The 53,978-nt window shown below is 60.5% G+C and carries 69 protein-coding genes and 1 pseudogene (2 of these 70 running past the window's edge); 21 read left to right on the top strand and 49 right to left on the bottom strand.

All coding sequences use genetic code 11. The features are described from left to right. Both C5F70_RS28110 and C5F70_RS28105 read right to left on the bottom strand, forming a co-directional pair. On the bottom strand, positions 1–340 hold the beginning of the coding sequence (locus C5F70_RS28110; protein ID WP_046482516.1) for a DUF745 domain-containing protein. The gene continues 536 nt to the left of window position 1, outside the view; 340 of the gene's 876 nt are visible here — the first part of the coding sequence; the start codon lies at positions 338–340; the stop codon falls past the left edge of the window. Positions 341–475: 135 nt separating this feature from the next. After that, on the bottom strand, positions 476–733 hold the full coding sequence (locus C5F70_RS28105) for a hypothetical protein (protein ID WP_046482518.1): 258 nt from the start codon (positions 731–733) through the stop codon (positions 476–478). 119 nt (positions 734–852) lie between these two features. Here C5F70_RS28105 and C5F70_RS31295 point away from each other — a divergent pair. From C5F70_RS31295 to C5F70_RS28060, 9 genes and pseudogenes are all read left to right on the top strand, one after another. Next, positions 853–1,119, top strand: a pseudogene (locus C5F70_RS31295) (WYL domain-containing protein); the annotation flags it as partial. A gap of 123 nt (positions 1,120–1,242) precedes the next feature. Continuing rightward, the gene (locus C5F70_RS28095; RefSeq protein ID WP_104904372.1) at positions 1,243–1,887 is read left to right on the top strand and encodes an NAD(P)H-dependent oxidoreductase; all 645 of its coding nucleotides are present in this window, start codon (positions 1,243–1,245) and stop codon (positions 1,885–1,887) included. Further along, complete coding sequence (locus tag C5F70_RS28090; protein WP_026140359.1) at positions 1,826–2,197, top strand: MerR family transcriptional regulator; 372 nt, start codon at positions 1,826–1,828, stop codon at positions 2,195–2,197. The genes C5F70_RS28095 and C5F70_RS28090 overlap by 62 nt, the downstream gene beginning before the upstream one ends. Positions 2,198–2,317: 120 nt before the next feature. Beyond that, positions 2,318–3,286, top strand: coding sequence for a hypothetical protein (locus tag C5F70_RS28085; protein ID WP_017849567.1), 969 nt, complete (start codon positions 2,318–2,320; stop codon positions 3,284–3,286). 58 nt (positions 3,287–3,344) lie between these two features. Continuing rightward, positions 3,345–3,956, top strand: a complete 612-nt coding sequence (locus tag C5F70_RS28080) for a transcriptional regulator (RefSeq protein ID WP_046482525.1) — start codon at positions 3,345–3,347, stop codon at positions 3,954–3,956. Between the two features lie 99 nt (positions 3,957–4,055). Next, positions 4,056–4,298, top strand: a complete 243-nt coding sequence (locus C5F70_RS28075; protein WP_003176346.1) for an exodeoxyribonuclease VII small subunit — start codon at positions 4,056–4,058, stop codon at positions 4,296–4,298. Then, positions 4,295–5,182, top strand: a complete 888-nt coding sequence (gene ispA / locus C5F70_RS28070) for a (2E,6E)-farnesyl diphosphate synthase (RefSeq protein ID WP_017849569.1) — start codon at positions 4,295–4,297, stop codon at positions 5,180–5,182. Before C5F70_RS28075 ends, ispA begins: the two co-directional genes overlap by 4 nt. Before the next feature lie 110 nt (positions 5,183–5,292). Then, positions 5,293–7,191, top strand: a complete 1,899-nt coding sequence (gene dxs, locus C5F70_RS28065) for a 1-deoxy-D-xylulose-5-phosphate synthase (protein ID WP_017849570.1) — start codon at positions 5,293–5,295, stop codon at positions 7,189–7,191. 133 nt (positions 7,192–7,324) lie between these two features. Continuing rightward, on the top strand, positions 7,325–9,217 hold the full coding sequence (locus tag C5F70_RS28060; protein ID WP_104904371.1) for a TonB-dependent receptor domain-containing protein: 1,893 nt from the start codon (positions 7,325–7,327) through the stop codon (positions 9,215–9,217). A 28-nt stretch (positions 9,218–9,245) separates the two neighbouring features. Here C5F70_RS28060 and C5F70_RS28055 read toward each other — a convergent pair whose 3' ends face one another. The 10 genes from C5F70_RS28055 to nrdR form a co-directional block, all read right to left on the bottom strand. Further along, a complete protein-coding gene (locus C5F70_RS28055; protein ID WP_102616999.1) occupies positions 9,246–10,046 on the bottom strand; it encodes a cobalamin-binding protein in 801 nt (266 codons plus the stop codon). Next, a complete protein-coding gene (locus C5F70_RS28050) occupies positions 10,043–10,462 on the bottom strand; it encodes an MFS transporter (protein ID WP_104904370.1) in 420 nt (139 codons plus the stop codon). Before C5F70_RS28050 ends, C5F70_RS28055 begins: the two co-directional genes overlap by 4 nt. Next, positions 10,459–11,076, bottom strand: coding sequence for a GTP cyclohydrolase II (ribA, locus tag C5F70_RS28045; RefSeq protein WP_017849574.1), 618 nt, complete (start codon positions 11,074–11,076; stop codon positions 10,459–10,461). The genes C5F70_RS28050 and ribA overlap by 4 nt, the downstream gene beginning before the upstream one ends. A 142-nt stretch (positions 11,077–11,218) precedes the next feature. Then, positions 11,219–12,184 (bottom strand): thiamine-phosphate kinase, encoded by a 966-nt coding sequence (thiL, locus tag C5F70_RS28040; protein WP_046381893.1) that lies wholly within the window; start codon positions 12,182–12,184, stop codon positions 11,219–11,221. An 18-nt stretch (positions 12,185–12,202) separates the two neighbouring features. Continuing rightward, positions 12,203–12,703, bottom strand: a complete 501-nt coding sequence (gene nusB / locus C5F70_RS28035; protein WP_017849576.1) for a transcription antitermination factor NusB — start codon at positions 12,701–12,703, stop codon at positions 12,203–12,205. Continuing rightward, complete coding sequence (gene ribE / locus C5F70_RS28030) at positions 12,700–13,176, bottom strand: 6,7-dimethyl-8-ribityllumazine synthase (protein ID WP_017849577.1); 477 nt, start codon at positions 13,174–13,176, stop codon at positions 12,700–12,702. Before ribE ends, nusB begins: the two co-directional genes overlap by 4 nt. A gap of 88 nt (positions 13,177–13,264) precedes the next feature. Continuing rightward, on the bottom strand, positions 13,265–14,356 hold the full coding sequence (ribBA, locus tag C5F70_RS28025; RefSeq protein ID WP_046381892.1) for a bifunctional 3,4-dihydroxy-2-butanone-4-phosphate synthase/GTP cyclohydrolase II: 1,092 nt from the start codon (positions 14,354–14,356) through the stop codon (positions 13,265–13,267). A 15-nt stretch (positions 14,357–14,371) separates the two neighbouring features. Then, positions 14,372–15,049 (bottom strand): riboflavin synthase, encoded by a 678-nt coding sequence (locus tag C5F70_RS28020; RefSeq protein WP_017849579.1) that lies wholly within the window; start codon positions 15,047–15,049, stop codon positions 14,372–14,374. Positions 15,050–15,096: 47 nt separating this feature from the next. Then, complete coding sequence (ribD, locus tag C5F70_RS28015) at positions 15,097–16,233, bottom strand: bifunctional diaminohydroxyphosphoribosylaminopyrimidine deaminase/5-amino-6-(5-phosphoribosylamino)uracil reductase RibD (protein ID WP_104904369.1); 1,137 nt, start codon at positions 16,231–16,233, stop codon at positions 15,097–15,099. Continuing rightward, the gene (nrdR, locus tag C5F70_RS28010; protein WP_026140361.1) at positions 16,230–16,694 is read right to left on the bottom strand and encodes a transcriptional regulator NrdR; all 465 of its coding nucleotides are present in this window, start codon (positions 16,692–16,694) and stop codon (positions 16,230–16,232) included. The genes ribD and nrdR overlap by 4 nt, the downstream gene beginning before the upstream one ends. Positions 16,695–16,833: 139 nt before the next feature. On the opposite strand from nrdR, the gene C5F70_RS28005 reads away from it, so the two are divergent. Genes C5F70_RS28005 through trxA form a run of 3 tightly spaced genes read left to right on the top strand, consistent with a single transcriptional unit; the run spans position 16,834 to position 18,853 of the window. After that, entirely contained in the window at positions 16,834–17,289 is a 456-nt protein-coding gene (locus C5F70_RS28005) for a YbaY family lipoprotein (protein ID WP_104904368.1), read from the top strand. Then, complete coding sequence (locus C5F70_RS28000) at positions 17,286–17,948, top strand: methyltransferase (RefSeq protein WP_017849583.1); 663 nt, start codon at positions 17,286–17,288, stop codon at positions 17,946–17,948. The genes C5F70_RS28005 and C5F70_RS28000 overlap by 4 nt, the downstream gene beginning before the upstream one ends. Before the next feature lie 32 nt (positions 17,949–17,980). After that, entirely contained in the window at positions 17,981–18,853 is an 873-nt protein-coding gene (gene trxA / locus C5F70_RS27995; protein WP_102617001.1) for a thioredoxin, read from the top strand. Positions 18,854–18,954: 101 nt separating this feature from the next. On the opposite strand, the gene C5F70_RS27990 is transcribed toward trxA, so the two are convergent. Further along, positions 18,955–19,305 carry a hypothetical protein gene (locus tag C5F70_RS27990; protein ID WP_017849585.1) on the bottom strand — a complete coding sequence of 117 codons (351 nt, stop codon included), beginning with the start codon at positions 19,303–19,305 and terminating at the stop codon, positions 18,955–18,957. A gap of 132 nt (positions 19,306–19,437) precedes the next feature. On the opposite strand from C5F70_RS27990, the gene C5F70_RS27985 reads away from it, so the two are divergent. The 5 genes from C5F70_RS27985 to C5F70_RS27965 all read left to right on the top strand — a co-directional run bounded on the left by C5F70_RS27985 (position 19,438) and on the right by C5F70_RS27965 (position 23,353). Continuing rightward, positions 19,438–20,043 carry a DUF2796 domain-containing protein gene (locus C5F70_RS27985; protein WP_102617002.1) on the top strand — a complete coding sequence of 202 codons (606 nt, stop codon included), beginning with the start codon at positions 19,438–19,440 and terminating at the stop codon, positions 20,041–20,043. 6 nt (positions 20,044–20,049) lie between these two features. After that, a complete protein-coding gene (locus C5F70_RS27980; RefSeq protein ID WP_046381886.1) occupies positions 20,050–20,760 on the top strand; it encodes an ABC transporter ATP-binding protein in 711 nt (236 codons plus the stop codon). A 1-nt stretch (position 20,761) separates the two neighbouring features. Further along, positions 20,762–22,027 carry an ABC transporter permease gene (locus C5F70_RS27975; protein ID WP_104904367.1) on the top strand — a complete coding sequence of 422 codons (1,266 nt, stop codon included), beginning with the start codon at positions 20,762–20,764 and terminating at the stop codon, positions 22,025–22,027. Between the two features lie 11 nt (positions 22,028–22,038). After that, positions 22,039–22,560, top strand: coding sequence for a DUF3299 domain-containing protein (locus tag C5F70_RS27970; RefSeq protein ID WP_046482555.1), 522 nt, complete (start codon positions 22,039–22,041; stop codon positions 22,558–22,560). Between the two features lie 94 nt (positions 22,561–22,654). Beyond that, positions 22,655–23,353, top strand: coding sequence for an OmpW family protein (locus tag C5F70_RS27965; protein ID WP_017849590.1), 699 nt, complete (start codon positions 22,655–22,657; stop codon positions 23,351–23,353). Positions 23,354–23,489: 136 nt separating this feature from the next. On the opposite strand, the gene C5F70_RS27960 is transcribed toward C5F70_RS27965, so the two are convergent. Further along, positions 23,490–24,374, bottom strand: coding sequence for a sugar nucleotide-binding protein (locus C5F70_RS27960; RefSeq protein ID WP_026140363.1), 885 nt, complete (start codon positions 24,372–24,374; stop codon positions 23,490–23,492). Between the two features lie 166 nt (positions 24,375–24,540). Between C5F70_RS27960 and C5F70_RS27955 the strand changes: the two genes are divergently transcribed. Then, positions 24,541–28,788 carry a DEAD/DEAH box helicase gene (locus C5F70_RS27955; RefSeq protein ID WP_104904366.1) on the top strand — a complete coding sequence of 1,416 codons (4,248 nt, stop codon included), beginning with the start codon at positions 24,541–24,543 and terminating at the stop codon, positions 28,786–28,788. Positions 28,789–28,953: 165 nt separating this feature from the next. Here the strand turns inward: C5F70_RS27955 and C5F70_RS27950 are convergent, their stop codons facing one another. Next, positions 28,954–29,925: a GlxA family transcriptional regulator gene (locus C5F70_RS27950; protein ID WP_046482562.1), complete on the bottom strand. Its 972-nt coding sequence runs from the start codon at positions 29,923–29,925 to the stop codon at positions 28,954–28,956. A gap of 97 nt (positions 29,926–30,022) precedes the next feature. On the opposite strand from C5F70_RS27950, the gene C5F70_RS27945 reads away from it, so the two are divergent. Continuing rightward, a complete protein-coding gene (locus tag C5F70_RS27945) occupies positions 30,023–30,586 on the top strand; it encodes a cysteine hydrolase family protein (RefSeq protein ID WP_102617004.1) in 564 nt (187 codons plus the stop codon). Positions 30,587–30,607: 21 nt separating this feature from the next. Here C5F70_RS27945 and tam read toward each other — a convergent pair whose 3' ends face one another. Further along, a complete protein-coding gene (tam, locus tag C5F70_RS27940; protein WP_102617005.1) occupies positions 30,608–31,369 on the bottom strand; it encodes a trans-aconitate 2-methyltransferase in 762 nt (253 codons plus the stop codon). Positions 31,370–31,622: 253 nt separating this feature from the next. Between tam and C5F70_RS27935 the strand changes: the two genes are divergently transcribed. Continuing rightward, positions 31,623–32,447, top strand: a complete 825-nt coding sequence (locus C5F70_RS27935) for an alpha/beta fold hydrolase (protein ID WP_017849596.1) — start codon at positions 31,623–31,625, stop codon at positions 32,445–32,447. Between the two features lie 80 nt (positions 32,448–32,527). Here C5F70_RS27935 and C5F70_RS27930 read toward each other — a convergent pair whose 3' ends face one another. Next, complete coding sequence (locus C5F70_RS27930) at positions 32,528–33,043, bottom strand: single-stranded DNA-binding protein (RefSeq protein ID WP_017849542.1); 516 nt, start codon at positions 33,041–33,043, stop codon at positions 32,528–32,530. Between the two features lie 9 nt (positions 33,044–33,052). Then, positions 33,053–34,447, bottom strand: a complete 1,395-nt coding sequence (locus C5F70_RS27925; protein WP_017849543.1) for an MFS transporter — start codon at positions 34,445–34,447, stop codon at positions 33,053–33,055. Between the two features lie 178 nt (positions 34,448–34,625). Between C5F70_RS27925 and uvrA the strand changes: the two genes are divergently transcribed. After that, the gene (gene uvrA / locus C5F70_RS27920; protein ID WP_017849544.1) at positions 34,626–37,460 is read left to right on the top strand and encodes an excinuclease ABC subunit UvrA; all 2,835 of its coding nucleotides are present in this window, start codon (positions 34,626–34,628) and stop codon (positions 37,458–37,460) included. Positions 37,461–37,526: 66 nt separating this feature from the next. On the opposite strand, the gene bfr is transcribed toward uvrA, so the two are convergent. The 31 genes from bfr to tuf form a co-directional block, all read right to left on the bottom strand. Beyond that, on the bottom strand, positions 37,527–37,991 hold the full coding sequence (gene bfr, locus C5F70_RS27915) for a bacterioferritin (protein WP_104904365.1): 465 nt from the start codon (positions 37,989–37,991) through the stop codon (positions 37,527–37,529). 155 nt (positions 37,992–38,146) lie between these two features. After that, positions 38,147–39,595, bottom strand: coding sequence for a catalase (locus C5F70_RS27910; protein WP_079444808.1), 1,449 nt, complete (start codon positions 39,593–39,595; stop codon positions 38,147–38,149). Positions 39,596–39,834: 239 nt separating this feature from the next. Next, on the bottom strand, positions 39,835–40,221 hold the full coding sequence (rplQ, locus tag C5F70_RS27905) for a 50S ribosomal protein L17 (protein WP_003176402.1): 387 nt from the start codon (positions 40,219–40,221) through the stop codon (positions 39,835–39,837). 41 nt (positions 40,222–40,262) lie between these two features. Beyond that, entirely contained in the window at positions 40,263–41,264 is a 1,002-nt protein-coding gene (gene rpoA / locus C5F70_RS27900; RefSeq protein ID WP_003176403.1) for a DNA-directed RNA polymerase subunit alpha, read from the bottom strand. Positions 41,265–41,286: 22 nt separating this feature from the next. Continuing rightward, positions 41,287–41,907: a 30S ribosomal protein S4 gene (gene rpsD, locus C5F70_RS27895; protein WP_003176404.1), complete on the bottom strand. Its 621-nt coding sequence runs from the start codon at positions 41,905–41,907 to the stop codon at positions 41,287–41,289. Positions 41,908–41,925: 18 nt separating this feature from the next. After that, positions 41,926–42,315 (bottom strand): 30S ribosomal protein S11, encoded by a 390-nt coding sequence (gene rpsK / locus C5F70_RS27890; RefSeq protein WP_002555466.1) that lies wholly within the window; start codon positions 42,313–42,315, stop codon positions 41,926–41,928. A 30-nt stretch (positions 42,316–42,345) separates the two neighbouring features. Beyond that, a complete protein-coding gene (rpsM, locus tag C5F70_RS27885; RefSeq protein ID WP_017848803.1) occupies positions 42,346–42,702 on the bottom strand; it encodes a 30S ribosomal protein S13 in 357 nt (118 codons plus the stop codon). A 129-nt stretch (positions 42,703–42,831) separates the two neighbouring features. Continuing rightward, positions 42,832–42,948 carry a 50S ribosomal protein L36 gene (gene rpmJ, locus C5F70_RS27880; protein ID WP_002555468.1) on the bottom strand — a complete coding sequence of 39 codons (117 nt, stop codon included), beginning with the start codon at positions 42,946–42,948 and terminating at the stop codon, positions 42,832–42,834. Positions 42,949–42,975: 27 nt separating this feature from the next. Then, a complete protein-coding gene (gene secY / locus C5F70_RS27875; protein ID WP_003176406.1) occupies positions 42,976–44,304 on the bottom strand; it encodes a preprotein translocase subunit SecY in 1,329 nt (442 codons plus the stop codon). Then, positions 44,305–44,742, bottom strand: coding sequence for a 50S ribosomal protein L15 (gene rplO, locus C5F70_RS27870; RefSeq protein WP_003176407.1), 438 nt, complete (start codon positions 44,740–44,742; stop codon positions 44,305–44,307). A gap of 3 nt (positions 44,743–44,745) precedes the next feature. Further along, complete coding sequence (gene rpmD / locus C5F70_RS27865) at positions 44,746–44,922, bottom strand: 50S ribosomal protein L30 (RefSeq protein ID WP_003176408.1); 177 nt, start codon at positions 44,920–44,922, stop codon at positions 44,746–44,748. Between the two features lie 2 nt (positions 44,923–44,924). Then, positions 44,925–45,425: a 30S ribosomal protein S5 gene (gene rpsE, locus C5F70_RS27860; protein WP_003186035.1), complete on the bottom strand. Its 501-nt coding sequence runs from the start codon at positions 45,423–45,425 to the stop codon at positions 44,925–44,927. A gap of 3 nt (positions 45,426–45,428) precedes the next feature. Then, positions 45,429–45,779: a 50S ribosomal protein L18 gene (rplR, locus tag C5F70_RS27855; RefSeq protein ID WP_003186037.1), complete on the bottom strand. Its 351-nt coding sequence runs from the start codon at positions 45,777–45,779 to the stop codon at positions 45,429–45,431. A 10-nt stretch (positions 45,780–45,789) separates the two neighbouring features. Continuing rightward, positions 45,790–46,323 carry a 50S ribosomal protein L6 gene (rplF, locus tag C5F70_RS27850; protein ID WP_003176412.1) on the bottom strand — a complete coding sequence of 178 codons (534 nt, stop codon included), beginning with the start codon at positions 46,321–46,323 and terminating at the stop codon, positions 45,790–45,792. A 12-nt stretch (positions 46,324–46,335) separates the two neighbouring features. Next, positions 46,336–46,728 (bottom strand): 30S ribosomal protein S8, encoded by a 393-nt coding sequence (gene rpsH, locus C5F70_RS27845; RefSeq protein ID WP_017848802.1) that lies wholly within the window; start codon positions 46,726–46,728, stop codon positions 46,336–46,338. Between the two features lie 207 nt (positions 46,729–46,935). After that, positions 46,936–47,241, bottom strand: a complete 306-nt coding sequence (gene rpsN, locus C5F70_RS27840; RefSeq protein ID WP_003176414.1) for a 30S ribosomal protein S14 — start codon at positions 47,239–47,241, stop codon at positions 46,936–46,938. A gap of 13 nt (positions 47,242–47,254) precedes the next feature. Beyond that, the gene (gene rplE, locus C5F70_RS27835) at positions 47,255–47,794 is read right to left on the bottom strand and encodes a 50S ribosomal protein L5 (RefSeq protein ID WP_003194642.1); all 540 of its coding nucleotides are present in this window, start codon (positions 47,792–47,794) and stop codon (positions 47,255–47,257) included. Between the two features lie 22 nt (positions 47,795–47,816). Continuing rightward, complete coding sequence (rplX, locus tag C5F70_RS27830; RefSeq protein WP_007896770.1) at positions 47,817–48,131, bottom strand: 50S ribosomal protein L24; 315 nt, start codon at positions 48,129–48,131, stop codon at positions 47,817–47,819. A gap of 11 nt (positions 48,132–48,142) precedes the next feature. Continuing rightward, positions 48,143–48,511, bottom strand: a complete 369-nt coding sequence (gene rplN / locus C5F70_RS27825; protein WP_002555479.1) for a 50S ribosomal protein L14 — start codon at positions 48,509–48,511, stop codon at positions 48,143–48,145. A 23-nt stretch (positions 48,512–48,534) separates the two neighbouring features. Then, complete coding sequence (gene rpsQ, locus C5F70_RS27820) at positions 48,535–48,801, bottom strand: 30S ribosomal protein S17 (RefSeq protein ID WP_003176419.1); 267 nt, start codon at positions 48,799–48,801, stop codon at positions 48,535–48,537. Positions 48,802–48,803: 2 nt separating this feature from the next. Continuing rightward, positions 48,804–48,995, bottom strand: a complete 192-nt coding sequence (gene rpmC, locus C5F70_RS27815) for a 50S ribosomal protein L29 (protein WP_002555481.1) — start codon at positions 48,993–48,995, stop codon at positions 48,804–48,806. Further along, the gene (gene rplP / locus C5F70_RS27810) at positions 48,995–49,408 is read right to left on the bottom strand and encodes a 50S ribosomal protein L16 (protein WP_003232424.1); all 414 of its coding nucleotides are present in this window, start codon (positions 49,406–49,408) and stop codon (positions 48,995–48,997) included. The genes rpmC and rplP overlap by 1 nt, the downstream gene beginning before the upstream one ends. Before the next feature lie 12 nt (positions 49,409–49,420). Beyond that, positions 49,421–50,107 carry a 30S ribosomal protein S3 gene (gene rpsC / locus C5F70_RS27805; protein ID WP_003176422.1) on the bottom strand — a complete coding sequence of 229 codons (687 nt, stop codon included), beginning with the start codon at positions 50,105–50,107 and terminating at the stop codon, positions 49,421–49,423. A 13-nt stretch (positions 50,108–50,120) separates the two neighbouring features. Then, positions 50,121–50,453, bottom strand: coding sequence for a 50S ribosomal protein L22 (gene rplV / locus C5F70_RS27800; protein ID WP_003103908.1), 333 nt, complete (start codon positions 50,451–50,453; stop codon positions 50,121–50,123). An 11-nt stretch (positions 50,454–50,464) separates the two neighbouring features. Further along, a complete protein-coding gene (gene rpsS, locus C5F70_RS27795; RefSeq protein ID WP_002555486.1) occupies positions 50,465–50,740 on the bottom strand; it encodes a 30S ribosomal protein S19 in 276 nt (91 codons plus the stop codon). A 16-nt stretch (positions 50,741–50,756) separates the two neighbouring features. After that, positions 50,757–51,581 (bottom strand): 50S ribosomal protein L2, encoded by an 825-nt coding sequence (gene rplB / locus C5F70_RS27790; RefSeq protein WP_003210080.1) that lies wholly within the window; start codon positions 51,579–51,581, stop codon positions 50,757–50,759. A gap of 14 nt (positions 51,582–51,595) precedes the next feature. Continuing rightward, entirely contained in the window at positions 51,596–51,895 is a 300-nt protein-coding gene (rplW, locus tag C5F70_RS27785; RefSeq protein WP_002555488.1) for a 50S ribosomal protein L23, read from the bottom strand. Beyond that, entirely contained in the window at positions 51,892–52,494 is a 603-nt protein-coding gene (gene rplD, locus C5F70_RS27780) for a 50S ribosomal protein L4 (protein ID WP_003210082.1), read from the bottom strand. The genes rplW and rplD overlap by 4 nt, the downstream gene beginning before the upstream one ends. Before the next feature lie 12 nt (positions 52,495–52,506). Further along, entirely contained in the window at positions 52,507–53,142 is a 636-nt protein-coding gene (rplC, locus tag C5F70_RS27775; protein ID WP_007253310.1) for a 50S ribosomal protein L3, read from the bottom strand. A gap of 81 nt (positions 53,143–53,223) precedes the next feature. Beyond that, positions 53,224–53,535: a 30S ribosomal protein S10 gene (gene rpsJ / locus C5F70_RS27770; RefSeq protein WP_003186070.1), complete on the bottom strand. Its 312-nt coding sequence runs from the start codon at positions 53,533–53,535 to the stop codon at positions 53,224–53,226. Positions 53,536–53,693: 158 nt separating this feature from the next. Then, positions 53,694–53,978, bottom strand: partial view of an elongation factor Tu gene (gene tuf, locus C5F70_RS27765; protein WP_017848801.1) — the 3' portion only. 909 nt of this gene lie beyond the right edge of the window; 285 of the gene's 1,194 nt are visible here — the last part of the coding sequence; the start codon falls outside the window, past its right edge; it ends in the stop codon at positions 53,694–53,696.

The following is a 53,978-nucleotide window of genomic DNA, read 5'->3' as shown; positions in this document are numbered from 1 at the left end:
CCGCCTGGATATCACTGACGGTGGCCTGGTTTCTTTTGATCAGCGCCTGGCGTTTCTTTTCTTCAAACAGAATGCGCAGGCTTTCAATGATCGTGCTTTTCCCAGCGTTTGTTTCGCCGAAGAAGGCGATGGTGAAGTTGTCCCACTCGGCATGTTTCTCGAGATAGGTAATCTCGGAGTCGAACCGCAACTTCATTTCGCCGAGTTTTTCTTTAACGCTGGCGAGGTGGGCATTGCCCTTGTCGTTACTGACATCAAGCCTGGAAACGTCTTCCAGTGCAGTGGCGATATCACTCGCCACACGCGCATACAGCTTGGAGAAATCCTGAGCCTTACTCATATCGTCCCTTAATAATGTATCCAGGTGTACTACGCTTCAGGTGGCTAAGTTGCATTTTGCCATCATCGGTGTCAAGTTGATCGGCAGTACACTGCAAGATCCAATTAGCGGCGGTCCGGCTAAGACGTTCCCAGCCTACTCTTCCTGCGCAATCATCCCCTGCAAAATCCCCACCTTCGTCTGCAACTGCTTGATATGCGCCTTCTCAGCGCGCAGCGCAGAACGCAACTCCCGGTTCTCAGCCTCATAGATCCGCCCCCAGCGCGCGTTCCGGCGGCAGGTAAGCGCCATTTTCCAGAGTTCACGCAGCCTCAAGTATTGCAGCAGGAGCACCAGCAGGATGCTCCCCAACACTACCAATGCCCCTGTCGACACTGCTTCTGCCATAGTCATGCGTACTTCCTTGCGTATACCCAATTTGTTTAAACGACAGCCACACGATATGTAGCAATAGACGACAGGTCTAGAATGTAGACTTATACAGGTAAAGTATTCGCACACGTAACGAGGGGATGGAACGCATGCATTGCATTGAACAGGTTTGCTGGGACCTGGCACTTCGCCATTGCTTGATCAAGACTGTCGCCCGGTAGGAGGGCCGGCAGACCACGGGGCACTTGATCCAGAGCGTTGGTAGCAAAAGCCGGCAGGCCGCCAACGACATCAATATGCACATCACCGAACATGCGCCTCAAAACCTTACACATGACAAAAAAATAACCGGCTACGTGCCAAGCAAAACGTTCCAGCCGCTGTTCATCGGTGACGAATCTCAAGCACTTGAGACCGGGGGTTTATGAGTAACCGGGCAAAACGCGGGGCAAGCCGCATCGTGCTATTGCCCTTGACTCTCCCCTATACGGCAGCCCCTACCCTGCAACCCCGTTTCAGGACTCATCCCCATGGCTCAGCGCATTCTGGTCATCCTCGGCCATCCCTCCAGCACCAGTTTCTGTTCGGCACTGGCGGACACCTACATCCAATCGGCCAAAAACGCCGACCATGAAGTACGCGTCCTACGGCTGGGCACGCTGACTTTCGACCCGGTGCTGCATCACGGTTACACCGACATTCAAGCCCTGGAAGCCGATTTGCTCGGTGCCCAGGCAGATATCCTGTGGGCCACCCATTTGGCGTTTGTCTTGCCGATTTGGTGGGGTGGTATTCCGGCGTTGATGAAGGGCTTTATCGATAGAGTTTTCCTACCCGGCTTCGCCTTCAAGTACCGTGCAGGCAAGGCATTTCCCGACAAGCTGCTGCATGGCCGAACCGCACACTTGCTGGTGACGCTCGATACGCCGCCATGGTATTACCGCTGGTTCTACCGCATGCCGGGCATTCATCAGATGCGCAAGACGACGCTGGCGTTTTGCGGCATAACGGTGACCAAGACCTTGTTGCTCGGGCCGGTGCTGGGTTCCACGCCCGCGCAACGCGCTCGTTGGCTGACGCGGGCCGGCGGATTATTTGGAAAAGGGCGTTTTCATGTTCATCGGCAAAGCGGCGCAACTGTCGGGCACGACCATCAAGGCGATTCGTCACTATGAAGCGATCGGCCTGCTTCCCAGCCCGCAGAGAGCGGGGCGGTATCGGGTCTATTCGGCGCAGAGTGTCGAGCTGCTGATGTTGATCAAGTGTGCTCAGCAACTGGGTTTCAAGCTCAAGGAGCTACAGGCCATTTTGCACGGGCACCAGGGCGACGCGCTGCCCTGGGAGCGCGCGAGCCAGGCGATTGCCCGCAAGCAGGAGGAGCTGGCGCTGCAGATGGCGGCACTGCAGAAGATGCAGGCCGGGCTGGTCGAGTTTGACGCGATGCTTAAACACTCAAACCAGAATTGCACGATAAGTACAAATTAGACAATAAATATAAATCAGGTTAGTGTCGCGCTTTCGTCCCGTTGATATTCAGGAGCGCGCCATGACCACACTCTCGGACTTCAAGCTTAAAACCTGCTTTCCCCCGCAGGAGCGTGCGTGATGAGCGCGGTGCCACTGGCGGTTTACGAACTCAGTGCATTGCGCGCCACGCTGTCGCGCCAAGACATGCTGCACGCGGTGGAACAGGCATTGATCAGTCACGCCGACGGCCGCATCGTGGCCCCGCCGCCGGGGGTGTTGTTGTTTGAAAACCCGCCGGGGGACTGTCATATCAAGTCCGGCTACGCGAAAGACGGTTCGGTGTTTGTGGTCAAGCTGGCCATGGGCTTTTATGAGAACCCTTCCCGCGGCCTGGAGACCAATAATGGCCTGGTGCTGGTGTTCGATTCTCACACCGGCAAGACCCGCGCCATCCTCAACGACGAAGGCTGGCTGACCAGTTGCCGCACTGCCGCCGCCGGTGCCTTGGCCGCACGGGCCGGGGCGCCCGCACGGGTGAGCGCGTTAGGCATTCTCGGCAGCGGGCATCAGGCGCAACTGCAGGCGCGCTGGACCTGCGAACTGCTCGGAATCGAGCGTGTGGTGATCTGGGGACGCGCTCCCGAGCGGGCACAACACCTCGCCAACGCACTGCAGCAAGCTGGGTTGAAAGCCCAAGCAGCCGACAGTGTTGAGGCTGTTTTCGCACAGTGCAATCTGGTGATTACCTGCACGCCGTCGACCCAGGCAATCGTACCGGCCGACGTGGTGCGTACAGGCACTCATATTGTCGCCCTGGGCGCAGACAGCCCAGGCAAACAGGAACTGGACCCGTTGCTGCTGCAGAGGGCACGAGTGCTCATGACCGATGACCGGGCCCAATGCCTGGACCATGGCGAAATGAGCCACGCAGTACGGGCCCATTTGATCAGCGACCAGGCCGACGTTTCCCTCGGCCATGTGCTGGCCGGTAAGGCACGCGGGCGTTTCCGCGACGATGACCTGACCATTGCCGACCTGACCGGCCTGGCCGCTCAGGACATCGCACTGGCGACCCTCGCGGTGCAGCGCATGCAGGCCGTGGACTGACAACTGTTCGGACGCCTGCGTACAATCACCGTTCCTTTTTCCTGTGCCCGGTTAACCCATGGTCGATATCGCATTCATCAAGGCAACCGCCGACGGCATCGCCGCCCTGCTCTATCCGGACCTGGAAGCCGTGGTACACGACCTGCACACCGGGCGCATTGCCCACATCGCCAATGGCTTTTCCCGACGTCAGGTCGGGGATGAATCGCTGATCACTGACCTGGCTGAGTTGGCTGCCGGACCCGACACCGTCGGGCCGTATGAAAAGACCGGGATCAACAGCCGTCAGTTGCGTTCGATCTCCCTCGTCGCCCGTGCCGCCAACGGTGAACCCTGCGCCTTGCTGTGCCTGAACTTCGATGTGACCGCCCTGGCCCAAGTGCAGAAACTGATCAACGGCTTTGCCGTGGGCCAGCAGTCCCAGGGGCGCCCAGAATCGCTGTTCAGCGGCGATTGGCGGGAAAAACTCAATGAGATCATCGAAACCCTCGCCGCCGAAAATCATTTGAAACCCGCCGATTTCGGCCGTAGCGAAATCATCCAGGTGCTGGTGCAGGCGCGGGAGCACGGCCTGCTGGATGTGCGTAACTTTGTCGACTACGTCGGCGACTACTTCAAGATTTCCCGGGCCAGTGTGTATAACTATTTGCGCGCCGCGGCGGCGCAGTAACAGGCGACCGCGCAATCGGCTCAGTCGCCCCGTTCATTTGCCCCCATCCCCCATGTCTGCTAGTGTCGCGCCGGTTTACCGTCTACCGGAATAGCCGCCATGGCCCGCAAAAAAGTTGCACTCGATTTCGAACAATCCCTCGCCGACCTGCAAACCCTGGTCGAGCGTCTGGAGAACGGCGAGTTGTCGCTGGAAGACTCGCTGACGGCGTTTGAACAAGGCATCGGCCTGACCCGCGACTGCCAGAGCGCGTTAGCGCAGGCGGAGCAGAAGGTCCAGGTGTTGCTCGAACGCGACGGGGAGTTGGCCGAAGAACCTTTCGATGCGGAACAGCCCGAATGATCGACGCGTATCAGGCCAGTAGCCAAGCCCGGGTCAATGCGGCGCTGGAGCCCTTGTTTGTTGCGCCAAGCCCGGAAATGAAACGGCTCTACGAGGCCATGCGCTACAGCGTGATGAATGGCGGCAAGCGGGTGCGCCCGTTGCTGGCCTATGCGGCCTGCGAAGCCCTCGGCGCGCCTGCCGAACAAGCCAACGGCGCGGCCTGCGCGGTGGAGTTGATTCACGCCTATTCCCTGGTGCATGACGATTTGCCGGCGATGGACGACGATGACCTGCGTCGCGGCCAGCCGACCACCCATAAAGCCTTTGACGAAGCCTGCGCGATCCTCGCCGGCGATGGCCTGCAAAGCCTGGCGTTCAGCGCATTGCTCGACCCGAGTTTGAGCAGCGTGAATGCCGAGATCCGCTTGCGCATGGTCACCACCCTGGCGGTCGCCGCAGGCCCCGCCGGGATGGTCGGTGGCCAGGCCATCGATCTCGGCTCGGTGGGCCAGAAGCTCGATCAACAGGCCCTCGAACACATGCATCGGCACAAGACCGGCGCCCTGATCGAAGCCGCCGTCCACCTGGGCGCCTTGGCCAGTGGGCGTGCCGAAGCCGCGCAATTGGCGGCCTTGCAGGTTTACTCCGGGGCTATCGGCCTGGCGTTCCAGGTGCAGGACGACATTCTCGACGTAGAAAGTGACACCGCCACCCTGGGCAAACGCCAGGGCGCCGATATCGCACGGGACAAACCGACTTATCCTGCGCTGCTCGGGCTGGATGCCGCCAAGGCTTATGCCCTGGAACTGCGCGACCAGGCCCTGGCCGCCCTGCGACCTTTCGACGCAGCAGCCGAGCCCCTGCGAGACCTGGCGCGGTACATCGTCGAACGTCGTCACTGATAACCGCGGCCATTACAGCCACATATCGGTCAAGTTCGGTGCTCTGCGTGGGCAGTTTGCGATGCTTGAGGTAAACTGCCGCCTCTTCTATACCTATAACGATTCGCCTGATGCCCACGACGTTTCAAGAGATTCCCCGCAAACGCCCGTCCACGCCTCTGCTCGACCGTGCTGTCACGCCGGACGGCCTGCGTCGTCTGGGTGAAGCCGAGCTGGTAACCCTGGCCGATGAATTGCGCCTGGAATTGCTCTACACGGTCGGCCAGACCGGTGGGCATTTCGGTGCCGGCCTGGGCGTCATCGAGCTGACCATCGCGCTGCATTACGTGTTCGACACCCCGGACGACCGGCTGGTGTGGGACGTAGGCCATCAGGCGTATCCGCATAAAATCCTCACCGGCCGTCGCGAGCGCATGAGTACCCTGCGCCAGAAGGACGGCATCGCCGCCTTCCCGCGTCGCTCGGAGAGCGAGTACGACACCTTTGGCGTCGGCCACTCCAGCACCTCGATCAGTGCCGCGCTGGGCATGGCGATCGCCTCGCGCCTGCAAGGCAGCGATCGCAAGGCGATTGCGGTGATCGGTGACGGCGCGCTGACCGCCGGCATGGCTTTCGAAGCGCTGAACCATGCGCCGGAAGTGGACGCCAACATGCTGGTGATCCTCAACGACAACGACATGTCGATCTCGCGCAATGTCGGCGGCCTGTCCAACTACCTGGCGAAGATCCTTTCCAGCCGGACCTACGCCAGCATGCGCGAAGGCAGTAAGAAAGTGCTGTCGCGCTTGCCCGGCGCGTGGGAAATCGCCCGCCGCACCGAAGAATATGCCAAAGGCATGCTGGTGCCCGGCACGCTGTTCGAAGAGCTGGGCTGGAACTACATCGGCCCCATCGACGGCCACGACCTGCCAACCCTGATCGCCACGCTGCGCAACATGCGTGACCTCAAAGGCCCGCAGTTCCTGCACATCGTCACCAAGAAAGGCAAAGGCTTCGCCCCGGCGGAAGTCGACCCGATCGGTTACCACGCGATCACCAAGCTCGACCCCCTGGACGCCCCCGCCGCCGCGCCGAAAAAAGCCAGCGGGCCAAAGTACTCCGGTGTGTTCGGCGAATGGCTGTGCGACATGGCCGCCGCCGACCCGCGCCTGGTGGGGATTACCCCGGCGATGAAGGAAGGTTCCGACCTAGTGGCGTTCAGCGAGCGTTTCCCGCTGCGCTACTTCGACGTCGCCATCGCTGAGCAGCACGCGGTGACATTCGCCGCAGGCATGGCCTGCGAAGGCGCCAAGCCGGTGGTAGCGATCTACTCCACCTTCCTGCAGCGCGCTTATGACCAGTTGGTGCACGACGTCGCGGTGCAGCACCTCGACGTGCTGTTCGCCATCGACCGCGCCGGCCTGGTCGGCGAAGACGGCCCGACCCACGCCGGCAGCTTCGACCTGTCCTACCTGCGTTGCATCCCCGGCATGCTGGTGATGACGCCGAGCGACGAAAACGAACTGCGCAAGATGCTCAGCACCGGCCACCTCTACAACGGCCCGGCCGCCGTGCGCTACCCGCGCGGCACCGGCCCGAACGCGGTGATCGAAAAAGACCTGGCGCCGATCGAAATCGGCAAGGGCGTTGTGCGACGCCAAGGCAGCAAGACCGCGTTCCTGGTGTTCGGCGTGCAACTGGCCGAAGCCCTGAAAGTCGCCGAGAAGATCGACGCCACCGTGGTCGACATGCGTTTCGTCAAACCGCTGGATGAAGCGCTGGTGCGCGAGATCGCCGCCGGCCACGAACTGCTGGTGACGGTCGAAGAAAACGCCATCATGGGCGGTGCCGGTGCGGCGGTCAGCGAGTTCCTGGCGCGCGAGAACATCCTCAAGTCGGTGCTGCACCTGGGCTTGCCGGATGTGTACGTCGAACACGCCAAGCCGGCGCAGATGCTCGCCGAGTGCGGGCTCGACGAGGCGGGTATCGAGGCGTCGGTCCGCGAACGCATGACACTCCTGGGTTTATAACCCCCCGAGACTTCTGTAGGAGCGAGCTTGCTCGCGAAAAACGTCAACGATGACGCGTGTACTCTGTATGCACGCGGTGTCCTCAGGTTTTTCGCGAGCAAGCTCGCTCCTACAAAAAGCTATGGACCGCTCTATGAATCACCTGCGCCTTGCCCTGCCCTTGCTGCTTCTGCCAGCCCACGACCTGCTCGCCGACACCCGCGACGCCGCGCTGAAACTCCCCGACGTGGTCATCAGCGCCAACCGCCAGGTCCAGGCGCGCAACGACAGTAGCGCCGCCAACACCGTCTTCACCCGCGACGACATCGACCGCCTGCAACCCACCAGCCTGACCGACCTGCTCAGCCGCGTGCCCGGCGTGCAAGTGGCGCCCACCGGCGGCCGTGGCAGCTTGCCGGGCATCTACCTGCGCGGCACCAAGTCCGCGCAAAGCCTGGTGCTGGTGGATGGCCAGCGCATCGCCAACGCCACCTCCGGCGACAGCGGCCTGCAATACCTGAATGTGGACCAGATCGAGCGCGTCGAAGTGCTGCGCGGCTCGCGCTCGGTGATCTACGGCAGCGATGCGATTGGCGGGGTGATCCAGGTGTTCACCCGGCGCAACGCCGAACAGGGCCTGCAACCGCGCCTGCGGTTGGGCTTCGGCAGCCACCAGAGCTGGGAGCGCAGCCTCGGGCTGTCCGGCGGCGACGAACACACGCGCTTCAACCTGGGCGCGAGCCTGGATGAAAGCGCTGGCATCAACTCGACACACACCTCGTTTCCCAGCGATGGCGACCATGATGCCTACCGCAACCAGTCCGTCAGCCTGAACCTCAGCCACAGTTTCAGTGACGCGTTGGAAGCCGGTTTCAACCTGCTGGATAGCCGCGGCAAGTCGGAGTACGACAACAGCTTCGGCCGCTACGACGTCGCCACCGGGCAGAGCGTCGGCCAGAAACCCTACACCGACTACGCCGTGAGCAGCGCCAGCGGCTATGCCGACGCCCGCCTCAGCGAACGCTGGCAATCGCGCCTGGAACTGGGCCACAGCGAGAACCGCGACACCAAGCGCGACACCCTCAGCGATGACTTCAGCGTATTCAACACCTACCGCGACTCGGTCAACTGGCAGAACGACCTGACGCTGAATGAGCGCAACAGCTTGATCCTCGGCGGCGACTGGTACGAAGACCGCTTCCACGGCTCCACCACGTTTACCGAAAACAGCCGCTGGAACCGCGCCGCCTTTGTCCAGCATCGTTTCCGTAGCGAGTGGTTTTCCACCGAACTGGGCCTGCGCCATGACCAGAACCAACAGTTTGGCAGCCAGAACAGCTGGAGCGGCACCCTCACCGTGCCGATCAACCCCGACAACGATGTGCTGCTCAGCTACAGCGAAGGCTTCCGCGCGCCGACCTTCAATGACCTCTATTACCCGGACACGCAGTACAGCAACCCGAATCTTCAGCCCGAGACCTCCAAGAGTTACGAGCTGCAATGGCGCAGCCAGCTCGGCGACCACACGCGCCTGGAAACCTCGCTGTACCGCACCGACTTGAGCGACGCGATCATCCTCGAAGGCGGCAAACCGCAGAACGTCGCAGCGGCGCGGATCAATGGTTTTGAAGCCGCGCTCAAGCACGAGCTGTTCGGCTGGCAGGGCAACCTGGGCGTTTCGCTGATCGACCCGCGCGACCGCGACAGCGGCCACACCCTCGCCCGCCGTGCGCGGCGCACCCTGAACCTGGACCTGGATCGGCAATTCGATCAACTCGGCGTCGGTGCGAGCTGGCAGGCGATCAGCAGCAGCTACGACGACGAAGCCAATCGCAATCGCCTGAGCGGTTATGCCTTGCTCGGGCTGCGCAGCAGTTGGGCGCTCAGCCGGGAAGTGGCGTTGTCGCTGAAAGTCGATAACGTGCTGGACAAGACTTACGCTCGGGCACGTTACAGCTATGACGATCCGGCGTTCCTGAACAATCAGGACTATCGGGAAGAAGGTCGGGTGTGGAGGGTTGGCGTGACTTGGACGCCGACGCTCTGATAGAAACGTCGGCGTGCCTGCGATTGCGTCAGCGGTTCGGCGCAATCACCTGACACAACCGCGCCAAGGCTTCCAACATCTGCCCGCTCGGCCGTTCCAGGCCTTTGTCCGGCACCAACAGCAAACGCCCCTGCGCCACCGCCGCCAGCTGCGGCCAGGCTTTCCAGGCATCCAACTGCGGTTGATCCGCCGCCAGAATCACCTCGGGGTTGCGCTGCAGCACCGCCTCGACGCTGACCTGCGGCGCGGGCAGCGTGAGGTCGTCGAACACATTGCGCGCGCCGCACACACTCAGCGCATCGCTGATGATCTGCCCACCGCCCACGGTGTACAAAGGCGGGCTCCACACTTGGTAAAACACCCGCAAGGGTTCGGCACGCTGATAGCGCTGGCGCAACCCGGCCAGGCGCTGGCGCAACTGCGCAGACAATTGCCGGCCGGCGTCGGCGCGCCCCAGTTGCTCGGCGATGGCCTGGACCTGCTGGGTCAGTTGTTCGAGGTTATGGGGTTCGGCGACGTAGACCGGGATATTCAGGCGCTGCAACTGTTCACGCTGGGCCGGGCCGATGCTGCCGGGCCAGAGCAGGATCAGGTCGGGCTTGAGGCTGAGCAAGCGCTCGATGTTCAATTGCCCATAGCGCCCGACTGACGCGACCTTCGCCAGCGCCGCTGGCCGTTCGCCGCCGTCGAGCACGCCCACCAACAGGTCGGCAGCGCCCAGTTCAACCACGATTTCCGACAGCGACGGCGCCAGGCTGACCACCCGCTCGACCGCCAGGGCCTGGGCAGCGAACGCCAGCAGCAGGAGCGCCAGCCAGCGAGGCTTCATCCCAATTGACGCGGGATGCGGTAGAGGTAAAACAACACCAGGGTCGACAACGCCAGCAGGAACAACGGCACCGCTTCCAGGCCGACGAATACCGCCAGCGCACCGATCCAGGCGGGCACGGAGGCAATCAGCAACGCCGTGCGCCGACGGGCGGCGAGGGTGATCCAGGCCGTCGGCTCTTCTGCGGTATCGAGGGCTTTAGAGGTGGCGATCAACGCATGTTTATAGCCATGAAAATAGCGCAGGCTGAGAAACATCGAGGCCACGCCCGCAATGAAGAACGGCATGGCCAGCACCGGCAACAGCGGTTCGGCCTGAGCGAACACCAGGTTGATCACGAACAATGGCAGCAACGCCAGCGCCAGGTACTGCCACCAATTGAAGGACAGTCGCCGTTTCACCTGGCCTCGAGTCACGCGCGGTCGACCTCGCCCTGGTGTTCGTTGCCCATCATGTGGTCGAGCTTGCTGGCTTTGGTCGCCAGGTAGAGCTTGTTGTGCGGGTTGTGCCCGGTGTGCAGCGGCACGCGCTCGGCGACGGTGATACCCATCTCGGTCAAGGCTTTGACCTTGCGCGGGTTGTTGGTCATCAGGCGCAGGGATTTCACGCCCAGGTGCTCCAGCATCGGCAGGCAGATGCCGTAATCACGCTGGTCGGCGGCAAAGCCCAGGCGCTCGTTGGCTTCAACGGTGTCGGCGCCGCCGTCCTGCAACTCGTAGGCGCGGATTTTATTCAGCAGGCCAATGCCACGACCTTCCTGGCGCAAGTACAGCAAGATGCCGCGGCCTTCATGGGCAATGGCGCGCATCGCCGCTTCCAGTTGCGAACCACAGTCGCAGCGCTGGCTGAACAGCGCGTCGCCGGTCAGGCACTCGGAGTGGATGCGGCCCAGTACCGGCGCGCCATCGGCGATATCGCCCAGGCTGAGCACGACGTGCTCGCGCCCGTTGGCTTCTTCGAGGAAGCCATGCATGGTGAACATGGCAAAAGGGGTAGGCAGCTTGGAAGCAGCGACGAAAACGACGGGCACCGTGTGCTCCTGATTTCAGATTTCACAGAGGCGGGCATTGTAACAGCACGTTCCTACAGACGCTTAAGCTGAATTATCGTTGATAAAGATCAATCGGCTCGATTGGCCTTCGTCTCGGTTCTATGCAGGTCTGAATGCTGACTCAGGGCGTCTCGCGAAAATGTTGATAACCGCGAACGGCCGGGGTGATGTCGCGCCCGTTCGCGTCGAGCAGCGTCACCCCCTGCCCCGCCTCGACCCGGCCGATCACATGCACCGGCCAGCCGCCCGCCAGCAACGGTGCCAGCGCGGCCGGTGGCAGAGTGAACACCAACACATAGTCGTCGCCGCCACTCAAGGCCGCCACCCGCGCCGCGTCATCGCCGACAAATGCGAGCAAGGCTTTGGATAACGGCAGTCGCTGGCGCTCGACCAGCAGGCTGACAGCCGATGCCTTAGCGATATGCCCACAATCGGCCAGGAGCCCGTCGGAAATATCCATCGCGGACGTCGCCTTGCCCCGAAGGGCAACGCCCAGGGCCAACTGCGGTTGCGGCGACCAGTAATGCGCCAGCAGCGGGTCGGCGATGCTGGCCTCGGCGCTGCGCTGGCCCAGCACCAACGGCAGCGCTCCCGCCGCGTTGCCCAATTCCCCGCCCACACACAGCAAGTCACCCGGCCGCGCACCGCTGCGGGTCAACGCTTGCCCGGCCGGTACACGGCCGAACACGGTCATGGTCAGGCTCAGCGGCCCGCGCGTGGTGTCGCCGCCGACCAGGCCCACGCGGCAGCTCTGCGCCATGGCGTTCAAACCCTGGGCATAGCGTTGCAGCCAATCGGCATCGACGGTGGGGGTTGTGAGGGCCAGGGTAAACGCGATGGGGTCGGCGCCCATGGCGGCCAGATCGCTCACCGCCACGGCCAGCGAGCGCTGGCCGAGCAGGAACGGATCACAGGGGTCGGCGAAATGCACGCCGGCCACCAAGGTATCGGTGGAGATTGCCAACTGCTCCCCGGCGGGGAGCGCCAGCAAGGCGCAGTCATCGCCGATCCCCAGGGCAATGCCCTCGCCGCCCTGCGCACAAGGCGCGGCGGCGAAGTATTTGCGGATCAGCTCAAACTCGCCCATCGGGAACTCAAGCGCGGATCAGCGCTTGTGTTCCTTCACTTCGGCTTCGCGCAGGCGCGGGGCCAGCTTGTCGAGCACGCCGTTGACGAACTTGTGACCGTCGGTCGAACCGTAGACTTTCGCCAGTTCGATGCCTTCGTTGATCACCACGCGGTACGGCACGTCGACGCGCTTGAGCAGTTCCCAGGTGGACAGGCGCAGTACGGCCAGTTCAACCGGGTCCAGCTCGTCGAGGGTCAGGTCCAGGCACGGTGCCAGCGCGATGTCGATCTCGGTCTTATTGGCCGGGACGCCGTGCAGGATGTCGTGGAAGTAGCTGGCATCGACGTCGCTGAAATCGTTGTCGACGCGAAATTGCGCTTCGATTTCGTTCAGCGAGGTTTTCGCCATGTGCCACTGATACAGCGCCTGGGTCGCAAGCTGACGCGCTTCGCGACGCTTGACGCTCTTGGACGGCTTGCCGGCGTCGGCTGGGCGTGGGTCGCGCGGGTTGAAACGATCGCTCTCGTCGGAAATCACTTGGCCTCCAACTGCGCCAGCAGGCTGACCATTTCCAGGGCGGACAGGGCAGCTTCAGCACCTTTGTTACCGGCCTTGGTGCCGGAACGTTCGATGGCTTGTTCGATCGAATCCACGGTCAGCACGCCGAATGCAACCGGTACGCCGAACTCCATGGACACCTGGGCCAGGCCCTTGGTGCATTCGCCAGCCACGTATTCGAAGTGCGGCGTACCGCCACGAATGACCGCGCCCAGGGCGACGATCGCCGCGTATTCACCCCGTTGCGCAACTTTTTGCGCAACCAGTGGAATTTCGAAGGCGCCAGGGGCACGGATGATGGTGATGTCGCTCTCGCTCACACCGTGGCGAACCAGGGCGTCCACGGCACCGCTTACCAGGCTTTCAACCACGAAGCTGTTGAAGCGGCCAACCACCAGGGCATAGCGGCCTTTGGGGGCGATGAAGGTACCTTCGATGGTCTTCAGGGTCATTCGACAAATCTCTTAAAGAGCCGGGACGCGAAAAGTGCGTCCCTCAGTGATGATTTAACCGCGAACAAGGGGCAACAATCGCCAGCCTTTATTCGGAGGGCACGTATTCTACAACTTCCAGGTCGAAACCGGATATCGCATTAAATTTCATCGGTGCGCTCATCAGGCGCATTTTGCGCACGCCAAGGTCGCGCAGGATCTGCGAACCGGCGCCGACGATGCTGTAGGTGGTCGGCGTTTTGACCTGGGTTTGCTCGGCGGACTCACGAATATGCGCGAGCAAGACGTCGCCATCCACCGGGTTGCCCAACAGCAACACCACCCCGCTGCCGGCCTCGGACACCGCGGCCATCGCGGCGCGCAGGCTCCAGCGCCCGGGTTGCTTGACCATCAACAGGTCGCGCAGCGGGTCCATGTTATGCACGCGCACCAGGGTCGGTTCGTCGGCGCAGATGGTGCCCAGGGTCAGCGCCATGTGAACGTCGCCTTCCACCGAATCACGGTAGGTCACCAGGTTGAATTGGCCCAGTTCGCTGTCCAGCGGCTGCTCGGCAATCCGCTGAACGGTACGTTCGTGGATCATCCGGTAGTGAATCAGGTCGGCAATCGTGCCGATCTTGAGGTTGTGTTGGGCGGCAAAGGTTTCGAGTTCGCTACGACGGGCCATGGTGCCGTCGTCGTTCATCACTTCGCAGATCACCCCGCTCGGCTCGAAACCGGCCATGCGCGCCAGGTCGCAGGCGGCTTCGGTGTGGCCGGCGCGGGCAAGGGTGCCGCCCGGCTGGGCCATCAGCGGGAAGATGTGGCCCGGGCTGACGATGTCTTCGGCCTTGGCGTCTTTCGCGGCGGCCGCTTGCACGGTGCGCGCACGGTCGGCGGCGGAGATCCCGGTGGTCACGCCGGTGGTGGCCTCGATCGATACGGTGAACTTGGTGCCGAACCCGGAACCGTTGCGCGGCGCCATCAGCGGCAGCTTGAGCAACTCGCAGCGTTCGCGGCTCATGGGCATGCAGATCAACCCACGGGCGTGCTTGGCCATGAAGTTGATGTGCTCCGGCTTGCACGCCTCGGCGGCCATGATGATGTCGCCTTCGTTCTCACGGTCTTCGTCATCCATCAGGATGACCATCTTGCCTTGGCGGATATCTTCAACCAGTTCTTCGATGCTATTGAGCGCCACAGGGCACCCCCTTGGTCAGGATTTCAGGTAGCCGTTAGCGGCCAGAAAACTTTCGGTGATGTTACTGGCAGGCTTTTGTCGAGAGTCAGACTCTGCGGCCTTATCGCCCATAAGCAGGCGCTCCAGGTAACGGGCAAGCAAGTCGACTTCCAAGTTCACCCGGCGACCTGGCTGGTACGACGCCATGATGGTTTCGCTCAGGGTGTGGGGAATGATGGTCAGTGCGAATTCGGCGCCATCCACGGCGTTCACGGTCAGGCTGGTGCCATCGACGGTGATCGAGCCTTTGTGGGCGATGTATTTGGCCAACTCCTTGGGCGCGCGGATGCGGAACTCCACGGCACGGGCGTTTTCGCTGCGCGCCACTACTTCGCCGACGCCGTCGACATGGCCGCTGACCAGATGACCGCCCAGGCGCGTGGTTGGGGTCAGGGCTTTTTCCAGGTTGACCGGGCTGCCGGCCTTGAGGTCGCTCATCGCCGTGCAGTCCAGGGTTTCGCGGCTGACATCGGCGGCAAAGCCGTTGCCCGGCAAGTCGACGACGGTCAGGCACACGCCGCTGACGGCGATGCTGTCGCCCAGCTTGACGTCGCCCAGGTCGAGCTTGCCAGTGTCAACCAGCAGGCGCACGTCGCCGCCCTTGGGGGTCATGGCACGGATACTGCCGATGGATTCGATAATGCCGGTGAACATGGCCTTCTCCTGGAAAACGGTGCGGGCGTTTGAGCGCCCGGTCAGAATTATACGCTCGCTGCTGGCACAGGGATGGCAGTGACTCGCCAGTCATCGCCCACAGCGCGCATTTCAGTGATCTTGAGTTGGGGCGCGTCGGCCAGTTTCTCAAGCGGCCAGTCCAGCAAAGGCCGGGCTGCGGAGCCGAGGAACTTGCCGGCGACGAAAATCACGTATTCGTCCACCAGGCCCTGCTGGGCGAACGCGCCCGCCAGGCTTGGCCCGGCTTCCACCAGCACCTCGTTGACGCCACGGGCCGCCAACGCCACCAGCGCCGAGCGCAGGTCGACCTGACCATCGACACCGGGCACCACCAGGCACTCGGGACCACGGGGGAACTGGTTTTCCGCAGTGACACAGGTGATGACCAGCGCCGGGCCGGCCTTGAAGAACGGCGCATTGAGCGGCACCCGCAGGCGGCCGTCGATCAATACGCGCAGCGGCGGGCGCGACATGGCCAGCGCGGTGGTTTCTGCGTCCAGGCCGAGTTCGGCGGCGCGCACGGTCAGGCGCGCACCATCGGCCAGCACGGTGTCGGCGCCGGTCAGCACTACGCTGGCCTCGGCGCGCAGGCGCTGCACGGCGGCGCGGGCGGCGGGGCCGGTGATCCATTGGCTCTCGCCGCTGGCCATCGCGGTGCGGCCGTCCAGGCTCATCGCCAGCTTGACCCGCACAAACGGCAGGCCGTGTTCCATGCGCTTGAGGAAACCTTTATTGAGCGCCCGCGCTTCCACTTCGAGCACACCGCTGCGCACTTCGATGCCGGCCTGAGCCAAACGCTGCATACCGCGCCCGGCGACATCCGGGTTGGGGTCCTGCATCGCCGCGACCACCCGCGCCACCCCGGCACTCACCAGCGCATCGGCGCACGGCGGGGTATGGCCGTAATGGCTGCAGGGTTCCAGGGTGACGTAGGCCGTGGCGCCACGGGCTTTGTCAGCGGCCGCGCGCAAGGCATGCACTTCCGCATGGGGCTCGCCAGTACGTACATGCCAACCTTCGCCGACGATCTGCCCATCGCGCACAATCACGCACCCCACACGCGGGTTGGGATGGGTGGTGTACAGGCCGTTGCGCGCCAGTTCGAGGGCGCGGGCCATGTAATGGGCGTCGAGGATGGCCTGTTCAGCAGACAGTGGGTTCATTTTTTGATCGGCTCACGGGCCAGGCGGTCGATCTCTTCGCGGAACTCATTGAGGTCCTGGAAACGTCGATACACCGAAGCGAAACGGATATAGGCGACTTCGTCGAGCTTTTGCAGCTCGCCCATCACCAGCTCTCCAACCACCAGGGACTTGACCTCGCGTTCGCCGGTCGCGCGCAACTTGTGCTTGATATGCGCCAGCGCCGCCTCCAGCCGCTCGACACTCACCGGGCGTTTTTCCAGGGCGCGCTGCATACCGGCGCGTAATTTGTCTTCGTCGAAAGGCTGGCGGCTGCCGTCGGATTTGATCAGGCGCGGCAATACCAGTTCGGCGGTTTCGAAGGTGGTGAAACGTTCACCGCAGGCCAGGCATTCGCGCCGGCGACGCACTTGATCGCCCTCGGCGACCAGACGCGAGTCAATGACCTTGGTGTCGTTGGCACCGCAGAAGGGACAGTGCATGGTGGCAGGCAACAAAAAAAGGGAGGGCCATGGTAGCGCATCCCCGTGGCAAGACAAGCCATAGCCTTTACGGTATATAGGCTGACGATTATGTTTCCTGTTTTTTAAGCCACGGATTTTGTCCTTTCTGGAGCCGTACATGCAGTTACGACCACTCGTTTTAATCACCTTGTTCGGTTTTCTGGTCGCCTGCAGCAGCGAAGCCCCAAAACCTTCGACGCCGCAGCCTCAGCCGGCGCAAGAGAAAAAAGTCCCCGGCATCGAAGACCTCGGCCCGCTGCCGGCCTACCAGCGTGAGATCAACGGCAGCCTGACCAACGTGCCCGCCGGCGCCGAAGTCGAAATGGCGCTGTTGGTGATCGACGACCGCAGCCGCCCGCAACAACTACTCGCCAGCAGCGTGCTGAGCGGCAACGGCAAGCCCCTGGCCTTCCGCCTGCGCTTCAGCCCCGACGCGTTCCCGGCCGGTGCGCGGGTCGAACTGCGCGGGCGCGCCAGCCAGTCCGGCCAACTGATCCTGCACCTGCCCGCAGTACGCATCACCCAGGCGATCACCCAGACCACCGGCCCCCTGCAACTCGTCAGGGCACCATGACGCCACCGCTCGACCTGCAACGGGCGCTGAGCGCCCTGATCGGCGACGCACAGCTGGTGCCCTGCCCGTTGCCGGGCACCGACCTGGCATTGTGGCTGCTCGACGCCGACAACATGGACCGCGCCTTCAGCCCCGAAGAAACCCGGCGCATCCTGCATGAGCCGCCCTACTGGAGTTTTTGCTGGGCCAGCGGCCTGGCACTCGCACGCTACCTGGCGGCGAACCCGGAATGGGTCGCGGGCAAGCGCGTGCTGGATTTCGGCGCCGGCTCCGGCGTCGCCGGGATTGCCGCCGCCAAAGCCGGCGCGCTGGAAGTGGTGGCCTGCGACCTGGACCCACTGGCATTGGCGTCCTGCCGTGCGAATGCCGAACTCAACGGGGTTGAACTGGGCTATTCGACGGACTTTTTCGCCGAGGCCGACCGCTTCGACCTGATCCTGGTGGCCGACGTGCTCTACGACCGCGCCAACCTGCCGCTGCTCGACCAGTTCCTCACGCGCGGGCGTGAAGCACTGGTGGCGGACTCGCGGGTGCGGGACTTTCAGCATCCGGATTATCAGCGCCTGGCGATACTCGATGCCCTGACATTGCCGGACTTGGCCGAGCCTTGGGAGTTTCGCAAGGTGAGCCTGTACCATTCGCGGCGCCAGCCCTTATAGTTGCCCCATTCCCGCTTTATTCGAGACGCCCCATGAGTGAGCCCACGCCGTATATCTTCGACGCCACCACCGCCACGTTCGACCAGGCGGTGATCCAGAACTCCTTCGAAAAGCCCGTGCTCGTGGACTTCTGGGCCGAGTGGTGCGCGCCGTGCAAGGCGTTAATGCCGATGCTGGCGCAGATCGCCGAGAGTTATCAGGGCCAATTGCTGCTGGCCAAGGTCGATTGCGAGGCCGAGCAGGACATCGTTGCGCGCTTTGGTATTCGCAACCTGCCGACGGTGGTGCTGTTCAAGGACGGCCAACCGGTGGACGGGTTTGCCGGGGCGCAGCCGGAGTCGGCGGTGCGGGCGATGCTCGAACCTCACGTGCAGATGCCGCCGCCGGCTGCGGCGGACCCGCTGGAGCAGGCTCAGGCGCTGTTTGCCGAGGGCCGTATCAGTGAAGCCGAAGCCGTGCTGGTCACGCTGCTGGGCGAAGACAACAGCAACGCCGGCGCGCTGATTCTGTACGCGCGCTGCCTGGCCGAACGCGGTGAATTGGGCGAAGCCCAGGCCGTTCTCGACGCCGTCAAGAGCGACGAGCACAAGGCCGCCCTCGCCGGCGCCAAGGCGCAAATCACCTTCCTGCGCCAGGCCGCCGACCTGCCCGACCCCGCCGACCTGAAAAGCCGCCTGGCGCAAAACCCGCAGGACGACGAAGCGGCCTATCAGTTGGCCATTCAGCAACTGGCACGCCAGCAGTACGATGCCGCGCTGGAAGGCTTGCTCAAACTGTTCATCCGCAACCGCAGCTACAGCGAAGGCTTGCCGCACAAGACCTTGCTGCAGGTGTTCGAACTGCTGGGCAACGATCACCCGCTGGTGACCGCGTACCGCCGCAAGCTGTTCGCCGCGCTGTACTAATCGCCCTGTAGGAGCGAGCTTGCTCGCGAAACACTCAAGGACACCGCATTCATTCAGGATGGGCGCGTTGTGGTTGACGCTCTTCGCAAGCAAGCTCGCGCCTACAACGGGTCAATCCAGGTATAGAGCGGCGTATCACCGCCGCTGCTGACCTTGACCTGGCCGCTATGGCGCAGGCGCACCAGCAGGCGCTTGCCCGCTGCGGCGTCGCCAGCCAGTCCTTCCAGTTGATCGAGCAATTCCAGCCCGTTGAGCTGGCCGGCGGCGCGCAACAGGTCCTGGGCGTTCTGCCACAGGTCATCGTTCTGCTTGACCGCAACGGCCGGCGCAGCGGTGGCGCTGGCCACCGGCGTCGTCTGCAACTGCGCGCGCAGGCGTGCCCAATCAGCGTCATCCAGCTCCAGGGTCAAGTCCACCGGCAGGTCGCCGACAGTTCCACGAATCCGCAACATCGTCCCTACTCCTGCATTTTTTCCGACGGGCATGCTCCCATGCGGCTTGCGCAACGCCAAGCGGACGGTCAAACTCTCGACACTATTGTTATAAGATCACATAACATAAATTTCATGTTCTGGAGCTTCCCCATGCGCCGTCTGCTGCTTGCTTTGCCGTTTGCCCTGCTGCCACTGGCTATCGCCCACGCCGCTGACGAGCATGATCATGAGCATGCCAGCCTGGGAGCCCATGAACACGGGGTCGGCCGTCTCAACGCGGTGCTCGACGGCCAGGCCCTGGAGCTTGAGCTGGACAGCCCGGCGATGAACCTGGTGGGGTTCGAACACCCGGCCACCAGCGCCGCCGACAAAGCCAAGGTCGCCGCCGTGCGCAAACAGCTGGAAAACCCAGCCGTCCTGTTCAATCTGCCCAAGGCCGCCGGTTGCGTGGTCAGCACCCAGGAACTCAACAGCCCGCTGTTCGGCGACAAGCCCGAAGCCGAGCATGATGACGACGATGACGACCACGCCACCGACAGCAAAGGCGCGGCCGCCCACGAGCATCATCACGACCACAGCGAAATCCACGCCCACTACCAATTTACCTGCGCCACGCCGACGGCCTTGAGCAACCTCGACCTGAGCCAGGTGTTCAAGACCTTCCCCGCCACCCAGAAAATTCAGGTACAACTGATCGGCCCGAGCGGCCAGCAAGGTGTGGAAGCGACGGTCACAGCAGCCACCCTGAAGTTCTGAGTAGCCATGAGCCACGCATTGATCGAACTGTCCGACCTGGGCTTCAACTGGCCCGGACACCCGCCGTTGCTGGACATCCCCGCGTTCCGCCTGGAACCGGGGGAGACCCTGTTTCTCAAGGGCCCCAGCGGCAGTGGCAAGACCACCCTGCTCGGCCTGCTGGGCGGCGTGCAGACACCCGGCCGGGGCAGCATCCGTCTGCTCGGCCAGGAACTGACCGAACTCTCGGCCAGTGCCCGCGACCGTTTTCGCGTCGACCATACCGGCTACATCTTCCAGCAGTTCAACCTGCTGCCGTTCCTGTCGGTGCGCGAAAACGTCGAGTTGCCGTGCCACTTTTCCAAGCTGCGCGCGCAGCGGGCCAAACAGCGCCACGGCAGTGTCGACCAGGCCGCCGCGGCGTTGCTGGCGCACCTGGGGTTGAAGGACAGCGCCCTGCTGGAGCGCCGCGCCGACTCGCTGTCGATCGGCCAGCAACAACGGGTGGCCGCCGCCCGTGCGCTGATCGGCCAGCCGGAGCTGGTGATCGCCGACGAGCCCACCTCGGCGCTGGACTACGACGCCCGCGAAGCCTTCCTGCAACTGTTGTTCGCCGAATGCCGCGAGGCCGGCGCCAGCCTGTTGTTTGTCAGCCATGACCAGAGCCTGGCCCCGCTGTTCGACCGTCACCTGTCGCTGGCCGAACTCAATCGCGCCGCCACGCCCGCAGAGGTTTGAGATGTATCTGTTCCGTCTAGCCATGGCCAGCCTGGCTAACCGCCGCTTTACCGCGATCCTCACCGCCTTCGCCATCGCCCTCTCGGTGTGCCTGCTGCTGGCGGTGGAGCGGGTGCGCGTTGAAGCGCGCAACAGTTTCGCCAGCACCATCAGCGGCACCGACCTGATCGTCGGCGCGCGTTCCGGCTCAGTCAACCTGCTGCTGTATTCGGTGTTCCGTATCGGCAACGCCACCAACAATATCCGTTGGGACAGCTACGAACACTTCGCCGCCAACCCGCAGGTGAAATGGGCGATTCCGATCTCCCTCGGCGACTCCCATCGCGGCTACCGGGTGATGGGCACCAACGAATCCTATTTCGAGCACTACCAGTACGGCCGCAAGCAACACCTCGAACTGGCCAGCGGCCGCGCCTTCGCCACCGATCCGTTCGAAGTGGTACTCGGCGCCGAAGTGGCCGAAGCGCTGCACTACAAGCTCGGCGACCAGTTGGTGCTGGCCCATGGCGTGGCGGTGGTGAGCCTGGTCAAGCACGATGACAAACCGTTCACCGTGGTCGGCATCCTCAAGCGCACCGGCACCCCGGTGGACCGCACACTGCATATCAGCCTCGGCGGCATGGAGGCGATCCATATCGACTGGCACAACGGCGTGCCAGCCCAGGGCAAAGGCCGCATCAGTGCCGATCAGGCGCGCAACATGGACCTGACCCCGCAAGCGATCACCGCCTTCATGCTCGGCTTGAACAACAAGATCTCCACCTTCGCCCTGCAACGCGAGATCAATGAGTTCCGTGGCGAACCGATGCTGGCGATCCTGCCCGGCGTGGCGCTGCAAGAGCTGTGGAGCATGATGGGCACCGCGGAAAAAGCGCTGTTCGTGATCTCGCTGTTCGTGGTGCTGACCGGTTTGATCGGCATGCTCACCGCGATCCTCACCAGCCTCAACGAGCGCCGTCGCGAAATGGCGATCCTGCGTTCGGTGGGCGCGCGGCCGTGGCATATCGCGACGTTGCTGATCTTCGAAGCCTTTGCCCTGGCGCTGTCCGGTGTGATCGTCGGCGTGGGTCTGCTGTACGTGTGCATCGCCGCTTCACGCGGGTACCTGCAGGCCAACTACGGCCTGGACCTGCCGATGGCCTGGCCCAGCGAGTATGAATGGAGCTTGCTCGCCGGTATCCTCGCGGCGGCGCTGCTGATGGGCAGCGTGCCGGCGTGGCGGGCCTATCGACAATCCTTGGCCGATGGCCTGTCCATACGTTTATGAGGAAGGCTTCGATGCGTCGTGCCCTGTTTGCCCTGTTGTTGCTGCTGGCCGCGCCCGCCTGGGCGGAGGATCAGCCGAAGGATTTGTCCTGGCAGGAGATGATCCCGGCGGACGCGCCGCCGGAAATCCCCAATATGAAACCGCTGCACGACCTGTCGAAAATGGCCGATGCGTTGTCGGTGGAGGCCGCGCCAGCGGCCAAGCAGGACTTGCCCAACGCACCGGTGGTGCCAAGCCTCGACGGCCGGCATATCCGCCTGCCGGGCTATATCGTGCCGCTGGAAGTCAGTGAAGAAGGCCGTACCACCGAGTTCCTGTTGGTGCCGTATTTCGGCGCGTGCATTCACGTACCGCCACCGCCGTCGAACCAGATCGTGCATGTGAAAAGCGAAGTCGGCGTGAAGCTCGACGAGCTGTATCAGCCGTATTGGATCGAGGGCGTGATGCAGGTCAAACCGTCCTCCAGTGAGTTGGCCGACGCCGGCTATCAGATGGATGCCGAGAAGATTTACGTCTACGAATTGCCGGAATAGCGCTTATCACCCATTCATTGAGCTGCGTCAAAAGACCGAACGGAACGATCTTTACCATTGGATGTACAACCTTTAAACGTCCTCTGGAGCTCCCATGAACAATAAGTCTCTGCTCGGCGCGTCACTCTTCGCGCTCGCCCTCGCCGCCCCCGTTGCCCACGCTCACGAGGCCGGTGACATTCTGGTTCGCGCAGGTGCAATCACCGTGAACCCGAATACCGACAGCGGCAGCGTCAAAGTTGACCAGGGCCCAATTGCCGGCACGAACCTGGGCGGCAAAGCGACCTTGAGCAGCGACACGCAACTGGGTCTGAACTTCGCCTACATGTTCACCAGCCACTGGGGTATCGAACTGCTGGCGGCCACACCGTTCTCGCATGACGTGAAGCTCAAGAATACCGCTTTGAGCCCAGCCAACGGTAAACTCGGCTCCCTGAAACAACTGCCGCCAACCCTGAGCGTCGTGTACTACCCGCTGGACAGCAAATCGGCGTTCCAACCGTATGTGGGTGCCGGTATCAACTACACCTGGATCTATGACGAGAGCGTCAGCGGCAGCGCGAAACAAAACGGTTTCAGCAACTTCAAGGCCGAAAACTCCTGGGGCTGGGCCGCGCAGATCGGCGCCGACTACATGATCAACGACAAGTGGATGATCAACGCCCAGGCGCGCTACATCGACATCAACACCAAGGCCACAGTGAACTACAACGCCGTGCCTGGCACTCGCGCCAAGGTCAATGTTGACGTTGATCCATTCGTTTACATGGTCGGTATCGGCTACAAGTTCTAAGCGATATTTAACAAACACCGCAAAACCAATGTGGGAGGGGGCTTGCCCCCGATAGCGCGGCGTCAGTCAACAGATTCATTGACTGAGCCACCGCTATCGGGGGCAAGCACCCTCCCACATTTTGCTTTGGGGTGTTTCAGCTACGGCGGTAGAACCGATCCAGCAACGCCGGCAACCCCGCCCGCCACGCCCGCGGCTTGATGCCGAAGGTGTGGAGAATTTTCTTGCAGGCCAGCACCGCGTGTTGCGGTTCTTCACCGGCATCCGGCCGAGCCGCATGGGCCTGGGCGGTGGGGGCTTCGATCACCAGCGCACGGAAACTGCGCGCTTCGGTGAGGATCGCCTGGCCCAGCGCCAACGGCGTGGTCGCCTCGTGACCGGCGTAGTGATAAGTGCCCCACAGCGGCGCCGCGCAATCGAGTTGCTTGAGCACGGAGATGATCACCCGCGCCGCATCGTCCACCGGCGTCGGGTTGCCGCGACGGTCGTCCGCCATCAGCAGTTCTTCAGTCTGCTCGGCCCGCGCCAGGAAACGCCCGAGGGTGCCGTCGACACTGTCATCCAGCAGCCAGCCAAAGCGCAGCAACACATGCTGCGGGCAGGTGGCGCGCACGCTCTGTTCGATACGCCACAACGCCTGGCCGCGCAGGCCTAGGGGCACCGGCTCGTCCTTTTCGCTGTAGGCAGTGGCGCGGGAGCCATCGAACACGCGGTAGCTGGACGGTTGCAGCAAGGTGATGCTGTGGTGCTGACACAGTTCGGCCAGGCGTTCGATCGCCGACTCCTGGGCGGCCAGACGGCTTTCGCTGACCGTTTCGGCCTGGAACCAATCGAAATAGTAGGCGAGGTTGATCAACGCATCGGGACGGGTGTCGTCGAGCAATTGGGTAAGGCTCGCGGCATCCCAGCCGTCTTGGGGCGGTTTGGGGGCGAGGAAACCGATGTCTTCCTCTGCACCGAGGCGAATCAGCGCCTGCCCGAGGGCATTCCCGCCGCCCAACAACATAAGGCGCATTCGCATAGATTGAGCTGGCCCGGTCTGTTTGGAACGATGGTTAGTATCGACAGGCGTTTGAGCCTTGCCGTGGGTATTTGCCAGAATCGTTGCATTTTGCGGGTTTGTAGCGCAACCGTCACGGACAAAGTGCGGGCTTGCAACTTGGCCCGGGCGGTTGCATATAGGGATCATGAACCTTCCTGAAACAACCGATACGGTCTTGAACGGCTTTCACCCCGCCGTCAGCGCCTGGTTCCGCAGCACCTTCCCCTCGGTGACCCACGCCCAGGCCCAGGCGTGGCCGCTGATCCGCCAGCGCCGCTCGACGCTGATCGCCGCGCCCACCGGCTCCGGCAAGACGCTGACGGCCTTCCTCGCGGTGCTCGATGACCTGGTTCATCAAGGCCTGGCCAACGGCGGGCAACTGCCGGATGAAACCCTGGTGGTGTATGTGTCGCCGCTCAAGGCGCTGTCCAACGACATCCAGATCAACCTGCAAACCCCGCTGACCGGGATCACCGCGCATTTACAGCAACTGGGCCTGCCACCGCTGGCGATCCGCACCGCCGTGCGTACCGGCGACACGCCGCAAAAAGACCGCGTGCTGATGCGCAAGCGCGCGCCGCATATCCTGGTGACCACGCCGGAATCGCTCTACGTGCTGCTGGGCTCGGACTCCGGCCGGCAGATGCTCGCCAGCACGCGCACGGTGATCGTCGACGAGATCCATGCGATCGCGGCGAGCAAACGCGGCAGTCACCTGGCCCTGAGCCTCGAACGCCTGCAAGGCTTGTGCGCCGAGCCGTTGATACGCATCGGTCTGTCGGCCACGCAAAAACCCATCGAGGCGGTGTCGCGTTTTCTGGTGGGCACGGCACGTCCGTGCGCGATCGTCGACATCGGCCATGCGCGCCCGCGTGACCTGGATATCGAAGTGCCGCCGGTGCCGCTGTCAGCGGTAATGGCCAACGACGTGTGGGAATTGGTCTACGACCGCCTCGCCGCCCTCGCCCGCGAACACCGCACCACGCTGATTTTCGTCAACACCCGGCGCCTGGCCGAACGCCTGGCGCGGCATTTGAGCGAGCGCCTGGGCAAGTCCGCCGTGGCCGCGCACCACGGCAGCCTGGCCAAGGAGTTGCGCCTGGACGCCGAACAACGGCTCAAGGCTGGCGCGCTGCAAGTGCTGATCGCCACCGCATCCCTGGAGTTGGGGATCGATATCGGAGAGGTCGACCTGGTGTGCCAGATCGGCTCGCCCGGTTCCATCAATGGGTTTCTGCAAAGAGTCGGCCGCTCCGGGCACCAGGTCGGCGGCACGCCCAAGGGGCGCCTGTTCGCCACCACCCGCGATGACCTGATCGAATGCGCCGCCCTGCTCGACTGCGTGCGCCGGGGCGAGTTGGACACCTTGCACATCCCGGTCGCGCCGCTGGACGTGCTGGCCCAGCAAATCGTCGCCGAAGTCAGCGCACGGGAATGGCCGGAACAGGCGCTGCTCGAACTTATCCACCGCGCCGCGCCCTATGCCAAGCTGGATGAACGCCATTACCAGGCGCTGGTGCAGATGCTCTGCAACGGCTACAACGGCCGCCAGGGCATCCGCAGCGCCTACCTGCACCGCGACGCCGTGACCGGCACCCTGCGCGGCCGTCGGGGCGCCAGGCTGACCGCCGTGACCAGCGGCGGCACCATCCCCGACAACGCCGACTACAGCGTGTTGCTCGAGCCTCAGGGCCTGAACATCGGCAGCGTCAACGAAGACTTCGCGGTGGAAAGCATCGCCGGGGATGTCTTCCAGCTCGGTAATACGTCCTACCGGATCTTGCGGGTCGAAGCCGGCAAGGTGCGGGTCGAGGACGCCCATGGCCAGCCGCCGACCATCCCGTTCTGGCTCGGCGAGGCGCCGGGGCGCAGCCGCGAACTGTCGGCGGCGGTCGCGCGTTTGCAGGGCCAGTTGGACGAACTGCTCGGCGTCACGCCCGGCGATCTGCAGCCCACCCTCGCCTGGCTCACCGACACCCTGGGCCTGAACCGCGCCAGCGCCGAGCAGATCGTGGATTACCTGGCCCGCGCGCGCCTGGCGCTCAGCGCGCTGCCGTCCCAGGACACGCTGATCATGGAGCGGTTTTTCGACGAGTCCGGCGGCACCCAACTGATCATCCACACGCCGTTCGGCAGCCGCATCAACCGCGCCTGGGGCCTGGCGCTGCGCAAGCGCTTCTGCCGCACCTTCAACTTCGAACTGCAAGCGGCGGCCAGCGAGAATGCGATCGTGCTGTCGCTGTCCACCAGCCACAGTTTCGCGCTGGATGAGGTGTGGCGTTATCTCAACAGCCAGACCGCCGAGCACCTGCTGATCCAGGCCGTGCTCGACGCGCCGTTGTTCGGCGTGCGCTGGCGCTGGAACGCCGGGGTGGCCCTGGCGTTGCCGCGTTTTACCGGCGGGCGCAAGGTGGCGCCGCAGATCCAGCGAATGAAAAGCGAAGACCTGATCGCCAGCGTGTTTCCCGACCAGATCGCGTGCCTGGAAAACCTCGCCGGCGAGCGCGAAGTACCCGACCACCCGCTGGTCGAACAAACCCTGGATGACTGCCTGCACGAAGCGATGGACAGCGACGGCTGGCTGGCCCTGTTGCGGCGCATCGAGCGCGGCGAGGTACGCCTGATCAGCCGCGACCTGCCGGCGCCCTCGCCCATGGCCGCAGAAATTCTCAGCGCGCGGCCCTACACCTTTCTCGACGACGCGCCGCTGGAAGAACGCCGCACCCAGGCCGTGCTCAACCGGCGCTGGAGCGACCCGCAGAGCACCGACGACCTTGGCGCGCTGGACGCCGACGCCATCGCCGGCGTGCGCGAAGAGGCCTGGCCGGCGCCCCATGGCCTGGATGAAATGCATGAAGCGTTGATGAGCCTGGCGTGCATCGTCGACAGCGAGGTCACGCCGCAATGGCGGCAGTGGTTGCAAACGCTGGCCAAGGGCGGACGCGCCTGTCATCTGCCCCAAGGCCAGTGGGTGGCGGTGGAACGCCTGAGTTGCTTGCGGGCGATTTACCCCAACGACTTGCCGCTGTTGCCCGGCTTCGATGAGCCCTGGACCTTCGATGACGCGCTGGTGGAAGTACTGCGCGCGCGCCTCGGGGGGTTCGGCCCGCTGAGCCTGATCGAAATCGCCGCGCCCCTTGGGCTGCCGGTGACCGACATCGCCCAGGCCCTGGCCCGCCTGGAGCAGGAAGGCTATGTGTTGCGCGGGCGTTTCAGCCCCGGTGCCCGCGAGGAACAATGGTGCGAACGGCACCTGCTGGCGCGGATTCATCGCTACACGGTCAAGCGCCTGCGCCGGGAAATCGAGCCTGTGGCGTTGCAGGACTTCATGCGCTTTCTGTTCGATTGGCAGCACCTGTCCGACGGTACGCGTGGCCAGGGCAGCGCGATGTTGCCGCAGATCGTCGCCCAGTTCGAAGGCTACGCGGCGGCCACCTCGGCCTGGGACAGTGACTTGCTCAGCGCGCGGCTCAAGGATTACACATCAACCTGGCTCGACGACCTGTGCCGCAGCGGCAAGCTGGTGTGGACACGCCTGAGCAACAAGCCCGGCGCCACCGCCCTGCGCAGCACGCCCGTGGTGCTGCTGCCGCGCAGCCAGGTGCCGTTGTGGAGCGGGCTGACCGAACAGACCGACAGCACGACGTTGTCGCCCAAGGCGCAGAAAGTCCAGCAGACCTTGCGCGAACACGGCGCGTTGTTTTTCGATGAGCTGGCCCACGAAGCCCATCTGCTGCGCAGCGAGCTGGAAACGGCGCTGCAGGAACTGGTCGGCGCCGGCCTGGTGAACGCCGACAGCTTCGCCGGGCTGCGTGCGCTGACCACACCCGCGAGTAAACGCCAGGCGCGCAGCAGCCGGCGCGGGCGCGGTGCATTTGTCGGCGGCATGGACGATGCCGGGCGCTGGGCGCTGATTCGACGCCCGTCGACCGCCGCCGGCCCGCACTCGGCCGAAACCCTGGAGCATGTGGCGATGACCTTGCTGCGCCGCTACGGCGTGGTGTTCTGGCGACTGCTGGAGCGCGAGGCAGATTGGTTGCCGAGCTGGCGCGAACTGTTGCGCACCTTTCACCGCCTGGAGGCACGCGGGGAGATTCGCGGCGGGCGGTTCGTCAGCGGGTTGGCGGGCGAGCAGTTTGCGTTGCCGGAAGCGATCCCGCTGCTGCGTGAGGTGCGGCGGCGGGCCCATGATGGAAGCCTGATCGCGGTGTGCGGGGCTGATCCGCTGAACCTGGTGGGCACGCTATTGCCGGGCAGCAAAGTGCCGGCGGTGAGTGGTAACCGGATTGTGTATCGCGATGGGCTGCCGGCGGCGGTGAGGGTGGCTGGCAAGCAACAGATACTGCTGGATGTGGATCAGCAGGCGGTGCAGGAGAGGCTGATCAGGCATTGAGTCAGGGTGACTTTGAAGGCCTCATCGGGGGCAAGCCCCCTCCCACACGTTGATCTGTGAACACAATCAAATGTGGGAGGGGGCTTGCCCCCGATGAGGCCAGAACATCATCAGGCCTATAGGAAGCTGACGAGGCGAGCGCGGGCGGTGACGACGAAACATTCTTCACACACCAAACCGGCTGCGATACTCGCTGGGCGCCAGGCCGGTGATTTTCTTGAAGGTGGCGCGAAACGCGCTGGGGTCCTGATAGCCCACCGTCCAGGCGATATGGTCGATGGTGCCGTTGGTGAACTCGAGCATTTGCCGGGCTTTGCCCACTCGCAGGTGCTGGCAGTATTCGGTGGGTTTCAAACCCGTTGCGCCGCGAAAGCGCCGCAGGAACGTGCGTTCTTCGAGGCCGGCTTCCTGCGCCATCGCCGCCACCGAGACATCCACCGCGCCACTGGCTTGCAACCAGTGCTGCACTTTCAGGATCGCGCCGTCGCCATGCCCGAGAATCGGCGCAAAGTTACTGCCGCACTGGCTGGCGCTGTCGCTGTGTTCGATCACCAGAAAGCGTGCCGTGTCCGCCGCAACGCTCGGCCCCATGAGGCGGTCGACCAGGCGCAGGCCCAGTTCGGACCACGCCATCAGCCCGGCGGTGGTGATCAGGTCGCCGTCATCGACGATCGGTTTATCCGCTTCCAGACGCACCGCGGGGTAATGCTCTGCGAACGTACTGGCGGAAGACCAATGGGTGGTGGCGCTGCGCCCGTCCAGCAAACCACTGCGCGCCAGCATGATCGAGCCGATACACACGCCACCGAGCACGGTGCCCGCCGCGTGTTGTTGGCGTAGCCATTGCAACAACGCGGGTGGCGTCTGTTGCTCGGTGAATTCGCCAATCGACGGTGGCACCAGCACGGCCATCAGCGGTTGGCCGGGGCCGGGATGGCTGGCGAATACGCGCGCGGGCGTACCATCTGCCGCCACCTGCCAATGGCTGACCCGCAGCAGCGGCAATTGCGCGGATTGGTGCGCGGCGGCGATCCGGTTGGCCACCCCGAACAGATCGGTCAGGCCATGCACCGCCGCCAGTTGCGCGCCCTGATAGATCAACACACCCAACTCGATGATCGAGCGTTCCACGGCCATTGTCAGTTTTCCCCCTGCTATTGTCGGTGCAGCCAATCCCCGGTCGGTGCGCCAGCTAAGATACTGGCGCCCATCAACCCATCACGAGGCAACACACATGGCCAAGCAAGCGCTCATCCTAATCGATATCCAGAATGACTACTTCCCCCACGGCAAGTGGCCACTCGACGGCGTGGAAGCCGCGGCAGACAAGGCCGCGCAGGCGCTGCAGGCATTTCGCCAGGCGGGCGATGCGGTGATTCATGTGCGCCATGAGTTCACCTCGGAAGATGCACCGTTCTTCACCCCAGACTCCGAAGGCGCGCATCTGCACCCCAAGGTGCTGAACGAAGGCAGTGAGCCGGTGGTGCTTAAACATTTCGTAAATGCGTTTCGCGAAACCCAACTGCGCACGGTGCTGGAACAACGCAGCATCACTGACCTGGTGGTGGTCGGCAGCATGAGCCATATGTGCATCGACGCCGTGGTACGGGCGGCGGCGGACCTCGGTTACAAGGTCACCGTGCTCCATGACGCCTGCGCCACGCGGGATCAGGAGTTCAACGGGCAAGTGATTCCGGCGGCGCAGGTGCATGGGGCGTATATGGCATCGTTGGCATTTGGGTATGCGAGCGTGGTGTCGACGCAGGAATACTTGCAGGCGCAAGCGGCGGCGGCCTGACCGCCACATGCGGGCGTGGGGCTAGCGGGTTGCGATAATGAACAGGCGCGGGAAAGGCAGCAGCACGGTGCCATCAGCCAGGGCCGGATAAGCCTGGGTAATTCGCGCCTGATAGTCCTGTAGGAAGGCGGCTTTTTCGTCGTCACTCAACGGTGCGAGGAACGGCCGCAATGCCGAGGCCTTGAACCACTCCACCACAGCCGCGTGATCCGCCAGCGGGTGCAGGTAGGTGGTGCGCCACACATCGACGGCGCTGCAGTGTTTGCTCAGCAGTTCGTAGTAATAGCTCGCCGTGTGCCGCTCATTGTGTTTGACCGCGCCGATCCTGGCGGACCATGGGCCATCGGCGGCGACTTCACGCGCCAGCCGATGGGCGGGCTCGTCGAGGTTGTCCGGGGTTTGCACCGCCAGGGTTCCGCCGAGGGTCAACTGGCTGACCAGGTGCGGGTAGAGTGTGGCGTGGTCCGGCAGCCATTGCAGGGAAGCATTCGCCAGGATCACATCGAACGGTTGCGCCGGGCTCCAGGCGCCAATATCCGCCCGTTCGAAGTTCAGCGTCGGCAGGCGCTTGCGGGCGTCGGCCAGCATGTCGTCGGAGCTGTCCATGCCGGTGACGCGAGCCTGCGGAAAACGCTCGGCCAACACTTGCGTGGAATTACCGGGGCCGCAGCCCAGGTCGACGGCGGTTTGCACCGCGGTATTGGGAATGGCCGCGACCAGATCACGGACGGGGCGTGTGCGCTGTTGTTCGAACAGCGTGTATTGCTTGGCGGACCAGGTCATCGCGGCATTCCTTGTGCTTAAAGGTTGGCCACAGCCTAAATCGTGTGAGCCATGAGAACAAACGCCAGGGATCACCTCACCTTCGGAAGATGCCTGCACACCCTGCGCAGCGTGCGCAAACCCGAACTAAGATTAGGTTAGACCTGCACGAGCCAGGTCCTCTGCGAATCGTTAATACCAATGCCAGCGTAGTGTCCACGGACGGCTTTCTGGTCTCCACCGCCAAGTCTGTTCACGTCAATGGAGCTACGCCATGACTTATCTGACAACTCGCGAAGGCAACGAGCTTTATTATAAAGACTGGGGCAGCGGTCAGCCTGTTATGTTCTGCCACGGCTGGCCACTGAACAGCGACAGCTGGGAATCGCAAATGCTGCATTTCGCCAACAACGGTTTTCGCGCCATCGCGCATGACCGCCGCGGGCATGGCCGCTCAAGCCAGCCGTGGGGCGGCAATGACATGGACCACTACGCGGACGACCTGGCGGAACTGATCGAGCACCTGGATCTGACCAACGTGATCCTCTTCGGTTTCTCCACCGGAGGCGGTGAAGTTGCACGCTATATCGCTCGCCATGGCACTTCGCGCGTGGCCAAGGCCGGCTTGATCTGCGCGGTAACGCCGCTGATGCTGAGAACCCCCAGCAACCCCCAAGGGACGCCAATCGAAGTTTTTGACGGGATGCGTGCCGACTCCATCGCCAACCGTTCGCAGCTCTACCTCGATCTGGCCAGCGGCCCTTTCTATGGATTCAACCGGGTAGGCGTCGAACCCTCGCAAGGCTTGATCAATTCATTCTGGATGCAGGGTGTAATGGGAGGGCACAAAAATACTTTTGACAGCATCAAGGCATTTTCGGAGACAGACTTTCGAGCGGACTTGAGGCGTTTCAGTATTCCCACCCTCATCATTCATGGTGATGACGATCAAATCGTGCCGATCCAATCTTCGGCACTGGAAAGCAAGCGCCTAATCCCGCATGCCCAGTTGCTGGTCTATACGGGCGCTCCGCATGGGTTGACCGACACGCACAAGCAACGAGCCAATGAAGATATGTTGCGTTTCGCAATGCTCTAGGCTGGGTACTGTACATAAACCGCACGACCTTCAAGGTCGTGCGGTTCTTTTAGTATGTAACTGTTTTGCTGCGGTATGCGCTAGAACGGAATATCGTCATCAAAGCTGTCGAAATCCGCAGCCGGTTGCGGAGCGGCCTGTTGTGGCGCTGGGCGCGACTCACGCTGTGGTTGCTGGCTTGGCTGCGGACGCGACTGCTGTGGACGCGGTGCCGAGTTGGACATGCCGCCCTGGCCCTGTTGGTCGCCCTGTGGACGGCCGCCGAGCAGTTGCATGGTGCCTTGCATGTCGACCACGATTTCAGTGGTGTAACGCTTGATGCCGTCTTTTTCCCACTCGCGGGTCTGCAGTTTGCCTTCGATGTAGACCTGCGAACCTTTGCGCAGGTATTCACCAGCGATCTCTGCCACTTTGCCGAACATCGACACACGGTGCCATTCGGTTTTCTCGACCTTCTGGCCGGTCTGCTTGTCGGTCCACTGTTCGCTGGTCGCCAGACTCAGGTTGGTCACGGCGTTACCGTTAGGCAAGTAGCGAACTTCGGGATCCTGGCCGCATGTACCGACCAATATGACTTTGTTAACCCCACGGGCCATAACGTTCTCCTAAGCTGGGCGCGCTGTCGGCACTGGGTTGACCAGTTGCTCGAGCGTCGCGCGATCCAATAATTCGGTGTCCAATTTGATGTAGATGGCGGCTTCTTCAGCAATAACCACAGCATCGGTAACCCCTGTAACGGCCTTAAGACGCTCGGCCAAGCCAGCTTCGCGTATCGCTTCAGGCGATAACGGCAAGCGCAGACTCGTCACATAGGGAGGTTCGCGCATGGTAACAGCAAAGGCTAGCCAGAGGGCAGCCAGACCTGCGCATCCGAGGAACACAACCGACAAACCGCCGTGCTGGAACATCCAGCCACCCATGATGCCGCCCAGTGCAGAGCCCAGGAACTGGCTGGTGGAATACACCCCCATCGCCGTGCCCTTGCCGCCGGCCGGTGAAACTTTACTGATCAGCGAAGGCAGCGAAGCCTCCAGCAGGTTGAACGCGGTGAAGAACACCACCGTACCGATTACCAGCGCCCGCAGGCTGTCGCCGAACTGCCAGAAGAATAGCTCAGTGAGCATCAGCGTCACGACGGCGCCGAGTAAAACTCGTTTCATTTTGCGTTTCTTCTCGCCATAGATGATGAACGGGATCATGGCGAAGAATGAAATCAGCAGCGCGGTCAGATAGACCCACCAGTGCTGTTCCTTGGGCAGCCCGGCTTTTTCCACCAGGGCCAGGGGCAAGGCCACGAAGCTGCTCATCAGCATCGCGTGCAATACAAAGATACCCAAATCCAGGCGCAGCAGGTCCGGGTGTTTGAGGGTCGGCAGCAGCGCCTGGCGCGCGACGCCGGATTCACGGTGCTGCAGAGTGCCGGTGGAACGCGGCACCATGAAGGCCACGATCACGATACCGAACAACGCCATGCCGCCGGTGGCCAGGAACAGCCCGTGCAAACCGAAGGCGCGGGTCAGCAACGGGCCGACCACCATCGCGACGGCGAACGACAGGCCGATGGTCATGCCGATCATGGCCATGGCCTTGGTGCGGTGTTGTTCGCGGGTAAGGTCCGACAGCAAGGCCATGACCGCTGCGGAAATCGCGCCAGCGCCCTGTAGGACACGCCCGGCGATCACGCCCCAGATCGAATCGGACTGGGCCGCGAGTACGCTGCCGAGGGCAAACACGATCAACCCGAGGTAGATCACCGGGCGGCGGCCGATGCGGTCGGAAATGATCCCGAACGGAATCTGGAAAATCGCCTGGGTCAGGCCATAAGCGCCAATGGCCAGGCCGATCAGGGCGGGGGTCGCGCCTGCGAGATCCATCCCGTAGGTCGCCAGCACCGGCAACACCATGAACATGCCAAGCATACGGAAGGCGAACACCAGGGCCAGACCGCTTGCTGCTCGGGTCTCGCCGCTACTCATGCGTTCGCTGTGGGGATCGTGCATGGAAAAACCTCGTGTGAACCGGCGGCGATTCTACCAGTCCCATCGATTGAGAGGGTATATGCGGCGGTTTGCCGCGCAGGTTTCATGTAAGGCTGCACCTGGCACCTTGACAGTGTATATTCATCCAGTCTTTAGCCGTATACTCCGGCATTATTTACGCCCGCCGTGCGAGGCCATCTTGGACAAGATCCTGATTCGTGGGGCTAGAACCCACAACCTGAAGAACATCGACCTGACCCTGCCCCGGGACAAACTGATCGTCATCACCGGTTTGTCCGGGTCCGGCAAATCGTCGCTGGCGTTCGACACGCTGTACGCCGAAGGCCAGCGGCGCTATGTCGAGTCGCTGTCGGCCTATGCCCGCCAGTTTCTGTCGATGATGGAAAAACCCGACGTCGACACCATCGAAGGCCTGTCGCCGGCAATTTCCATCGAGCAGAAGTCGACTTCCCACAACCCGCGCTCCACCGTGGGCACCATCACCGAGATCTACGACTACCTGCGCCTGCTGTATGCGCGCGTCGGTATCCCGCGCTGCCCGGACCACGACATCCCGCTGGAAGCCCAGACCGTCAGCCAGATGGTCGACCTGGTGCTGGCCCAGCCGGAAGGCGCCAAGCTGATGCTGCTGGCGCCGGTGATTCGCGAGCGCAAGGGTGAACACCTTTCAGTGTTTGAAGAACTGCGCGCGCAAGGTTTCGTGCGTGCGCGGATCAACGGCAAGCTGTACGAGCTGGACGAAGCGCCGAAGCTCGACAAGCAGAAGAAGCACTCGATCGATGTCGTGGTCGACCGCTTCAAAGTACGCGCCGACTTGCAGCAGCGCCTGGCGGAATCCTTCGAGACAGCCCTGAAGCTGGCGGACGGTATCGCCCTGGTCGCGCCGATGGACGACGAACCGGGCGAAGAGATCATCTTCTCCGCACGCTTTGCCTGCCCGATCTGTGGCCACGCCATCAGCGAGCTGGAACCCAAGCTGTTTTCCTTCAACAACCCGGCCGGCGCCTGCCCGACCTGCGATGGCCTGGGCGTGAAGCAGTTTTTCGACATCAAGCGCCTGGTCAATGGCGAGCTGACGCTGGCGGAAGGCGCGATACGCGGCTGGGACAGGCGTAACGTCTATTACTTCCAGATGCTCGGCTCATTGGCCTCGCACTATAAGTTCAGCCTGGAAGTACCGTTCAACCAACTGCCGGCGGATCAGCAGAAGGTCATTCTCAACGGCAGCGGCTCGCAGAACGTCGACTTCAAATACCTCAACGACCGTGGCGATATCGTCAAGCGCTCGCATCCGTTCGAAGGCATCGTACCCAACCTCGAACGCCGCTACCGCGAGACCGAGTCGGCGAGCGTGCGGGAAGAACTGGCCAAGTTCCTCAGCACCCAGCCCTGCCCGGATTGCCGAGGCACCCGCCTGCGCCGTGAGGCGCGGCACGTATGGGTTGGCGAGAAGACCCTGCCGGCGGTGACCAACCTGCCGATTGGCGACGCCTGTGAATATTTCGGCGTACTCAAGCTGACCGGACGCCGTGGGGAGATTGCCGACAAGATCCTCAAGGAGATTCGCGAGCGCCTGCAGTTCCTGGTCAACGTCGGCCTGGATTACCTGTCGCTGGACCGCAGCGCGGATACCTTGTCGGGCGGTGAAGCCCAGCGCATCCGCCTGGCCAGCCAGATCGGCGCCGGCCTGGTGGGCGTGTTGTATATCCTTGATGAGCCGTCGATTGGCTTGCACCAGCGCGACAACGATCGCCTCCTGGGCACGCTGAAACACCTGCGGGACATCGGCAACACGGTGATCGTGGTCGAGCACGACGAAGACGCGATTCGCCTGGCCGATTATGTGGTCGATATCGGCCCGGGCGCTGGCGTGCATGGTGGGCATATCGTCGCCCAAGGCACGCCTGCCGAAGTGATGGCTCATCCAGACTCGCTGACCGGCAAGTACCTGTCCGGGCGCGTGAGGATTGAAGTGCCGTCCAAGCGCACGCCACGCAACAAGAAGATGGCGTTGCACCTCAAGGGCGCGCGCGGCAACAACCTGCGCAATGTCGACCTGGAAATTCCGCTGGGTCTGCTGACCTGCGTGACCGGTGTTTCCGGCTCCGGCAAGTCGACGCTGATCAACAACACGCTGTTCCCGTTGAGCGCCACCGCCCTGAACGGCGCGACCACGCTGGAAGCGGCTGCGCATGACAGCATCAAGGGCCTGGAGCTCCTCGACAAAGTGGTCGATATCGACCAGAGCCCAATTGGCCGTACCCCCCGCTCCAACCCGGCGACCTATACCGGGCTGTTCACGCCCATTCGCGAGTTGTTCGCCGGCGTGCCGGAATCCCGCTCGCGGGGCTACGGGCCGGGCCGGTTCTCGTTCAACGTCAAGGGAGGGCGCTGCGAAGCGTGCCAGGGCGATGGCTTGATCAAGGTGGAGATGCACTTCCTGCCGGACATCTACGTGCCGTGCGATGTGTGCAAGAGCAAGCGCTACAACCGCGAAACCCTTGAGATCAAATACAAGGGCAAGAACATCCACGAAACCCTGGAGATGACCATCGAGGAAGCGCGGGTGTTCTTCGACGCGGTTCCGGCGTTGGCGCGCAAGCTACAGACGCTGATGGATGTGGGCTTGTCGTACATCAAGCTGGGGCAATCGGCGACCACGCTGTCCGGTGGTGAAGCGCAACGGGTCAAGCTGTCTCGCGAGCTGTCCAAGCGCGACACCGGTAAAACCCTGTATATCCTCGATGAGCCGACCACGGGCCTGCACTTCGCGGACATTCAGCAATTGCTGGATGTGTTGCACCGCCTGCGTGACCACGGCAACACCGTGGTGGTGATCGAGCACAACCTGGATGTGATCAAGACCGCCGACTGGCTGGTCGACCTCGGGCCGGAAGGCGGTTCCAAGGGCGGTCAGATCATCGCGGTAGGTACGCCGGAGCAGGTCTCCGAGATGCCGCAATCGCACACGGGTTACTACTTGAAACCGTTGCTCGCGCGCGACCGGGCCTGATTTATCCGGCCCAATAAAAAGCCCCTGTCACTTCAACGGTGACAGGGGCTTTTTTACAGCCGGGAATCAGAACTGCGATTGCAGGTAATTCTCCAGGCCGACCAGCTTGATCAGGCCCAGCTGCTTTTCCAGCCAGTAGGTGTGATCTTCTTCGGTATCGGCCAACTGCACGCGCAGAATTTCACGGGTGACATAGTCGTTGTGCTGCTCGCACAGCTCGATGCCCTTGCACAGCGCTGCACGGACCCTGTTCTCGAGGCGCAGGTCAGCGGCGAGCATCTCAGGCACCGTTGTGCCTACGTCCAAGTCGTCAGGACGCATGCGTGGCGTGCCTTCGAGCATCAGGATACGGCGCATCAATGCGTCGGCGTGCTGGGTCTCTTCTTCCATCTCATGGTTGATACGCTCGTAGAGCTCGGTAAAGCCCCAGTCTTCGTACATACGCGAATGGATGAAATATTGGTCACGAGCCGCGAGTTCGCCCGTCAGCAACGTGTTGAGGTAATCGATTACGTCGGGGTGACCTTGCATCGCCCTACATCTCCCTGCTTGAAAGTCTTTAGTTTGAACCATGCTGACCCATAGGTCACGGAGCCAACGGCTGAAAAGTGAAGATTTCCTGAGAAAAGCAGCTGAATTAACGCAAAAACCGCCCAAATGAGGGCGGTTCTGCTTATCGTTTAGAGTCAGTTAATCGATACACCCAGCGCCTTTGCGATTGCTTCTCCATAAGCCGGATCGGCTTTGAAGAAGTGCTGCAACTGACGCTGGACCACATCACTGGAAACCCCCGCCATGGCGCCTGCGATGTTGCCGGTGAGCAAGGCTTTCTGCTCATCGTTCATCAGGCGGAACAGCGCACCGGCGTGGCTGTAATAGTCGGTGTCTTCGCGGTGATCGTAACGATCCGCGGCACCGCTCAGGGCCAATGCGGGCTCGGCGTACTGTGGCGCTTGTTTCGGCGCGTCGGCGTAGCTGTTTGGCTCATAGTTGGGCGCCGCACCACCGTTGCTGCCGAAGGCCATCGAGCCATCACGCTGGTAGCTGTTGACCGGGCTACGTGGGGCATTCACCGGCAATTGCTGGTGGTTGGTGCCGATACGGTAGCGGTGGGCATCTGCGTAAGCGAAGACGCGACCTTGCAGCATGCGGTCCGGCGACAGGCCAACACCCGGGACCATGTTGCTCGGGCCGAACGCCGCTTGTTCCACTTCGGCGAAGTAGTTCTGCGGATTACGGTTGAGCTCCAGCTCACCGACTTCGATCAGCGGGAACTCCTTCTGCGACCAGGTTTTGGTCACGTCAAAGGGGTTCTCGTAATGTGCGTTGGCCTGGGCCTCGGTCATGATCTGAATGCAGACGCGCCATTTCGGGAAATCCCCGCGCTCGATCGCACCAAACAGATCGCGCTGTGCGTAATCAGGGTCGGTACCGGCCAAACGTGCCGCCTCGGCCGGTGCCAGGTTCTTGATGCCTTGCTTGGTCTTGTAGTGCCACTTCACCCAGTGCCGCTCGCCCTTGGCGTTGATCAAGCTGTAGGTGTGGCTACCGAAGCCGTGCATGTGGCGGTAACCGTCAGGGATACCGCGATCGGAAAATAGGATGGTGACCTGGTGCAGCGCCTCCGGGGAGTGCGACCAGAAATCCCACATCATCTGCGCGCTTTTCAGATTGCTTTGCGGCAGGCGTTTTTGAGTGTGGATGAAATCAGGGAACTTGAGTGGGTCGCGGATGAAGAACACCGGGGTGTTGTTACCGACGATGTCCCAGTTGCCTTCTTCGGTGTAGAACTTCAAGGCAAAGCCACGAGGGTCGCGCTCGGTATCCGCCGAACCACGTTCGCCACCAACCGTGGAGAAACGCAGAAAGGTCGGCGTTTGTTTACCAACGGCCTCGAACAGCTTGGCGCTGGTGTACTGAGTAATGTCCCGGGTGACGGTGAACGTGCCGTAAGCACCCGAACCTTTGGCGTGTACGCGACGCTCAGGGATGTTTTCGCGGTTGAAGTGAGCGAGCTTCTCGATCAGGTGAAAATCATCGAGCAACAACGGGCCACGCGGGCCGGCGGAACGGGAGTTCTGGTTATCCGCCACGGGAGCGCCGCTGGCGGTGGTAAGAATTTTGTTCTGGCTCATGTTCAATCTTCCTCAGGTCGGACTTGGAACTGCCGGCTAATCGGCTTGCAGTGAGTATTGATCATCAACATGACGTCTACAAATTCATTAAATTGTGGACATCAATAGAAAATTACTACCAATACACCCGACGCCCATAATGCCGCGGCCAGATCGATGCACGCTTGTATCCATGGCGCTTTTCTTACGCGCACAAAAAACCGGGCGCTAGGCCCGGTTCTTCGTAACAGACTGTCGTCTTACTCGGCGCTTACAGCTTCGCCGGCAGTAGCACGATCAACCAACTCGACATACGCCATAGGCGCGTTGTCGCCAGCGCGGAAACCGCACTTGAGGATGCGCAGGTAGCCACCCTCACGGGTAGCGTAACGCTTGCCCAGGTCGTTGAAGAGCTTACCAACGATAGCTTTCGAACGAGTACGGTCGAAGGCCAGACGGCGGTTAGCCAGGCTGTCTGTCTTAGCCAAAGTGATCAGCGGCTCAGCAACGCGACGCAGTTCTTTAGCTTTCGGCAGTGTAGTTTTGATCAGCTCGTGCTCGAACAGCGACACCGCCATGTTTTGGAACATGGCCTTACGGTGCGAGCTGGTACGGCTCAGGTGACGTCCACTTTTACGATGACGCATGGTTCATTCCTTACCAAACTCACGTTCGGTGATTACGACGATCAGGCAGTCGCCTTGTCGTCCTTCTTAAGACTTGCAGGCGGCCAGTTGTCGAGGCGCATGCCGAGGGACAGACCGCGGGAGGCCAGAACGTCCTTGATTTCAGTCAAGGATTTCTTGCCCAGGTTCGGAGTCTTCAACAGTTCTACTTCGGTACGCTGAATCAGGTCGCCGATGTAGTAAATGTTTTCCGCCTTAAGGCAGTTAGCCGAACGTACAGTCAGTTCCAGATCGTCAACCGGGCGAAGCAGGATCGGATCGATCTCGTCTTCCTGCTCGATTACCACTGGTTCGCTGTCGCCTTTGAGGTCGACGAACGCAGCCAACTGCTGTTGCAGAATGGTTGCAGCGCGACGGATAGCCTCTTCAGGGTCCAGAGTACCGTTGGTTTCCAGATCAATAACCAGCTTGTCCAGGTTAGTACGCTGCTCGACACGGGCGTTTTCCACCACGTATGCGATGCGGCGAACCGGGCTGAACGAAGAGTCAAGCTGCAAGCGACCAATGCTGCGGCTTTCATCTTCATCGCTCTGACGCGAGTCGGCCGGTTCATAACCACGACCACGAGCTACAGTGAGCTTCATGTTCAGGGCGCCGTTAGACGCCAGGTTAGCGATTACGTGATCGGGGTTAACGATCTCGACATCATGATCCAGCTGAATATCGGCAGCGGTAACCACCCCCGAACCCTTCTTCGACAAGGTCAGCGTAACTTCGTCACGGCCGTGCAGCTTGATAGCCAGACCTTTAAGGTTCAACAGGATTTCAATTACGTCTTCCTGTACACCTTCGATGGCGCTGTACTCGTGGAGCACACCGTCAATCTCGGCCTCGACTACTGCACAGCCGGGCATTGAGGACAACAGGATGCGGCGCAGCGCGTTGCCCAGGGTGTGGCCAAAACCACGCTCGAGAGGCTCGAGTGTGATTTTGGCGCGGGTTGGACTGACAACCTGCACATCAATGTGGCGGGGTGTCAGGAACTCATTTACCGAAATCTGCATGGATGCACCTATTTTCTAGCCCTTACTTGGAGTAGAGCTCGACAATCAGGCTTTCGTTGATGTCGGCGGACAGATCACTGCGAGCTGGAACGTTCTTGAAAACGCCCGACTTCTTCTCAGTGTCTACTTCTACCCATTCTACGCGGCCACGTTGGGCACACAGATCGAGAGCTTGGACAATGCGAAGTTGGTTTTTTGCTTTCTCGCGAACAGCGACCACGTCACCAGCACGAACCTGGTAGGACGGAACGTTTACGGTCTGGCCGTTAACGCTGATCGACTTGTGCGATACCAGCTGACGGGATTCGGCACGAGTAGAACCAAAGCCCATACGGTATACAACGTTGTCCAGACGGCATTCGAGCAGTTGCAGCAGGTTTTCACCGGTTGCACCTTTCTTGCCAGCAGCTTCTTTGTAGTAGCCGCTGAACTGACGCTCGAGAACGCCGTAGATACGACGGACCTTCTGCTTTTCACGCAGTTGGGTGCCGTAATCGGACTGGCGACCGCGGCGTTGGCCGTGGATACCAGGTGCTGCTTCAATGTTGCACTTCGATTCGATCGCGCGCACGCCGCTCTTCAGGAAGAGATCGGTGCCTTCGCGACGAGCGAGTTTGCATTTTGGACCAATGTAACGAGCCATTCTTTACAATCTCCTGGATTACACGCGGCGCTTCTTCGGCGGACGGCACCCGTTGTGCGGGATTGGCGTCACGTCGGTGATGCTGGCGATCTTATAGCCACAGCCGTTCAAAGCACGGACAGCGGACTCACGACCTGGACCTGGACCTTTGACGTTAACGTCGAGGTTTTTCAGGCCGTATTCCAGCGCAGCTTGACCAGCACGTTCAGCAGCTACTTGAGCAGCGAACGGGGTGGACTTGCGGGAACCGCGGAAACCCGAACCACCGGAGGTAGCCCAAGAAAGCGCGTTACCTTGACGGTCGGTGATGGTCACGATGGTGTTGTTAAAAGAAGCATGGATGTGGGCGATGCCATCAACCACTGTCTTTTTAACTTTTTTACGAGGACGAGCAGCAGGTTTTGCCATGATAATTTTCCTGTCGATTCGCGGGGGCGATTACTTGCGGATCGGCTTACGCGGACCTTTACGGGTACGCGCGTTAGTCTTGGTACGCTGACCGCGTACTGGAAGACCACGACGATGACGCAGACCGCGATAGCAACCGAGGTCCATCAAACGCTTGATTTTCATGTTGATTTCGCGACGCAGGTCACCTTCAGTGGTGAACTTCGCCACTTCGCCACGCAGCAATTCAACCTGCTCGTCGCTCAGATCCTTGATCTTAGCGGCTGGGTTTACCCCAGCGACCGCGCAAATTTTCTGCGCAGTAGTGCGACCAACACCATAGATGTAGGTCAGCGAGATAACAGTGTGCTTGTTATCTGGAATGTTAACGCCTGCAATACGGGCCATTCAGTGGGACTCCAATTGACAGCTACCTACGCCCCGGAAGCCAAGAAATAGGGCGCGAGATAATATCGCTGTAATAACAAATAATCAACCCGGCAGCGCACTAGCTGCCGGGCTTCAAGCGGATCACACTCAGCCTTGGCGCTGTTTGTGACGCGGTTCCGCGCTGCAAATTACTCGAACAACACCTTCGCGGCGAATAATCTTGCAGTTACGGCACAGCTTTTTCACCGATGCACGAACTTTCATCACCAACTCCTCGAACCTTATGGGTACTCAGCGCAACATGCCGCTGCCGTAACCCTTCAGGTTGGCTTTCTTCATCAGGGATTCGTACTGGTGCGAAACGAGGTGCGATTGTACTTGGGACATGAAGTCCATCACAACCACGACCACGATCAGCAACGAGGTCCCGCCAAGGTAGAACGGAACGTTTGCTGCAACCACCAGGAACTGGGGCAACAAGCACACGGCCGTCATATATAGAGCACCGAACAGGGTCAAACGAGTCAGAACGCCATCAATGTAGCGTGCAGACTGCTCACCTGGACGGATGCCCGGAATAAAGGCACCGGACTTCTTCAGGTTTTCCGCTACGTCTTTCGGATTGAACATCAACGCCGTATAGAAGAAGCAGAAGAAAATAATCCCTGCACTAAACAGCAGAATATTCAACGGCTGACCAGGAGCGATCGACTGAGAGAGGTCCTGCAGCCAGCCCATGTTTTCAGACTGACCAAACCAGGTACCCAACGAAGCCGGAAACAGCAAGATGCTGCTCGCGAAAATCGCCGGAATAACACCGGCCATATTCACTTTCAGCGGCAAGTGGCTGGTCTGCGCGGCAAAGACCTTGCGGCCCTGCTGACGCTTGGCGTAGTGAACAGCAATACGACGCTGGCCACGCTCAATGAACACCACAAAACCGATAATCGCTACTGCCAGCAAACCGATGGCAACCAGGGCGAAAATGTTGATATCACCCTGACGTGCAGACTCGAAAGACTGCCCGATCGCTCTCGGAAGACCGGCGACGATACCTGCGAAAATCAACATCGAGATACCGTTACCAACACCACGCTCAGTAATCTGCTCACCCAGCCACATCATGAACATCGCACCAGCCACAAACGTGGATACCGCGACGAAATGGAAGCCAAAGTCACCAGTGAACGCAACACCCTGCCCCGCCAGGCCAACGGACATGCCGATAGCTTGAACCAGGGCGAGGATGACAGTGCCGTAGCGGGTGTACTGGCTAATCTTGCGACGGCCAGCTTCACCTTCCTTCTTCAACTGCTCCAGCTGCGGGCTGACGGCGGTCATCAGTTGCATGATGATCGATGCCGAAATGTACGGCATGATCCCCAGTGCAAAGATGCTCATCCGTTCCAGCGCGCCGCCGGAAAACATGTTGAACAAGCTAAGAATGGTCCCCTCATTCTGTCGAAACAGGTCTGCGAGTCGGTCCGGGTTGATACCTGGAACCGGGATGTGTGCGCCTATTCGGTAGACGATAATCGCCAGGAACAGAAAACGCAGACGAGCCCAAAGTTCAGACATACCGCCTTTGCCGAGCGCTGAGAGAGCACCTTGCTTAGCCATTTATTCCTCGAACTTGCCGCCAGCTGCTTCGATAGCCGAACGCGCACCTTTGGTGGCGCCGATTCCCTTGCCGATAGTGACAGCGCGAGTCACTTCACCGGACAGCATGATTTTCACACGCTGTACGTTGACGTTGATCACGTTGGCATCTTTCAGGGTCTGCACAGTAACGATGTCGCCTTCCACTTTAGCCAGCTCGGACAGACGCACTTCTGCGCGGTCCATGGCTTTCAGGGATACGAAACCGAACTTAGGCAGGCGACGATGCAGCGGCTGTTGGCCGCCTTCAAAGCCTGGAGCAATGGTGCCACCGGAGCGGGAGGTTTGACCTTTGTGGCCACGGCCACCAGTCTTACCCAAACCGCTACCGATACCACGGCCCGGACGATGCTTTTCGCGACGGGAACCCGGCGCTGGACTCAGATCATTGAGTTTCATCGATTAACCCTCGACACGCAGCATGTAGTAAGCCTTGTTGATCATCCCGCGATTCTCGGGAGTATCCTGGACTTCTACAGTGTGACCGATGCGACGCAGACCCAAACCCTTAACGCACAATTTGTGGTTAGGGATGCGGCCGGTCATGCTTTTGATCAGCGTTACTTTAACGGTAGCCATGATCAGAAGATCTCCTTGACGCTTTTGCCACGCTTGGCGGCAATGGATTCAGGAGACTGCATTGCTTTCAAACCCTTGAAAGTGGCGTGAACCACGTTTACTGGGTTAGTCGAGCCGTAGCACTTGGCCAGAACGTTCTGAACGCCAGCAACTTCGAGGACAGCACGCATAGCGCCGCCAGCGATGATACCAGTACCTTCAGAAGCAGGCTGCATGTACACCTTCGAAGCGCCATGGGCGGACTTCATTGCGTACTGCAGAGTGGTGCCGTTCAGATCAACTTGGATCATGTTGCGACGAGCAGCTTCCATTGCCTTCTGGATCGCAGCAGGCACTTCACGTGACTTGCCACGGCCGAAGCCAACGCGCCCTTTACCATCACCCACCACGGTCAACGCGGTGAAAGTGAAGATACGGCCGCCTTTAACGGTTTTGGCTACGCGGTTAACTTGAACCAGCTTCTCAATGTAGCCTTCGTCGCGCTTTTGGTCGTTATTTGACATAACTTAGAACTCCAGCCCAGCTTCACGAGCAGCATCAGCCAGCGCCTTGACGCGACCGTGATACTTGAAGCCAGAGCGGTCGAAAGCCACCTGCGAGACGCCAGCGGCTTTAGCACGCGTAGCGACCAGCTGGCCAACCTTAGTGGCCGCGTCGATGTTGCCGGTGGCACCATCACGCAGTTCTTTATCCAAAGTCGAGGCGCTTGCCAGGACTTTGTTGCCGTCGGCCGAGATGACCTGGGCGTAGATGTGCTGCGACGAGCGGAACACGCAGAGACGCACGACTTCGAGTTCGTGCATTTTCAGGCGTGCTTTGCGAGCGCGACGCAGTCGAGTAACTTTTTTGTCGGTCATTTGCTATGCCCTACTTCTTCTTGGCTTCTTTACGACGGACGACTTCGTCCGCGTAGCGCACACCTTTGCCTTTGTACGGCTCTGGTGGACGGAAGTCGCGGATCTCAGCGGCCACCTGACCTACCAGCTGCTTATCGATGCCCTTGATCAGGATATCGGTTTGGCTAGGGGTCTCAGCGGTGATGCCTTCCGGCAGTTCGTAATCCACTGGGTGCGAGAAGCCAAGGGCCAGGTTCAAAACCGTGCCTTTTGCTTGCGCTTTGTAACCAACACCGACCAGCTGGAGCTTACGCTCGAAGCCTTGGCTTACGCCTTGGACCATGTTGTTTACCAACGCACGCGTGGTACCGGCCATTGCGCGAGTTTGTTGATCGCCATTGCGAGCAGCGAAACGCAGCTCACCAGCTTCTTCAACGATCTCAACGGACGAATGGATGTTCAGTTCAAGAGTACCCTTGGCACCCTTCACCGAAAGCTGTTGGCCTGCGAATTTTACTTCGACACCGGCTGGCAGCTTAACGGGGTTCTTAGCGACGCGAGACATGCTTATCCCCCCTTAGAACACAGTGCAAAGAACTTCGCCGCCGACACCGGCAGCGCGCGCAGCACGATCCGTCATCACACCTTTGTTGGTGGAGACGATAGACACGCCAAGACCGCCACGAACTTTCGGCAGATCTTCAACGGACTTGTACTGACGCAGGCCTGGACGGCTAACGCGCTTCACTTCCTCGATGACCGGACGGCCTTCGAAGTACTTCAGCTCGATGGACAGCAGTGGTTTGATTTCGCTGCTGATCTGATAACCCGCAATGTAGCCTTCGTCTTTCAGGACTTTGGCAACAGCTACCTTCAACGTGGAAGATGGCATGCTTACGACGGACTTTTCAGCCATCTGGGCATTACGGATACGAGTTAGCATGTCCGCTAACGGGTCCTGCATACTCATGGGCTAGACGCTCCTAATACAAAAAAATTAGCCTTGCGGCTACATATGTCGCTGAGTATCTCCGGGCATAGAAAACACGGGCTCAGGCGAGCCGGGTATTCTAGACACACTCCGGAAATGAAACAAGCCCCAAAAGGGGCTTGTTCCAGATTCAAGGTACCGGCGGTCAGTATCTTGCGATTCAGACCGTCCGGACTTTGAAAGTACTTACCAGCTGGCTTTAACCAGACCTGGTACGTCACCACGCATTGCCGCTTCACGCAGTTTGTTACGGCCGAGGCCGAACTTGCGGTAAACGCCGTGTGGACGACCGGTCAGGCGGCAGCGGTTACGCATGCGCGAGGCGCTTGCGTCACGTGGCTGCTTCTGCAGAGCTACTGTGGCTTCCCAACGTGCTTCTGGACTTGCGTTCAGATCAACGATGATTGCTTTCAGTGCTGCACGCTTCTTGGCGTACTTGGCAACCGTGAGCTGACGTTTCAGCTCGCGGTTTTTCATGCTCATCTTGGCCATGGTCCTACTCCAATCAGTTGCGGAACGGGAATTTGAAAGCACGCAACAGGGCGCGACCTTCATCATCGTTCTTGGCAGTGGTGGTCAGGGTGATGTCCAGACCGCGGAGAGCATCGATCTTGTCGTAGTCGATTTCCGGGAAGATGATCTGCTCTTTCACGCCCATGCTGTAGTTACCACGACCATCGAAGGACTTGGCATTCAGGCCGCGGAAGTCGCGGACCCGAGGCAGGGAGATCGACAGCAGACGATCCAGGAATTCGTACATACGCTCACGGCGCAGAGTCACTTTGACGCCGATCGGCCAACCTTCACGGACTTTAAAGCCAGCGATGGATTTCCGAGCGTAAGTCACAACGACTTTTTGACCGGTGATCTTTTCCAGGTCAGCAACAGCGTGCTCGATGACTTTTTTGTCGCCGATCGCTTCGCCCAGACCCATGTTCAGGGTGATTTTGGTAACGCGCGGAACTTCCATCACGTTCCCGAGCTTAAGTTCTTCCTTAAGCTTGGGGGCGATTTCCTTCCGGTAAATCTCTTGTAGTCGTGCCATGGTCTTATCTACCTAGCAGTGTTCAAGCATCAACCGCTTTTTGGGTCGACTTGAAGACACGAATTTTCTTACCGTCTTCTACTTTGAAACCAACGCGGTCAGCCTTGTTGGTTTCGCCGTTGAAGATGGCGACGTTAGAAGCGTGCAGTGGCGCTTCTTTCTCGACGATACCGCCTTGTACGCCCGACATAGGGTTAGGCTTGGTATGACGCTTGACCAGGTTCAGACCACCGACGACCAGACGGTCGTCAGCGAGAACCTTCAGCACCTTACCGCGCTTACCTTTGTCTTTGCCGGCGATCACGATGATCTCGTCGTCACGACGAATCTTTTGCATGTCGGATCTCCTTACAGCACTTCTGGGGCGAGCGAGACGATCTTCATGAACTTCTCAGTACGAAGTTCACGGGTCACTGGCCCAAAGATACGGGTGCCGATCGGCTCTTGCTTGTTGTTCAGAAGAACAGCAGCGTTGCCATCAAAGCGGATAATGGAGCCATCTGCACGGCGAACGCCGTGACGAGTGCGGACTACAACAGCAGTCATCACTTGGCCTTTTTTCACTTTACCGCGAGGAATTGCTTCCTTCACGGTAACTTTGATGATGTCACCGATACCAGCGTAACGACGATGGGAGCCACCCAGCACCTTGATGCACATAACACGGCGAGCGCCGCTGTTATCGGCCACATCGAGCATGGATTGAGTCTGAATCATATAATTTCTCCGACCCCTAGTCCTTAGACTTCCACAGCGCGTTCGAGAACATCAACCAGTGCCCAAGACTTGGTCTTGGCCAGCGGACGAGTTTCACGAATAGTGACTTTGTCGCCGATGTGGCACTGATTGGTTTCGTCGTGCGCGTGCAGCTTAGTCGAACGCTTAACATATTTACCGTAGATCGGGTGCTTAACGCGACGCTCGATCAAAACGGTGATGGTTTTGTCCATCTTGTCGCTGACAACACGGCCAGTCAGCGTACGGACAGTCTTTTCGGCTTCAGCCATGATCACTTACCTGCCTGCTGGTTGAGCACAGTCTTCACGCGAGCGATGTCACGCTTAACTTGCGAGAGCAGATGAGACTGCCCCAACTGGCCAGTTGCTTTCTGCATGCGCAGATTGAACTGGTCGCGCAGCAGGCCGAGCAGTTGCTCGTTCAGCTGCTGTGCGGATTTTTCACGAAGTTCATTCGCTTTCATCACATCACCGTCCGTTTAACAAAGGCGGTGGCGAGCGGCAGCTTTGCAGCAGCCAGGGCAAAAGCCTCACGCGCCAGCTCTTCAGTTACACCCTCGATTTCATACAGGACTTTGCCTGGCTGAATCTGGGCTACCCAGTATTCCACGTTACCCTTACCTTTACCCATCCGAACTTCGAGGGGCTTTTTGGAGATCGGCTTGTCCGGGAATACACGGATCCAGATCTTGCCGCCACGTTTTACGTGACGGGTCAGAGCACGACGCGCTGACTCGATCTGACGAGCGGTGAGACGACCACGAGCTACAGACTTCAGCGCGAATTCGCCGAAGCTGACTTTGCTACCGCGCTGAGCCAGACCACGGTTGTGGCCTGTCATCTGCTTGCGGAACTTCGTACGCTTTGGTTGCAACATTTGGCGTACCCCTTACTTAGCAGCTTTTTTACGAGGCGCTGGTGCTTGTGGTTTCAGTTCTTCTTGGCGACCACCAATTACTTCGCCTTTGAAGATCCAAACCTTTACACCGATCACACCATAAGTGGTGTGAGCTTCGTAGTTGGCATAGTCGATGTCGGCACGCAGGGTGTGCAGTGGCACACGACCTTCGCGATACCATTCAGTACGTGCGATTTCAGCACCGCCGAGACGACCGCTCACTTGGATTTTGATGCCTTTGGCACCAATACGCATGGCGTTCTGTACGGCGCGCTTCATAGCGCGACGGAACATGACGCGACGCTCCAGCTGCTGAGCTACGCTCTGCGCAACCAGCATACCGTCGAGCTCCGGCTTGCGGATCTCTTCGATATTGATGTGCACAGGCACACCCATTTGCTTGGTCAGGTCCTGACGCAGTTTCTCAACATCTTCACCTTTCTTCCCGATAACGATACCTGGACGAGCGGTGTGGATGGTGATACGTGCAGTTTGTGCCGGACGATGGATATCGATACGGCTTACGGACGCGCTTTTTAGTTTGTCTTGGAGATACTCACGCACCTTCAGATCAGCGAACAAATAGTCCGCATAAGTCCGACCGTCTGCGTACCAGACGGAGGTGTGCTCCTTGACGATTCCCAGGCGAATGCCAATGGGATGTACTTTCTGACCCATCTCTTCGACTCCGTTACTTGTCAGCAACCTTGACAGTGATATGGCAAGACCGCTTGACGATGCGATCAGCACGGCCTTTGGCACGCGGCATGATACGCTTCAGCGAACGCCCTTCGTTGACGAAAACGGTGCTGACCTTCAGGTCATCAACGTCTGCGCCTTCGTTATGCTCGGCGTTGGCTACGGCCGACTCCAGCACTTTCTTCATGATCTCGGCGGCTTTCTTACTGCTGAAAGCCAACAGGTTGAGCGCTTCGCCCACCTTCTTCCCGCGGATCTGGTCGGCGACCAAGCGGGCTTTCTGGGCGGAGATTCGAGCGCCCGACAACTTAGCGGCTACTTCCATTTCCTTACCCCTTAACGCTTGGCTTTCTTGTCTGCCACGTGCCCACGATAAGTGCGGGTACCGGCAAACTCGCCTAGTTTGTGGCCGACCATGTCTTCGTTAACGAGAACTGGGACGTGTTGACGACCGTTGTGTACTGCGATGGTCAGACCGACCATTTGTGGCAGGATCATCGAACGACGCGACCAGGTCTTAACTGGTTTGCGATCGTTCTTTTCCGCCGCCACTTCGATCTTCTTCAGTAGGTGAAGATCAATAAAAGGACCTTTTTTCAGAGAACGTGGCACTGTCGTATCCCTCTATTTACTTGCGACGACGGACGATCATTTTGTCGGTACGCTTATTACCACGAGTCTTCGCGCCCTTAGTCGGGAAGCCCCATGGCGATACCGGATGACGACCACCAGAGGTACGACCTTCACCACCACCGTGTGGGTGGTCAACCGGGTTCATGGCAACACCACGAACGGTTGGGCGAACGCCACGCCAGCGTTTGGCACCAGCTTTACCCAGCGAACGCAGGCTGTGCTCGGAGTTCGAGACTTCACCCAGGGTCGCGCGGCATTCAGCCAGCACTTTACGCATCTCACCAGAACGCAGACGCAGGGTCACGTAGACACCTTCACGAGCGATCAGCTGAGCCGAAGCACCAGCGGAACGAGCGATTTGCGCGCCTTTACCTGGCTTCAATTCGATGCCGTGTACGGTGCTACCAACTGGAATGTTACGCAGTTGCAGAGCGTTGCCCGGCTTGATCGGTGCCAGAGCACCTGCGATCAGCTGGTCACCAGCACTCACGCCTTTAGGGGCGATGATGTAGCGACGCTCGCCATCTGCGTACAGCAGCAGAGCGATGTGAGCAGTACGGTTTGGATCGTATTCGATACGCTCGACAGTGGCAGCGATGCCATCTTTGTCGTTGCGACGGAAGTCGACCAGACGATAATGCTGTTTATGGCCACCACCGATGTGACGAGTGGTAATGCGACCATTGTTGTTACGACCACCAGTCTTCGATTTCTTCTCGAGCAGCGGTGCGTGAGGAGCGCCTTTATGCAGCTCCTGGTTGACCACCTTGACCACAAAACGGCGGCCAGGGGAAGTCGGTTTGCATTTAACGATTGCCATGATGCACCCCTTCCTTACTCAGCACTGCTGCTGAAATCGAGATCTTGGCCTGGCTGAAGGGAGATAACTGCCTTCTTCCAGTCATTACGCTTGCCCAGACCGCGAGCAGTGCGCTTGCTCTTACCCAGAACATTCAGGGTAGTAACACGCTCTACTTTCACGCTGAACAGGCTTTCGACGGCCTTCTTGATTTCCAGCTTGGTTGCGTCAGTTGCAACCTTGAAAACGAACTGGCCTTTCTTGTCAGCCAGAACCGTAGCCTTTTCGGAAACGTGCGGGCCAAGCAGAACTTTAAATACGCGTTCCTGGTTCATCCCAGCAGCTCCTCGAATTTCTTCACGGCCGACACGGTGATCAACACCTTGTCGTATGCGATCAGACTAACTGGATCGGAACCTTGCACGTCACGTACATCAACGTGTGGCAGGTTGCGAGCAGCCAGGTACAGGTTCTGATCAACAGCTTCAGACACGATCAAGACGTCAGTCAGGCCCATGCCATTCAGCTTGTTCAGCAGATCTTTGGTTTTCGGTGCTTCAACAGCGAAGTCCTGAACCACGACCAGACGATCAGTACGCACGAGTTCAGCAAGGATGGAGCGCAGTGCTGCGCGGTACATCTTCTTGTTGAGCTTCTGAGTGTGATCCTGCGGACGAGCTGCGAAAGTGGTACCGCCGCCGCGCCAGATTGGGCTACGGATAGTACCGGCACGAGCACGGCCAGTACCTTTCTGACGCCAAGGGCGCTTACCGCCACCACGAACGTCGGAACGGGTCTTTTGCTGCTTGCTACCTTGACGGCCGCCGGCCATGTAGGCCACGACTGCTTGGTGAACGAGCGTCTCGTTGAATTCGCCGCCAAATGTCAGTTCGGAAACTTCGATCGCTTGAGCGTCATTTACATTTAATTGCATGTCAGCTTCCCCTTAACCGCGAGCCTTGGCCGCTGGACGTACAACCAGGTTGCCGCCAGTAGCGCCAGGAACAGCACCCTTGACCAACAACAGATTGCGTTCAGCGTCGACGCGCACTACTTCGAGGGACTGCACGGTCACGCGCTCAGCGCCCATATGACCGGACATTTTTTTGCCCTTGAATACACGACCAGGAGTCTGGCACTGGCCAATAGAGCCCGGGACGCGGTGGGAAACGGAGTTACCGTGAGTGTTGTCTTGGCCACGGAAATTCCAACGCTTGATCGTACCCTGGAAGCCTTTACCCTTGGACTGACCGGTTACATCAACCAGTTGACCAGCGGCGAAGATTTCAGCGTTGATCAGATCGCCAGCCTGGTAGTCGCCTTCTTCAAGACGGAACTCCATAACAGTGCGACCAGCTGCAACGTTTGCTTTAGCGAAGTGACCTGCTTGAGCAGCAGTCACGCGCGAAGCACGACGCTCGCCGACAGTGACTTGCACTGCACGATAGCCATCGGTTTCTTCAGTTTTGAACTGGGTGACGCGATTCGGTTCGATCTCAATGACCGTGACCGGAATGGAGACACCTTCTTCGGTGAAAATACGGGTCATACCGCATTTACGACCGACTACACCAATAGTCATGTTGTAAACCTCATGAGTGTACGGGGCTTTCACCCGCTATGGCCGCCCATTTCAGAGCGTTACACGACTAAGACCCAAGTCTTAGCCGAGGCTGATCTGTACTTCCACACCGGCCGCCAGATCAAGCTTCATAAGTGCATCAACGGTTTTATCCGTTGGCTGGACGATGTCCAGTACGCGCTTATGAGTACGGATCTCGTACTGGTCACGCGCGTCTTTGTTGACGTGCGGGGAGACCAGAACGGTGAACCGCTCTTTACGGGTAGGCAGTGGAATTGGACCACGCACTTGAGCACCAGTACGTTTCGCGGTTTCCACGATTTCCTGGGTGGATTGGTCGATCAGGCGATGGTCAAAAGCCTTCAACCTGATACGGATTTGCTGATTTTGCATTGGATTTCAGACTCCGGCTGCTATTCCCAGCGAGCGCAATACGCCCGTTAAAAGGAGGCGCAATTCTATAGACGCCCCAGATAGGTGTCAACCCAATAAAAAAAGCCCCCGCTGAGCGGGGGCTTTTTCAAAACCTCGAAGCTAACTCAAAAAAGAGCTTACTCGATGATTTTAGCTACAACGCCAGCACCAACGGTACGGCCGCCTTCACGGATAGCGAAGCGCAGACCGTCTTCCATTGCGATGGTTTTGATCAGGGTAACAGTCATTTGAATGTTATCGCCTGGCATTACCATTTCAACGCCTTCTGGCAATTCGCAGTTACCAGTCACGTCAGTAGTACGGAAGTAGAACTGTGGACGGTAGCCTTTGAAGAACGGAGTGTGACGACCGCCTTCTTCCTTGCTCAGAACGTAAACTTCTGCGGTGAACTTGGTGTGCGG

The sequence above is a fragment of the Pseudomonas sp. LH1G9 genome (genome assembly GCF_002949975.1).
Taxonomy (GTDB): domain Bacteria; phylum Pseudomonadota; class Gammaproteobacteria; order Pseudomonadales; family Pseudomonadaceae; genus Aquipseudomonas; species Aquipseudomonas veronii.
Note: the sequence above shows the minus strand (reverse complement) of the source record. Positions and strands in the feature narration are given on the sequence as shown.

Coding starts and splice junctions, on each gene's coding strand:
- thiL (WP_046381893.1), bottom strand. CDS start 12,184: ATGGGCGAGTTTGAGCTGATCCGCAAATACTTCGCCGCCGCGCCTTGT.
- C5F70_RS28060 (WP_104904371.1), top strand. CDS start 7,325: ATGAATCACCTGCGCCTTGCCCTGCCCTTGCTGCTTCTGCCAGCCCAC.
- rplF (WP_003176412.1), bottom strand. CDS start 46,323: ATGTCTCGCGTCGCTAAGAACCCCGTTAAGCTGCCAGCCGGTGTCGAA.
- C5F70_RS27970 (WP_046482555.1), top strand. CDS start 22,039: ATGCGTCGTGCCCTGTTTGCCCTGTTGTTGCTGCTGGCCGCGCCCGCC.
- C5F70_RS27975 (WP_104904367.1), top strand. CDS start 20,762: ATGTATCTGTTCCGTCTAGCCATGGCCAGCCTGGCTAACCGCCGCTTT.
- rpsH (WP_017848802.1), bottom strand. CDS start 46,728: ATGAGTATGCAGGACCCGTTAGCGGACATGCTAACTCGTATCCGTAAT.
- C5F70_RS28000 (WP_017849583.1), top strand. CDS start 17,286: ATGACGCCACCGCTCGACCTGCAACGGGCGCTGAGCGCCCTGATCGGC.
- ribD (WP_104904369.1), bottom strand. CDS start 16,233: ATGAACCCACTGTCTGCTGAACAGGCCATCCTCGACGCCCATTACATG.
- C5F70_RS27930 (WP_017849542.1), bottom strand. CDS start 33,043: ATGGCCCGTGGGGTTAACAAAGTCATATTGGTCGGTACATGCGGCCAG.
- rplB (WP_003210080.1), bottom strand. CDS start 51,581: ATGGCAATCGTTAAATGCAAACCGACTTCCCCTGGCCGCCGTTTTGTG.
- rpsE (WP_003186035.1), bottom strand. CDS start 45,425: ATGTCAAATAACGACCAAAAGCGCGACGAAGGCTACATTGAGAAGCTG.
- rplW (WP_002555488.1), bottom strand. CDS start 51,895: ATGAACCAGGAACGCGTATTTAAAGTTCTGCTTGGCCCGCACGTTTCC.
- rplE (WP_003194642.1), bottom strand. CDS start 47,794: ATGGCACGACTACAAGAGATTTACCGGAAGGAAATCGCCCCCAAGCTT.
- rplX (WP_007896770.1), bottom strand. CDS start 48,131: ATGCAAAAGATTCGTCGTGACGACGAGATCATCGTGATCGCCGGCAAA.
- rplQ (WP_003176402.1), bottom strand. CDS start 40,221: ATGCGTCATCGTAAAAGTGGACGTCACCTGAGCCGTACCAGCTCGCAC.
- rplN (WP_002555479.1), bottom strand. CDS start 48,511: ATGATTCAGACTCAATCCATGCTCGATGTGGCCGATAACAGCGGCGCT.
- rplR (WP_003186037.1), bottom strand. CDS start 45,779: ATGACCGACAAAAAAGTTACTCGACTGCGTCGCGCTCGCAAAGCACGC.
- C5F70_RS28055 (WP_102616999.1), bottom strand. CDS start 10,046: ATGAAGCCTCGCTGGCTGGCGCTCCTGCTGCTGGCGTTCGCTGCCCAG.
- rpoA (WP_003176403.1), bottom strand. CDS start 41,264: ATGCAGATTTCGGTAAATGAGTTCCTGACACCCCGCCACATTGATGTG.
- C5F70_RS28005 (WP_104904368.1), top strand. CDS start 16,834: ATGCAGTTACGACCACTCGTTTTAATCACCTTGTTCGGTTTTCTGGTC.
- C5F70_RS27990 (WP_017849585.1), bottom strand. CDS start 19,305: ATGTTGCGGATTCGTGGAACTGTCGGCGACCTGCCGGTGGACTTGACC.
- C5F70_RS27965 (WP_017849590.1), top strand. CDS start 22,655: ATGAACAATAAGTCTCTGCTCGGCGCGTCACTCTTCGCGCTCGCCCTC.
- rplD (WP_003210082.1), bottom strand. CDS start 52,494: ATGCAATTAAATGTAAATGACGCTCAAGCGATCGAAGTTTCCGAACTG.
- ribE (WP_017849577.1), bottom strand. CDS start 13,176: ATGACCCTGAAGACCATCGAAGGTACCTTCATCGCCCCCAAAGGCCGC.
- rplO (WP_003176407.1), bottom strand. CDS start 44,742: ATGAAACTCAATGATCTGAGTCCAGCGCCGGGTTCCCGTCGCGAAAAG.
- rplC (WP_007253310.1), bottom strand. CDS start 53,142: ATGACTATTGGTGTAGTCGGTCGTAAATGCGGTATGACCCGTATTTTC.
- rpmC (WP_002555481.1), bottom strand. CDS start 48,995: ATGAAAGCGAATGAACTTCGTGAAAAATCCGCACAGCAGCTGAACGAG.
- rpsJ (WP_003186070.1), bottom strand. CDS start 53,535: ATGCAAAATCAGCAAATCCGTATCAGGTTGAAGGCTTTTGACCATCGC.
- trxA (WP_102617001.1), top strand. CDS start 17,981: ATGAGTGAGCCCACGCCGTATATCTTCGACGCCACCACCGCCACGTTC.
- dxs (WP_017849570.1), top strand. CDS start 5,293: ATGCCCACGACGTTTCAAGAGATTCCCCGCAAACGCCCGTCCACGCCT.
- rpmD (WP_003176408.1), bottom strand. CDS start 44,922: ATGGCTACCGTTAAAGTAACGCTGATCAAAAGCATGACCGGCCGCATC.
- rpsQ (WP_003176419.1), bottom strand. CDS start 48,801: ATGGCTGAAGCCGAAAAGACTGTCCGTACGCTGACTGGCCGTGTTGTC.
- ispA (WP_017849569.1), top strand. CDS start 4,295: ATGATCGACGCGTATCAGGCCAGTAGCCAAGCCCGGGTCAATGCGGCG.
- C5F70_RS28090 (WP_026140359.1), top strand. CDS start 1,826: ATGTTCATCGGCAAAGCGGCGCAACTGTCGGGCACGACCATCAAGGCG.
- rpmJ (WP_002555468.1), bottom strand. CDS start 42,948: ATGAAAGTTCGTGCATCGGTGAAAAAGCTGTGCCGTAACTGCAAGATT.
- rpsK (WP_002555466.1), bottom strand. CDS start 42,315: ATGGCAAAACCTGCTGCTCGTCCTCGTAAAAAAGTTAAAAAGACAGTG.
- rpsN (WP_003176414.1), bottom strand. CDS start 47,241: ATGGCCAAGATGAGCATGAAAAACCGCGAGCTGAAACGTCAGCTCACG.
- rpsC (WP_003176422.1), bottom strand. CDS start 50,107: ATGGGTCAGAAAGTACATCCCATTGGCATTCGCCTGGGAATCGTCAAG.
- tam (WP_102617005.1), bottom strand. CDS start 31,369: ATGACCTGGTCCGCCAAGCAATACACGCTGTTCGAACAACAGCGCACA.
- rpsM (WP_017848803.1), bottom strand. CDS start 42,702: ATGGCCCGTATTGCAGGCGTTAACATTCCAGATAACAAGCACACTGTT.
- secY (WP_003176406.1), bottom strand. CDS start 44,304: ATGGCTAAGCAAGGTGCTCTCTCAGCGCTCGGCAAAGGCGGTATGTCT.
- rplP (WP_003232424.1), bottom strand. CDS start 49,408: ATGTTGCAACCAAAGCGTACGAAGTTCCGCAAGCAGATGACAGGCCAC.
- C5F70_RS27945 (WP_102617004.1), top strand. CDS start 30,023: ATGGCCAAGCAAGCGCTCATCCTAATCGATATCCAGAATGACTACTTC.
- C5F70_RS27925 (WP_017849543.1), bottom strand. CDS start 34,447: ATGCACGATCCCCACAGCGAACGCATGAGTAGCGGCGAGACCCGAGCA.
- C5F70_RS27955 (WP_104904366.1), top strand. CDS start 24,541: ATGAACCTTCCTGAAACAACCGATACGGTCTTGAACGGCTTTCACCCC.
- rpsD (WP_003176404.1), bottom strand. CDS start 41,907: ATGGCTCGTTACATTGGTCCAAAATGCAAACTCGCTCGTCGCGAAGGC.
- C5F70_RS27935 (WP_017849596.1), top strand. CDS start 31,623: ATGACTTATCTGACAACTCGCGAAGGCAACGAGCTTTATTATAAAGAC.
- bfr (WP_104904365.1), bottom strand. CDS start 37,991: ATGCAAGGTCACCCCGACGTAATCGATTACCTCAACACGTTGCTGACG.
- C5F70_RS28085 (WP_017849567.1), top strand. CDS start 2,318: ATGAGCGCGGTGCCACTGGCGGTTTACGAACTCAGTGCATTGCGCGCC.
- C5F70_RS27950 (WP_046482562.1), bottom strand. CDS start 29,925: ATGGCCGTGGAACGCTCGATCATCGAGTTGGGTGTGTTGATCTATCAG.
- C5F70_RS28080 (WP_046482525.1), top strand. CDS start 3,345: ATGGTCGATATCGCATTCATCAAGGCAACCGCCGACGGCATCGCCGCC.
- C5F70_RS28075 (WP_003176346.1), top strand. CDS start 4,056: ATGGCCCGCAAAAAAGTTGCACTCGATTTCGAACAATCCCTCGCCGAC.
- C5F70_RS27910 (WP_079444808.1), bottom strand. CDS start 39,595: ATGAGCCAGAACAAAATTCTTACCACCGCCAGCGGCGCTCCCGTGGCG.
- C5F70_RS28020 (WP_017849579.1), bottom strand. CDS start 15,049: ATGTTCACCGGCATTATCGAATCCATCGGCAGTATCCGTGCCATGACC.
- C5F70_RS28095 (WP_104904372.1), top strand. CDS start 1,243: ATGGCTCAGCGCATTCTGGTCATCCTCGGCCATCCCTCCAGCACCAGT.
- rplV (WP_003103908.1), bottom strand. CDS start 50,453: ATGGAAGTAGCCGCTAAGTTGTCGGGCGCTCGAATCTCCGCCCAGAAA.
- C5F70_RS27960 (WP_026140363.1), bottom strand. CDS start 24,374: ATGCGAATGCGCCTTATGTTGTTGGGCGGCGGGAATGCCCTCGGGCAG.
- C5F70_RS28105 (WP_046482518.1), bottom strand. CDS start 733: ATGACTATGGCAGAAGCAGTGTCGACAGGGGCATTGGTAGTGTTGGGG.
- C5F70_RS27980 (WP_046381886.1), top strand. CDS start 20,050: ATGAGCCACGCATTGATCGAACTGTCCGACCTGGGCTTCAACTGGCCC.
- C5F70_RS27985 (WP_102617002.1), top strand. CDS start 19,438: ATGCGCCGTCTGCTGCTTGCTTTGCCGTTTGCCCTGCTGCCACTGGCT.
- nrdR (WP_026140361.1), bottom strand. CDS start 16,694: ATGCACTGTCCCTTCTGCGGTGCCAACGACACCAAGGTCATTGACTCG.